This is a genomic window from Alteromonas sp. DY56-G5 (assembly GCF_041414725.1).
Lineage (GTDB): Bacteria > Pseudomonadota > Gammaproteobacteria > Enterobacterales > Alteromonadaceae > Alteromonas > Alteromonas macleodii.
On the sequence record NZ_JANHZQ010000007.1, the window covers coordinates 115,344 to 155,883 of the forward strand.

Here is a 40,540-nt window from a genome sequence, read left to right on the forward strand (position 1 = left end):
ACCACTTTTCGTTCGGCAATAAAAAACCCGCCATTTGGCGGGTTTTTTCAAAGCTGTGCTTTTTACTTGCGTAACTTCTGAATAAGACGAAGTTGAGCAATAGCTTCTGCAAGCTCGTGAGCTGCTTCAGCGTAGTTAAAGTCAGCGCCTGGGTTGGCGATGTGCTCTTCTGCACGTCGTTTGGCTTCTTCTGCTGCCTGCTCGTCAAGATCTTCAGCTCGAACCGCGGTATCAGCCAGTACGGTAACATTGCCAGGTTGTACTTCTAGTACACCACCTGCAACATAGATTACTTCTTCTTCACCGTGCTGTTTAACCAAACGCACCATACCAGGTTTAATAGCAGAGATAAGTGGCGCGTGCCCTGGGTGAATACCCAGCTCACCTTCGCTACCTGTCACCTGAATCGCTTCAACGCGACCTGAGAAAATCGCTTTCTCCGCGCTTACTACGTCCAAATGTACTGTCATTGCCATGTGAACCTCCTGATTAGGTACGTTAGCATGATGCTAGGCTAGCAACTGCTAGCCCTGTCATTATGCTTTCTTGGCTTTCTCTAGCGCTTCTTCGATAGAACCAACCATGTAGAAGGCTTGCTCTGGAAGGTGATCGTACTCACCGTCTAGAATGCCTTTAAAGCCACTGATTGTGTCTTTTAGCGATACATATTTACCAGGTGCACCAGTAAATACTTCTGCTACGAAGAACGGCTGAGATAGGAAACGCTGAATCTTACGAGCACGTGATACCACTTGCTTGTCTTCTTCAGATAGTTCGTCCATACCTAGGATCGCGATGATGTCTTTCAGCTCTTTATAGCGCTGAAGAACAGTCTGTACGCCACGTGCTACGTCATAGTGCTCTTGACCAATTACTAGCGGGTCTAGCTGACGAGACGTTGAATCTAGTGGGTCTACCGCAGGATAGATACCAAGAGACGCGATATCACGAGAAAGTACTACCGTTGCATCCAAGTGAGCAAAGGTTGTCGCTGGAGATGGGTCAGTCAAGTCATCCGCAGGTACATATACCGCTTGGATTGAAGTGATTGAACCTGTCTTCGTTGACGTAATACGTTCCTGAAGTACACCCATCTCTTCTGCAAGAGTAGGCTGGTAACCTACCGCAGATGGCATACGACCTAGAAGTGCTGATACTTCAGTACCTGCTAGGGTATAACGATAGATGTTATCTACGAAGAATAGAACGTCACGGCCTTCGTCACGGAACTTCTCAGCCATTGTTAGACCGGTAAGTGCAACACGTAGACGGTTACCCGGTGGCTCGTTCATCTGACCGTATACAAGCGATACTTTATCAAGTACGTTTGATTCGTTCATTTCGTGATAGAAGTCGTTACCCTCACGCGTACGCTCACCAACACCAGCGAATACTGAGAAACCGCTGTGCTCGATTGCGATGTTACGGATAAGTTCCATCATGTTTACGGTTTTACCTACACCCGCACCACCGAATAGACCAACTTTACCACCCTTAGCGAATGGGCAAACCAAGTCGATTACTTTGATACCAGTTTCTAGTAGTTCTACCGAGCTAGACTGATCTTCGTAGCTAGGCGCTTCACGGTGAATAGACATACGCTCTTCTTCACCAATTGGACCTGCTTCGTCGATTGGGTTACCCAATACGTCCATGATACGACCAAGTGTCTTCGTACCAACTGGAACCATGATTGGGTTACCGGTATTTTCCACTGCAAGACCACGTTTTAGTCCGTCAGTAGTACCTAGTGCGATGCCACGAACAACACCACCACCTAATTGCTGTTGCACTTCCAGGGTTAGACCTGACAAGTCACCTTCGGTAACTCGTAGTGCGTCATAAACTCTTGGTACCGCATCTTGTGGAAATTCAATATCCACAACGGCGCCAATGATTTGGACGACCTTACCTTGACTCATAATTTGTCCTCGTTATCTCTTTTAAACCTTTGCCTACACCGCTGCGGCACCGCTCACAATCTCACTGATTTCTTGTGTGATTGCAGCCTGACGCGCTTTGTTATATACCAGTTGTAACTCATCAATGAGGTTACCGGCGTTGTCGGTTGCTGCCTTCATGGCAACCATTCGCGCAGCTTGTTCTGACGCCGCGTTTTCTACAACACCCTGATACACCTGAGACTCAATGTAACGAACCATTAGTGCTTCCAAAATTTCTTTTGGATCTGGCTCGTAGATGTAGTCCCAACGATGTTGATATTCTTCGTCTTCTGACTTTGGCAAAGGCAATAACTGATTGATCACAGGTTTCTGTGTCATGGTGTTAACGAAGTCATTGAATACCAAGAATACTCGGTCAATTTGTCCTTCGTCGTACGCTTTAAGCATAACGCGTACAACACCCACTACATCGCTCACAGACGGCTTGTCACCTAAACCAGATTCAGCAGCAAGCAACTTGCCACCAAAGCGGTTGAAGAAACTGCACGCCTTAGAACCTAATGCAGCGAAATCCACTTCTACACCCTGTTCACGCCATTTTTTGACGTCTTGAGTGACGAGCTTAAATTCATTGGTGTTCAAGCCACCACATAAGCCTCGGTCAGTGGAAATCACAATGTAACCGACGCGCTTGACTTCACGCTCTTCCAAATAAGGATGGCGATATTCAAGGTTACCGTTTGCAATGTGACCAATCACTTTAAGCATATTTTGTGCATATGGACGGCCAGAAGCCATGCGTTCCTGCGCCTTTTTCATTTTAGACGCAGCAACCATTTCCATCGCACTGGTAATCTTCTGAGTATTTTTGATACTCCCAATCTTACCTTTTATTTCTTTACCGCTGGCCATGACTATCTCTCCGATTACTCAACGAATTGCGCTGGTGGTTAAACACCAGCACCATTGATTACCAAGTTTGTGTCGCTTTAAAGTTTGTTAAAGCGTCGTTCAACTTAGAGGCAATCTCGTCGTTGTAGTTACCTGATTCGTTGATAGTCTTCATAAGGTCAGCGTGTTCGCTGTTCATGTAAGAGTGAAGAGCGGCTTCAAAATCTAGGATTTTGTTAAGCTCGATACCCTTAAGGAAACCTTTTTCTACCGCGAACAGAGATACACCCATATCAGCAATTGAAAGTGGTGCGTACTGCTTCTGCTTCATTAGCTCAGTTACGCGCTCACCGTGCTCAAGTTGCTCACGAGTTGCATCATCAAGGTCAGAAGCAAACTGCGAGAACGCCGCAAGTTCACGATACTGAGCTAGGGCTAGACGGATACCGCCACCCAACTTCTTGATGATTTTAGTCTGTGCAGCACCACCAACACGAGATACCGAGATACCAGCGTTAACCGCTGGACGGATACCTGCGTTAAACAAGTCAGTTTCTAGGAAGATCTGACCGTCGGTAATTGAGATTACGTTAGTTGGTACGAATGCAGATACGTCACCAGCTTGCGTTTCGATAATTGGAAGCGCAGTCAATGAACCTGTCTTACCTTTCACTTCGCCGTTTGTGTAACGCTCAACGTATTGTTCGTTTACACGTGCAGCACGTTCTAGTAGACGTGAGTGAAGGTAGAATACGTCACCTGGGTAAGCTTCACGGCCTGGTGGACGCTTAAGTAGTAGTGAGATTTGACGGTAAGCAACAGCTTGCTTAGACAAATCATCATATACGATTAGCGCGTCTTCACCGCGGTCACGGAAGAATTCACCCATAGTACAACCAGAGTAAGGCGCTAGGTATTGAAGCGCAGCAGACTCAGATGCAGATGCTGCAACCACGATAGTGTGGTCAAGTGCACCGTGCTCTTCTAGTTTACGTACTACGTTAGCGATAGTAGATGCTTTCTGACCAACCGCTACGTACACACACTTAATGCCTGTACCTTTTTGGTTGATGATAGCGTCAACAGCCATTGCTGTTTTACCACACTGACGGTCACCGATGATAAGCTCACGCTGACCACGACCTACTGGGATCATGGCGTCAACTGACTTATAACCAGTTTGTACTGGCTGGTCTACCGATTGACGCTCGATTACGCCAGGTGCAATTTTTTCAACTGGTTCGAAACCAGCTGCATCGATTGCGCCTTTACCATCGATAGGCTCACCTAGTGTGTTTACAACACGACCTAGTAGTGCGTTACCTACTGGTACTTCAAGAATACGACCAGTAGATTGTACTTTATCGCCTTCTTTAAGGTCCGCATAAGGACCCATAACAACTGCACCTACAGAGTCTCGCTCAAGGTTTAGTGCAATTGCGTAACGGCTTCCAGGAAGCTCGATCATTTCTCCTTGCATTACATCTGCAAGGCCATGAATGCGGATAATACCGTCAGTTACTGCGACGATAGTACCTTCATTACGTGCTTCACTGCTTACATTGAACTGTTCAATTCTTTTCTTGATCAGTTCAGCAATTTCAGTGGAATTAAGTTGCATGCTCTTATCCCCGTTATGCTTGCAACGCGTCTGCTAGACGGTTCAATTTCGACTTTACGGAACCATCAATAACTGTATCGCCGGCATTAATTACCATTCCAGCGATCAGGGCAGGGTCCACGTTACAATTAAGCTTCACTTTACGTGCCAAACGTTTTTCCAAAGATGCAACCAACTCATTTTGTTGCGCATCAGTCAGCGTAGATGCTGAGGTTACGTCCACTTCTATTTCTTTGTCGTAATCTGCTTTAAATGCATCAAACAAAGTAGAAATTTCAGGCAACGCGGCTAAACGTTTATTCTCAGCCAAAACCTTAACCAGGTTTTGGCCGTGTTCGTCGAGTTGCTCACCACAAACATTGTTAAAAATGTCGGCAAGCGTGTCAGCGGCAACCGCACCAGACAAAAGCTGGTGCATGTCATCGTTCGCTGCTACAGCGCCTGCAAAGGCGAGCATTTCTTGCCATTTTGCAACGGCGTCTTTCTCGACAGCAAAATCGAAAGCAGCTTTAGCATAAGGACGAGCAACGGTTGTCAATTCAGACATGGCTCATCTCCCTATTAAAGCTCAGCGACAAGTTTTTCAACAATGTCGTTTTGTGCGTTTGCATCGATTTCACGTTGTAAGATTTGCTGTGCGCCAGCTACTGCAAGTGCAGAAACCTGCTTGCGCAAATCTTCTTTGGCACGATTGCGTTCAGCTTCAATCTCGGCATAACCAGAAGCGATAATCTTTTCGCGTTCCGCATGGCCTTTTTGCGTTTCTTCGTCAACCAATTGGTTGGCACGCTTTTTAGCCTGCTCGATAATTTCAGCTGCTTGCGCTTTCGCATCTTTCAATTGCTCAGTAGCTTTCGCTTGAGCAAGCTCTAGGTCTTTCTCTGCACGCTCAGAAGCTTCAAGCCCATCGGCAATTTTCTTCTGACGTTCTTCAATCGCTGCCATTAGTGGAGGCCATACATATTTCATGCAGAACACCACGAACACAGCGAAGGCGATTAATTGACCAATAAAAGTGGCGTTAAAATTCACAATCGCCCCTCCTCTTAAAGTTCGCTAAAAAAGTGTTTAGTAGAATTAGGCACCAACAGCGAACAATAGGTATAGAGCGATACCAACACCGATCATCGCGATGGCGTCGATAAGACCCGCTACGATGAACATCTTAACTTGTAGTTGAGGTGCTAGTTCAGGTTGACGAGCAGCAGATTCAAGGAATTTACCACCTAGTAGACCGAAACCAATAGCGGTACCTAGGGCACCAAGACCAATCAGTAGTGCAACAGCGATGTATAACATTTACGTCTCCGATTTAAGTTAAATTTAAAGTTAATGTTTAAAAGTCAAACTCTGTAAAAACGGTGTCGATTAAAAATCAAAACCGACACCCGTTAATGCTTAGTGGTCTTCACACGCCAGGCTTAAGTACACGATGGTAAGCATCATGAAAATAAACGCTTGAAGCGGAAGTACCAGAATATGGAACACAGCCCACATGAAGTGCAGTGGAAGCTGGAAATAACCAATTGTAGCAATCAAAATGAAGATTAGCTCACTGGCATACAAGTTACCGAACAAACGCAGTGCTAGTGAAAGCGGACGCGCAAGCAAAGTAACGGTTTCAAGAATAAAGTTCACCGGAATAAAGATAGGGTGACCGAAAGGCTGCATAGTCAGTTCTTTTGCAAAACCGCCAATGCCTTTCATCTTGATTGAATAGAAAAGAATAAGAATAAACACGCCTGAAGCCAGTGCGAACGTTAAGTTAAGGTCAGTGGTTGGAACTGCCTTGTTGTAAACGTCGTGTGGATCCATGCCAAAAGCCGCTTGGCCGATAAGACCAGATACCCATGGAATAAGATCAACTGGCACCAAGTCCATAAGGTTCATTAGCAATACCCATACAAAGATAGTCAGTGCTAATGGCGCAATAAGTGCGCTCTTACCATGGAAAGTGCTTTTAACGTTGTCGTCAACAAACTCAACAACAAGCTCAACAAACGCCTGCATTTTGCCAGGTACGCCGGTTGTCGCTTTTGAAGCAACGCTTCTAAAGATAATTAGGAAAAGAAGACCAAGACCGATAGACCATGCCAGTGTATCAACATGCCATGCCCAAAAACCGGCGCCAGAACACGCTTTGTTAAAAGCAATTCCGTTGTCAGTTGAGCACATGGTGGCATTGGTCAAGTGGTGCTTGATGTATTCTGAGGTAGTGTATTCAGATGCCATTGTTTAACCCAAGTTGTAAAGTGTAAAAATTTGGTGACTGGTTCTTTTGTCTCAATCGGTCGAATACGTTGTTTTCGTTATCGCAACGCCTCGCGCTGTCTTTATTCTTTCGTACCGTAATGAAACATGGCTAGCCCGTGGCTAGCGGTTGTAATCACAAATGCCATGAAAATCTCTAATGGCGCGGCGTTTAAGCCTTTAAAAGCAATTACAAATAAAATGATTGTCAGTGCCAGCTTCAATTTTGAGCCTTGGCTAAAACTCCGTGCAACAAGGTCGTTTTTACTGGCACCTGCGTAACGAAACGCGAAAGCCATAAAAACACTGTTCGGCAAAATGCTGATTAAAGCGCCTGCCGCTGCCGACATGGCGGAATGACTTCCTCCTGCGGCGCCTGCGAAAGCGGTAACGACTAGGGCCGTGACAGCCTGAAAAAGTAGCCCTTTCTTGGCGAGGTCTAACCCGCGTTTTGCTAACTTGTTCGTCACTTTTACTCGCAGCTTGTTCACGTCTTACAAAAAGCGTCAGAAGTATACTGTTTTACCGACAATTTTCAACAGTACAACGCTTTTTGAAAGTTATTCTGAAAATTTTCTATTGCTATAACCGGAAAGGAGAGTGTCCGGCGTTTGCACCGAACAGCGTATCAATTGCGGGTAGGCAAAGGGGATTTCTCTAGTAATTTTATTTTAAGCTATTGAATTTTAGAGATAATTCCATCTAATTGTTCAAGGTCGCTAAAGCTAATTGTCAGCTTGCCTTTGCCTTTCGCATTGTGGTCAATACTCACAGGAGTGCCTAAATTTTCTGAAAGTCGTGTCATAAGGTTTTGCACATCGGGATCAACTTTCTTCTCAGGCTTAGGTTTAGCTGGCTCCAAAAGCTTTTTAACAAGCTTTTCTGTATCGCGCACGGTAAGACCTTTGCCCGATACTACTTGCGCAGTTTCCGACTGGGTATCACCTTCTAGCGCTAACAGCGCTCTAGCATGACCCATTTCAATATCGCCATGCTCGACTAACAGTTTCACGTCGTCGTTCAAATTATTCAGACGAAGTAAATTTGTCACTGTGGTGCGTGATTTGCCCACCGCTTCAGCAACTTCTTGATGGGTAAGCGCGAACTCATTCATTAAACGGTCGAGGGCTTGCGCCTCTTCCATGGCATTTAAATCTTCACGCTGGATATTTTCGATAAGCGCAATGGCCACTGCCGCTTCATCAGGCACGTTCTTAACCAAACAAGGCACTTCGTCTAGCTGTGCCAGTTGTGAAGCTCGCCAGCGACGTTCACCGGCAATGATTTCATAGCGGTGCTCGTCGACTTTTCTCACTACGATAGGCTGAATAATACCTTGCGCACGAATGGACGATGCCAATTCTTCTAATGCTTCAGGTGACATGTCTTTACGAGGCTGATACTTGCCCGGCACTAAGTATTCAATAGGGAGCTTGCTTAACTCACCGTTGGTTGAATTTACCTCGGCGGCATCTTGTTCTTTTTGAGCAGATGATTGGCTGGTTGCGAGTAGCGCATCTAAACCGCGGCCAAGGCCTCTTTTACGTGCTGACATAGTGTCCTCTATGGCATGTGCTGATAGTGTTCAGCTTATTGTCGTTTAACTTGCTTTTGCCTGTGCAGGCGTTGTTTTGTCCCTACGACGCAGTATTTCACCCGCCAGTGCCAAGTAGGCTTTAGCGCCTGTCGATGACTTATCATAGTACATCGCTGGCGTACCGAAGCTTGGTGCTTCAGCTAGACGAACATTGCGCGGAATAACCGTACGATAAACCTGTTCACCAAAATGGCGCTTCAGCTGTTCTGAAACGTCGTTAGCAAGGCGATTGCGCGGGTCGTACATAGTACGCAATACGCCTTCAATCTTCAATTCTGGATTCACTACGGATGCCAATTTTTGAATGGTATCCATAAGGGCAGTGAGGCCTTCTAGTGCGTAATATTCACACTGCATAGGCACCATTACCGAATCGGCAGCCGCCAGGGCGTTCACAGTTAACTGGTTTAGCGAAGGCGGGCAGTCGATAAAGACAAAATCGTAGTAATCCATAACGGGCTTCAGCGCGTTGCGAAGCCTTACTTCACGGGCAAACATTTCCATCAGCTTAATTTCTGCCGCGGTTACGTCACCGTTCGCCGCGATGAGGTCATACTTGCCGCTTGTCGCTTTAACGATAACATCGTTAATTGGCTTTTCTTCAATCAACAATTCAAATGCCGTAGATTCAACGTCGTATTTATCAACGCCGCTTCCCATGGTCGCATTACCTTGTGGATCGAGATCAATGAGCAACACCTTACGCTTGGTTGCTGCCATTGACGCTGCCACGTTAACTGCAGTGGTTGTCTTTCCAACACCACCTTTTTGATTCGCGATCGCGATTACCTTAGCCACGTTAGATCCTGTTCTCGTCTATTTCTATTTTTCGGCTATTTCTTTTTTAGCCAAACCAGATGTCGTTCGCCTACCAAATTTGGCACAGTGAGGTTTTCCGTTTTGCTCACATGGAAGTGATCACTCACTTCGTCTATCTCATCTTGTGGAAACTGACCTTTAAGCGCCAAAAATTGACCTTCTGAATCTACCAGATGCTGACACCAGTGCAACATATCTTTTAGCGAAGCGAAAGCTCGGCTTAGCACAATATCGTAAGGCGTATCGCCATTGTGCTCTTCAACGCGGCTTTGCACAGGAGTTACGTTAGTTAATCCAAGCGTGTGCACACATTGGGTCATAAACCGTACACGCTTGCCCAATGAGTCAAGCAATGTGAATGATTTATCTGGAAACGCGATTGCCAACGGCATACCTGGAAGGCCAGGGCCCGTTCCAACATCAATGATATTGTTACCATCAAGAAAGGGCACAATGGCCAGCGAATCTAGAATGTGTTTCACCATCATTTGCTTAGGATCGCGCACAGAAGTCAGGTTGTACGCCTTATTCCATTTGTCCATAAGCAGCACATAGTCAACTAACTGCTGCTGTTGCTTATCACTTAAATCTAGTGAAAGGGCATCGAGTCCAGACACCAAAATGGTGTGCAATTCTTGCTGTATCGTCATCGAAAAATCTGTCTGTTCGCGTTAATGTTTTTTGCTCTACACAGTCCATACCATAAACACCCGTGGCGAATCGTTATTCGCCGCTCATTTACAGCCGTTTCTTAATGCAGCTCTTCATGCTCGATACAAGTGCGCTTGAAGAAGCCACATAAATTAATCAAAGCCGCACAACGAATGTAAATTGGTGCAATGGGACAGTGTGAAAAGCGCCGAGTTTTTCTAGTTTTCGCATAGTTTAGGCAATTATGATTATCATAATACGCGAATAAATAGGAAAAACTAAGCGCTGCGAGTAATGTGTTGAGTTAAGCGCGTGTTTTACGCACTGATTTTCTCTTGCTTGCGCAACATGCCGTGTTTTTTAAGGTAAACCAGCAGTAAAGAGATGGCCGCCGGGGTAATGCCCGAAATACGCGATGCTTTACCGATTGTTTCCGGTCTGGCTTCGGTTAACTTGGCTACAACCTCGTTCGACAAGCCGGAAATCTTGCTGAAGTCCATATCAACCGGCAACAGGGTGTTTTCGTGTCGCTGCGTTTTCGCGATTTCATCCATTTGACGGGCAATGTAGCCAGCGTACTTAATTTGAATTTCCACTTGCTCTGCAGCAACCGGATCTTCAAGACCTGGGCCAACACTTTCAATTTCCATTAACTGACCGTAAGTCATTTCAGGTCGACGGATCAGTTCTTCAAGAGAATGTTCACGACTCACCGGATTTTTCAGCATGGTATTGAGTTCCGGCGTTGCCGCGTGATCAGGGTGGATCCACTGACCGCGTAGACGCTGCAGCTCACTTTCTACCGCTTCCATCTTGTCGTTAAATTTCGCCCAGCGCGCATCATCAACAAGACCAATCTCTCGGCCCATCGCGGTTAAACGGCTATCGGCATTGTCTTCACGAAGCAGTAGTCTGTATTCTGCACGGCTAGTGAACATGCGGTACGGCTCTTTCGTACCCATGGTGGCTAAGTCGTCGATAAGTACGCCCATGTATGCTTGGTCGCGGCGTAAAATCATCGGGTCTTTTTCTTGAACTTGTAGCGCTGCGTTTGCGCCTGCTACTAACCCTTGCGCACCCGCTTCTTCATAGCCAGTAGTACCGTTAATTTGGCCAGCAAAGAACAAACCTCGAATAAACTTCGTTTCCAGTGTTTGTTTCAGATCGCGTGGATCAAAGAAATCGTATTCAATTGCATAACCCGGACGAACAATGTGCGCATTTTCAAAACCTTTGATCGAGCGGACAAGGTTCATCTGTACGTCAAATGGCAAACTGGTTGAAATACCATTTGGATAAACTTCAATGCTGTTTAAACCTTCTGGCTCAACAAAAATTTGATGCGATGTCTTATCTGCAAAACGGGTGATCTTATCTTCGATACTTGGGCAATAGCGCGGTCCGATACCTTCGATAACCCCTGTAAACATGGGTGAGCGATCTAATCCCCCGCGAATGATATCGTGGGTTTTTTCGTTAGTGTGGGTGATATAGCACGGGATCTGTGTAGGGTGCATAGTTCTATCACCCATGAACGAAAATACCGGCGTAGGATTGTCACCAGGTTGAGGCTGCATTACAGAAAAATCTAACGAGCGAGCATCAAGTCTTGCTGGTGTCCCAGTTTTTAAACGGTCAACACGAAACGGAAGGGCACGTAGTCTATCTGCAAGTGCGATAGACGGTGGATCGCCGGCACGACCGCCGCGATAGTTTTCAAGGCCAATGTGAATGGTTCCGCCAAGGAAAGTACCCACTGTCAGTACCACTGACTTGGCTTTAAACTTCAAGCCCATTTGCGTAACAACACCGCATACCTGATCGTTTTCAACAATCAGATCGTCAACGCTCTGTTGGAACAGGGTTAGGTTTTCTTGATTTTCAACAATGTCGCGAATGGCGTTTTTGTAAAGCGTACGGTCAGCTTGCGCACGCGTTGCACGAACAGCTGGGCCTTTAGAAGAATTCAATGTTCTAAACTGAATACCGCCTTTGTCGATAGCCAGTGCCATTGCACCGCCTAACGCATCGATCTCTTTTACAAGATGACCTTTACCGATCCCACCAATTGCAGGGTTACACGACATCTGGCCTATCGTCTCAATATTGTGAGTGAGCAACAGCGTATTTGCACCCATGCGAGCAGCTGCAAGTGCCGCTTCTGTACCTGCATGTCCACCACCTACAACGATGACATCAAATGCTTCAGCATAAAACATGGTTAAACCTCACTATTAACTTACGATAAGCCGATTAAAAACTAATTTTTCTCACGCAGAGACTGCTGAAAAAAGGGCGCGTATTTTATCTGACTTATTGGATAAAGAAAATGATTAAATTTTCCTCAAAACCTGTTTTTGAAAAGGTGTGATCGAATTATAAGATCTTAAGATCTCTTTTAGATCTGTTTATTTTTACTTTTATTAGGATCATCAAGATCTGTGGGTAACCGATCAAAGCACATAAAGATCATCAAGTTACGCGATCAATAACATTGGGAAACCCCGATCCATAACCCTATCTCAAACTTGTGTATAAATGGCCTTTTTATCCACACCCCGAATCGTTTGAAAAGTTATTCTTTTTTCGATCAAAGCTTATGCACAGTGGTTTGTAGGATCCTATCCACAGGGGTGATCAAGATGTGATCCAACTGGGGATAAAATGTTTGCTATTTATGTATCGCGATCAAAAGATCGTGTATTTACGTGCGTTATAGCGTGATCTCATTGTGGAGGAGATCTTTTCCAAAAGCTGTGATTAGATCGCCCGATCGCATTTATCAACACCTTCAAAAAAACTGCACGTTTTTATGAACGACAAGATTATTTTTTCAAAACAGCCCATTTTTCAGGAGAAAAACATAGGAGCTGACCAAAATTCAGTCACTTTTATAAGGTAGAAGTGGGTCTGAAAGAATGGTTATTTGTTTAACTGAAGGAGATCGTTGAGTGTATCTATGAATTAAAACCGTATTGTTTTGGTAAAAGCGTGATCAATAGGCTAAGTGATTCGCTATTACCTGGCACAACAGGAACATGCAATAAGGTTTAATGAAGGAAAAGACCTAGCAGAGTAAGGGCTAGGTTTCGAGAGAGGGGAAACCAGGTGCTATTAGCGCACCTGGTTGGGTTGATAGCGTGGCTGTGAAACAGAGCCTTGCATGTCTTCTTGTTCAATGGTTAAGCCTTCACGGCGGCTTGGACCTTGGAACCTAACTTTGTAAGTGTCGTACTCTTTAATCGACTCAAAACAATAGGGGCCAAGGGCATTTTCAAGTTCGGCTAAATTGTGATTGGTGATCAAAATACAGTTTTTCTTGTTTACCAAGCGTTGTCTTAGCAGATTACCAAACCAACTCTGCGCATTTTTCTTTAACACGCTTTCGTTTACACACACCTCATCAAGAATAAGCAGATCAACGTCTAGCAGTTCCTGATTGATCTCCCTGAAGCGCTGCCCCGCGTTGTCCGAAGCCCCAAAATCAAACGAGAAATTGCGCATTTCAAGCAGTGTAGACAGTTGACGATAAAGCACTGAAATTTCGTACTGCTCTATAAGTTGATGGGCAATGGCACCGGCAATATGTGATTTACCACGACCGTAATCGCCGTAAAACAGCATCATATGCGAGCCGCTTTGACGCCATGCAGGGTCGTCATGGGCAGCAATAAAAGACTGAGCTATCGATACGGCTTCAATCACATCGTCACTGTCTTCAACTAAGTTGGCGAAGGTCCATTTAGGATTCAGATCAGAACGGCCATGAATAGCCTCTACACGCGCTTTTTTACTACGCTGCTGTAGTTGTGATACTTCTTCGTTCGCTTTCGCCTCGTACTGCTTACGCAGCGTTTTATAGTCGATGTATTCACGATTGGGATCGACGTCTTTGTTGAGCGCTCTCGCTAAATTAGCAATTTTGTCGGTTATACGATCCATAACGAATTAACTCTTCTTAGTTGCGGCATACTTTTCCACCAGCTTTCTAGCATTATCATCTGCTTCTATGCCGGCTGCAACTTTCACTTGTTGCGTTCCCACCACCTTTGTTGGGGCGTAGCCTGAAGCGAGACGCTTGCGCTTGATATTGTTGGCAAACTTTTGTGTCCATTGGAATTCGCTAAACACTGAACTTGGTCTTCCTAACCAATAGGCAATGAATTCACCCACCTCGTTGTCATCAAATGTTTTATCGATAATACCCAGTAGCGAGGCCATTTCTTCAAACAACGCCTTGTTGGGCGTCCAGTTAGGGGTCATGGCGCTATGACGGGCATGTAGTTGGTCGAAGTCTGACTGCGGCTCGCTTAGAAGCGGAAGAAGTAGGGTTTTCCCGTTGATTGTATGCTCAAGATCAAGTTCAAGGGGCAGGGCAACCAAACCCACTTGTTCAAGCTGCTTCACCAAGCTATTGATTTGACGACCGCGTTGGTAAGGCTCGTCTTTGCTGTCGCCGTTTAGCAAATTCAATAATTGCTTATAATCAATAGGTGCCGACGATGTCGTTGCCGAATTTGCACCTGTTCGAAGCCCAAGTAAATACAGTACCCGGCAATCGTTAGAAAGGGGAGATTGCAACGCCGCTAGTTCAGCTTGGGTAAGGTTGCTGTTCATCGCATTGGTTCCACGTAAAAACGCTTGTTAAGCATTGGCCAGCTTTTCGTCAAACCATTCTACGGCGGCATCTTCAGGGATAGGGTGTTCTAGCACATCGATGTATAGCGCGTCGGTAATTAACGTGCCACCTGCGTTTTTAATATGCTTTTCCATTTCTTTTGCGCCGAAACAAAAGGTGTCGTAACTGGTGTCACCTAGCCCAATAACGTAGGCATTTACTGCGCTTAAATCCGCGCCCTCTAGCTGTTTTGCGAACGGCTGGATGTTGTCAGGTAATTCGCCAGCACCGTGGGTTGATGTACACACGATCCACGTTGATTCTGTTTTAATCTCATCTAAATTTGGTTCTGCGTGAATAGTGTGGGTGTGCCCGCTCGCATCAAGTTTTTCCGCAATGGCATCAGCCACATATTCTGCGGCACCTAACATGGTGCCGACGATGATTTCAAAATGCTTGCTCATTATTGGGTTGCTTCTCTATTTACGATTGTCGTCTTAACGTAAGTGCGGCTTATCCCGTAGGTTATTCACCTTCTTACTTTTATGGTCACGCTATTTGCCGATACAGAACGATGAAAAAATCTTACCAAGTAGGTCGTCTGACGTGAATTCACCGGTTATCTCACATAGTGCCTGGTGAGCCAAGCGCAATTCTTCAGCAAGCAACTCACCCGCCATAGCATCATGCAGTTGTTGTTCGCCAGTGCTTACATAACTGTAGGCTTGGTCGAGTGCATCTATGTGTCGTCTGCGCGCAATAAATTGACCTTCAGTTGTAGTATCGAAGCCCATGGTTTTGGCCAGATGTGCTTTTAGCGTGTCGACGCCGCTACCTTCTTTGGCTGATAGATTGATAACTGAGATATCACCTTGCTCGGTGGCAACTGTGCTTTGTCCAATATCTAAGGTACTAAGGTCGGCCTTGTTGCGAACTACGGTAACGGGGATGCCTTGTGGCAATCGGGCCATAAATTCTGGCCATATTTCATAAGGGTCGATAACAGCAGTTGCGGTAGAGTCTACAACGAATAATACGTGGTCAGCTTCATTGATAGCTTGCCACGCGCGCTCAATACCAATTTGTTCCACTTTATCTGGGCTTTCTCGAAGTCCTGCTGTGTCGATAATGTGCACCGGCATACCATCAATGTGAATATGCTCTTTAAGCACGTCTCGCGTGGTACCGGCTATATCGGTAACAATGGCGCTATCTCGTCCTGCCAGGGCGTTTAATAAGCTCGATTTACCGGCGTTAGGTCGCCCCGCAATCACCACCTGCATACCTTCGCGCAACAAGGTGCCTTGTTTAGCCTGTTCGCGCACTTTGGTTAAGCTTTGCATAATTGCGCTTAAGTCACCTGATACTTTCCCATCAGATAAGAAATCAATTTCTTCTTCAGGAAAATCGATGGCCGCCTCTACGTACATACGAAGATGCACGATTTGGTCAGATAGCGTTTGAATTTGTGTAGAAAACTCACCCTGTAGCGAGCGCAGCGCACTTTTTGCTGCCTGTTTAGAACTTGCATCAATCAAGTCGGCAATCGCCTCTGCTTGCGCAAGGTCTAATTTATCATTTAAAAAGGCTTGTTCACTGAATTCACCTGGATTGGCAAGCCGGGCATCGCCCGTTGCAAGCACGGCATCAATCAGCATGTCCATGACAACTTGACCGCCATGGCCCTGCAGTTCAAGTACATCTTCACCGGTAAATGAGTTAGGCCCTTTAAAAAACAGTGCTATGCCCTGGTCTATTACGCTGTTGTTAGCATCAACAAACGGCGTATAGGTCGCAAGACGTGGTGTTAGTGCGCTTGGTACTAACGCCTCAGCGATGGCTTTAGCCTTAGGACCTGAAACACGTACTATACCTACGCCGCCACGACCGGGCGCTGTCGCTTGTGCGGTAATAGTGTCGGTAGAAAGGGTGAGTGATTCCATAATTAGTCGCGGAAGTTTTTAAATTGGAAAGGTTGGCCTAAGTTCGACTCTTTAACCAGTGAAATCACTTGCTGCAAATCATCACGCTTTTTACCTGTTACGCGAAGTTCTTCGCCTTGAATAGCCGTTTGCACTTTGATTTTGGCGTCTTTCACCAGCTTCACAATCTTCTTCGCCATCGGCTGCTCAATACCTTCTTTAAAGGTAATGGTCTGACGGTAAGTTCTACCGTGTGCATCGTAGGGTTTAACATCCATAGATGAAGTGTCTACGTTACGTTTAGACATCGCCGTTCTAAACATGCTTTCCATTTGCTGAAGTTGGAATTCAGCTTCAGCTTTCATGACCACGGTTTTATCTTTGTACTCAAAGCTCGCGTCAATACCGCGAAAGTCGAAACGCGTTGATAGCTCACGGCTTGCGTTTTCAGTGGCGTTGCGTACTTCTTCCATGTTGATTTCAGAAACAATATCAAATGATGGCACAGGTTATTCCTCTTAAGACAAAACAGCCCGCATAGGCGGGCTGTATAATTCATTGATCAGCGTGTTATTTACTGCTGATGCCCCGCTTCTCCATTGAAGCATAAATCATTTTGGCTTGAACCAAGGTAATCACGTTACTGACTAGCCAGTATAGTACCAGACCTGCAGGGAACCACAGGAAGAATACACTCATTGCTACCGGCATCCATTGCATGATTTTCTGCTGCATTGGATCAGTAATGGTGGTTGGCTGAAGTTTTTGCAATAGGTACATACTTGCGCCAGTTAGAATTGGCAGCACAAAGTATGGGTCTTTTGTAGAAAGGTCAGTGATCCAAAGCACAAAGTCTGCATGGCGTAGTTCAACACTTTCCATCAGTACCCAGTAAAGCGCAAGGAAGATAGGCATTTGCAGAAGAAGAGGTAAGCAACCGCCCATTGGGTTTACTTTCTCTTTGCGGTAAAGCTCCATCATAGCTTGAGACATTTTTTGTCTGTCGTCGCCAAAACGGTCTTTTAGCTGCTGCATCTTAGGTGCTAAGTTGCGCATACGTGCCATTGACTCGTATTGCTTCTTAGTTAGCCAGTACATCGCGCCTTTCACTACAATAGTGATAAGGATAATTGCCACACCCCAGTTATTAACTAGGCTATGAAGGAATGTAAGAAGGGCGAACAGCGGCTGTGAAATCCAGAAAAGAATACCGTAATCAACGGTTAGGTCTAATCCGCGCGCAATTTTCGCTAGGCTTTCTTGATCTTTAGGACCCATGTAAAGGGTAGACGCAAGGGTTTTGGTTTCACCAGGCGCTACGCTCTCAGACGGAGACAATACACCAATTACCGCATACTGATTTTTCAGGTTACGAGAATAAAGCGTGTTAGTTTGCTCTTGTGAAGGTACCCATGCTGATACAAAGTAATGTTCAAGCATGCCAACCCAACCCGCTTTCGTGGTTTCGCGTAGGTTGTCATCTTCAATCTCGTCGAACGAGTACTTCTGGTAGCGGTCATCTTCCGTTGAAAATGCAGCACCACGGTACGTTGGCATAAACATGTTACCGTCGTCTTCAAACTCCATCACTTGTTTAAGCTGTGCATACGGCTGAACCGTTGCTGCGCTGCCAGTACCATTTTCAACGCTATAGCTCACGTTTACGTCGTACTGACCTTTAGTGAAAGTGAAGGTTTTGGTAACTGACAAGCCTTGGTTGTTTTTCCATGTAAGAGGAATAACAAGGGTGTCGCCAGTCATTTCATAATAGTCACTTTGTGCATTATACACAGGGCGGCCACTGCTGCTTGCATCAGGCCCTTGAGCACCTATTAGGCCACTTTGCGCTACATAAAGACCGTTGCCAGAGCGAAGTAGGCTGTAAGGAATATCCGAACCTTGCTCTACCGGAAACTTAAGTAAGTCTGCTGATACTACATCGCCGCCTAGCAAATCGATGCGTAAATCAAGCGTATCGGTTTTTACTTCAATAATGCGGTTTGAGCTTTGCGCCGCTGCGATAGGTTGTGCAGCAGGAACGCTATCACTACTAGGTACATCTTCGCTGCCATTTTCATTAAATGACGGTACGCCTTGTGATGTCTCTTGCGTTTGTTGTTGCTCAACAGGCACAACTGGCTGTGGCCCATAATCTTTTTGCCATGATTGCCAAAGCAAAAAGCTAACTAGCGCAAGGCCAATTATCAGAAAACTACGTTGCGATTCCATAGAGGTCTCTTTATTTTGAGTGTTTATCTTGTTGTTTTTCCGGCACTGGATCATATCCGCCGGCATGCAAAGGGTGGCATTTTAATATGCGTTTAATAGATAACCAACCGCCTTTTACTAATCCGTGCGTTTTTAATGCGTCTATAGCATACCAAGAACAAGAAGGATGGAAACGACATCGTTGCCCTAACATAGGGGAAATGAACCATTGATAAAATTTTATCAATGCCAAAGGCACTGCAATTAAGAGTTGCCGCAACGCTTGTTTAATTTTTTCCATAGCTTGTCCAATGTAGCGAAAACTTCTTGGTTGCTAAGGTTGTCAGCGCCAGACTTGCCAATAACGATAATATCGACATTGGGTAAGTTGTGCTGTTTATGCCTAAAACTTTCTCTGACTAATCGCTTCAAACGATTTCTATCGTGAGCTTTACGGATACGTTTTTTCGCGAGCGTAATGCCTAAACGAGGAGTTGAAAGTGTATTTTTTCTGGCTAGAACAGTAAAAGAGGGAGATACAGCTGGGGTTGCGTTATCAAACACATAGGTAAAGTGGGTGGGAGTTAACAGACGTAACTCCCTAGAAAAATTATTCTCGCCCACTTTGGCGTCTTTCAATTAAGCTGAAAGACGAGCGCGGCCTTTTGCACGGCGAGCTGCTAGTACTTTACGACCATTTTTAGTCGCCATACGAGCACGAAAACCGTGAGAACGCTTGCGCTTTAGATTGCTCGGTTGAAATGTTCTTTTCATGACCAAAGTCTCACTTATATTTAGTTAAACATAGGCGTTTTTGGTAACACATTATGCTGTTGCCAGAACAATGTGGTGTTTTCACCAGAAAAGCCCATCGAAAAAGGACGCTGAATTCTAGAGATCTCGGGGCGTGCTGTCAATGCATATTCTCGCTTTTCGGATGAATAAGTGAACAATTTTTGCATTTTCTAATCGATAGCTTAATCGATAACGCAGTTTTCGTACAAATCGTCTGTGAATAACGCGTAAAATTTGGTTAGGTTATCCACAGTGCGTTGTGAAAAACACAGAGATAGATATAAAAAGCAAGGTGATCTAACGGTTTTTTAGCACAAATTTAGAATGAATTTTTCTCGTTATAGTTTGATTTGATCTAAAAGAAAAAAGCTTGCTAATCAGTTGCTTGTTGTTTTGATCGAAAAGATCGATCGGGATCGCCATTTACATTGTGTTGATAAAGTAAGATAATCCACAGCGATTAAAACGATAACTTAATTTCTCGCTGCTACCCAACACTTCCAACGCTATTTTCTTCTAATGGCGCTTTTTAGTGCCTGCTTTCTTTATGCTTGGCTTTTCAGGAGTTGGTTTTTCTAGCGAGTTACGGGAGCTAACTACGTACCATGTCCTTGTGGAACCAATGCCTTGAAAGATTGCGTCAAGAATTACCAACGCAGCAGTTTAGTATGTGGATACGACCGCTTGTTTGTGAAGAACAACAAGGCGTGGTTGCACTCTATGCTCCCAATCGTTTTGTACTTGATTGGGTAAGAGACAAGTACCTGAATAATATTACCGCACTACTAAAAGAGTTTGCCGGAAGTGACGCACCACAATTGCGTTTAGAAGTGATGAATCGTCACAGCGTAAGCCGAAGTCAGCCTGTAAGTACCAGCGGATCTTCACCTGCTCCAAATACGCCTAATAATCAACCAAGTAAGCCTAGTGCACCTGCGGGCGGTCAAGGGTATCAGAACTATAATACTAGTAATCAGCCTGTTCACAGCGGCAGTAATGGGCAGCACACATCGTCTTATTCACCAATGTCGAATAGCGGTATGCCATCATCGGCAAGCCAAGCGGGTGATCAAGGACAAAACAATGCGTTTTCAAAATCACCTTCATACACACAGGGTATGGATCTAAATGATCGCGGTGCGCAAAACCACGACCGTAATGGATATAATGCATACGCAGATCAAGCGCCAAGATCGTCTACACCGCCGAAAGTGATCCCGATCCCTGAGGCGATGAAGCATAAAAGTAATATTAATCCGACCTATCAATTCGACAACTTTGTCGAAGGTAAATCTAACCAGCTAGCACGTGCGGCTGCAACTCAAGTTGCAAATAACCCAGGCGGTTCTTACAACCCACTGTTTATTTACGGTGGTACGGGCTTAGGTAAAACTCACTTATTACATGCAGTGGGTAATGGCATCGTAGCTAATAACGGTGACGCTAAAATTGTGTATATGCATTCAGAGCGTTTCGTGCAGGATATGGTTAAGGCACTACAAAATAACGCGATAGAGGACTTTAAGCGCTTCTATCGCAGCGTTGATGCGTTACTTATCGATGATATTCAATTCTTTGCTAATAAAGAGCGTTCACAAGAAGAGTTCTTCCACACGTTCAATGCGCTTCTTGAAGGTAACCAACAAATCATCCTTACTTCTGATAGATATCCTAAAGAGATTGATGGGGTAGAGGATCGATTGAAATCGCGCTTCGGTTGGGGTTTAACTATTGCTATAGAGCCACCAGAGCTCGAAACCCGAGTGGCTATTTTGATGCGCAAAGCGGCAGAGAACCGGATTCACTTACCTAATGAAGTGGCGTTCTTTATAGCTAAGCGATTGCGTTCAAACGTACGTGAGCTCGAGGGTGCACTTAACCGTGTTATTGCTAACGCAAACTTTACCGGTCGCCCTATCACTATTGATTTCGTTCGCGAAGCGCTTCGAGACCTTTTGGCGCTTCAAGAAAAATTGGTAACCGTTGATAATATTCAGAAAACCGTCGCAGATTATTATAAGATAAAAGTAGCTGATATTTTGTCTAAACGACGTAGTCGTAGTGTGGCGCGTCCTCGCCAAGTCGCGATGGCGCTGGCCAAAGAACTTACCAACCACAGTTTACCTGAACTAGGAAACGCGTTTGGTGGACGAGACCACACTACGGTTTTACACGCTTGTAGAAAAATAGAGCAGCTAAGAGAAGAAAGTCATGATATAAAAGAGGACTATAAGAACCTCATTAGGACTTTGTCTTCCTAACACCACGACCTTAGAGGCGAGATAGCACTGCGATGAAATTTACTATAAGCCGCGAACAATTTTTACAACCCCTACAGTTGGTATCTGGTGCTGTAGAGCGTAGACACACACTGCCAATTCTTTCCAATGTTCTCATCAAAGTAAGTGAGGACGCACTTTGGCTTACTGGTACAGATTTAGAGGTAGAACTAATTTCTAGTGTGAAATTAGAAGGTGAATTCACGGAAGGTGAAATTACTGTTCCTGCTAAAAAGCTGTTTGATATTATTCGCGGTATTTCTGAAGGAACAGATATTCATTTCTCGTTAGACGGCAGCAAAGCACTTATTCGTGCCGGTCGAGGTCGTTATACGCTTTCTACTTTATCTGCCAACGACTACCCAAATCTAGAAGACTGGGAAGGCGAAGTTGAGTTTGAATTATCGTGCAGTGATCTAAAACGTCTTATCGATGCAACGAGCTTCTCAATGGCTCAACAAGACGTACGTTATTACTTAAATGGTATGTCCCTTGAAACGGAAGAGAATATCATTCGTACCGTTGCAACAGACGGTCACCGCCTTGCACTTTGTCGCCTAAACTATGAGACCGCTTTGCCATCTCGTCAGGTAATTATTCCACGTAAAGGCGTGTTAGAAATTTCTCGTCTTATTAGCGAAGATGACAAATCTCTTAAGGTGCAAATAGGCGCAAACCATCTTCGAATTTTCTCAAACGATTTCATTTTCACTTCGAAATTAGTTGATGGCAGATTTCCTGATTATCGCCGTGTTTTACCTCAAAATGGCGACAAGGAAATTATTGCGAGTAAAGCTGTATTAAAAGAAGCTTTTTCACGTGCGGCCATTCTATCTAACGAAAAGTTTAGAGGCGTACGATTAAACTTGTCTTCTGGTGAGCTTAAGATAACGGCTAATAACCCAGAGCAAGAAGAAGCGGAAGAAATCGTTGATGTTCAATATCAAGGTGACGATTTAGAAATTGGCTTTAACGTTGCCTATCTAATTGACGTATTGAATGCGCTTGGATCTGATGGCGTTAAAGTGAGCCTATCAGACTCAAACGCAAGTGCGCTAATCGAAGATGATGCTGATGACGCCGCGTTATACGTTATTATGCCAATGCGACTGTAGTCACTACTACATTAAGTGTTTGCAGCGTTTCGCATATTCCACGTTATTTTGTCATTTAAATTATCAATTCAAGAAGCGATGAGTGTTGATACTCCTCGCTTCTTTTCTTTCATCAGTGTGACCTCATGAAACTGGACCGCGTCCAGATTACACAGTTTCGTAATCTTAGTTCCGTATCACTTTCTCCTTCACCAGCGTTGACTATCATTAAAGGCGTGAATGGGAGTGGGAAATCCTCGTTAATCGAAGCACTTTATTACCTAGGCTTTGGACGTTCTTTTAGAACAAATAAACACAGTTCGGTTATTCAAAATGAGAAGGACAGCTTCAGTGTTTTCGCGTCATGCAAAACTGAAGAAGGGGATGAATTAAAGCTAGGTTTTCAACGAAGTAGAAATGAGACATTCACTTGTAGTATTAACGGTGAACATTCAAATAAATTATCAGATTTAGTTAGCTTGGTACCACTTCAACTTTTTACTCCGCAGAGTACTGACCTTATAATTGGTTCGCCTTCCGAGCGTCGACGTTTTTGTGATTGGGGATTGTTTCACGTGGAACATCAGTTTCAATCACTTGCTAATCAGTATGGTAAATTTTTAAAACATAGAAATGCCTTACTGAAACAGCAGGCAAATTTAAGCGCACCACAAAATCAATATTGGGAGTCTCAGTTCTCAGAACTAGGTGAATCTCTATCGGCTACGCGTCAGGAATATGTGGATACCCTTACGCCTATTTTTAAGCAATATGCGCAAGAATTTCTTCCTAACTTCGATGTGGAATTAAGTTACTATAAAGGGTGGGAAAAAGATGTCGGTTTATCAGAAAGCCTAGTTAAAAAACGTGAGTATGATGGTAAAATAGGACATACCTCTTCTGGGCCCCATAAAGCCGATTTAAGGCTTAAAGTGAATGGAGTAAACGCCCAGGAGCTTTTATCGAGAGGACAGCTTAGAATGGCTGTGGCAGCGCTTCAAATGTCACAGACTAAGCTATTTAATAAGGCAACGCAGCGTAAAAGTATCTTTTTACTTGATGATGTAGGTGCCGAACTAGATGCCGATAAAAGAGAACAATTTATTGATGGGTTGCTCAAAATGGATACGCAGGTTTTCGTTACTGCAATAGAATCCACGCAACTCGCTTTTATACAAAAATACAACGAAAAGAAAATGTTTCACGTGGAACATGGAAGCGTGAAAGAGGAGTAAAAGCTAGTATGTCAGCAGAGAACAACTACGACTCGTCCAGTATTAAAGTACTTAAAGGATTAGATGCCGTAAGAAAGCGTCCTGGTATGTATATCGGTGATACTGATGATGGTACCGGATTACACCACATGGTTTTCGAGGTGGTCGATAACTCTATCGATGAAGCACTTGCTGGACATTGTTCTGAGATTACTGTGCTCATTCACAGCGATGGCTCAGTATCTGTGTCTGACGATGGACGTGGTATACCAACTGAATTGCACCCAGAAGAGGGTGTGTCTGCAGCTGAAGTTATTATGACGGTTCTTCACGCCGGCGGTAAGTTCGACGATAACTCTTATAAAGTGTCGGGCGGTTTGCACGGTGTAGGTGTATCAGTAGTAAACGCACTTTCAAGCCGACTGAAGCTTCGTATTCGTCGCGGCGGTAAAGCGCATGAACAAGAATATCATCATGGTGTTCCACAGGCGCCACTAGCCGTAACAGGCGATACTGACAAAACGGGAACTATGATCCGTTTCTGGCCAAGTTCAGACACCTTCACAGATACGCTTTACCACTACGATATTCTTGCTAAACGTCTTCGTGAACTATCATTTTTGAACTCTGGTGTGTCTATTCGCTTGAAAGACGAACGCGATGGAAAAGAAGACCACTTCATGTACGAAGGTGGTATCAAAGCTTTCGTTGAGTACCTAAATGAAAAGAAAACACCTGTTCACCAGAAAGTGTTTCATTTCAGCAGTGAACAAGAAGACGGTATTGCAGTAGAAGTCGCGATGCAATGGAACGATAGTTTCCAAGAGAACGTGTTCTGTTTCACCAACAACATTCCTCAGCGCGACGGCGGTACTCACTTGGCGGGCTTCCGTGGAGCCTTAACGCGTACATTGAATAACTACATGGAAAAGGAAGGCCTGAACAAAAAGGCAAAAACGAATGCCAGTGGTGACGATGCGCGTGAAGGTCTTACCGCAGTTATTTCCGTTAAAGTACCAGATCCGAAATTCAGCTCACAGACAAAAGATAAGCTTGTATCTTCTGAAGTTCGTCCAGCAGTTGAGTCGGCAATGAACGAAAAGCTAGCAGAGTTTTTATTAGAAAACCCTGCAGAAAGTAAAATCATTGCGGGTAAAATTATTGATGCTGCTCGTGCTCGTGAAGCTGCACGAAAGGCCCGTGAAATGACACGCCGTAAAGGTGCGCTAGATTTGGCTGGCCTACCAGGTAAGCTAGCTGACTGTCAGGAAAAAGATCCTGCACTTAGTGAACTATACATAGTGGAGGGTGACTCTGCGGGCGGTTCAGCTAAGCAGGGTCGTAACCGTAAAAACCAAGCTATTCTGCCGCTTAAAGGTAAAATCCTAAACGTTGAGAAAGCGCGTTTTGATAAGATGCTTTCTTCTCAGGAAGTTGCGACGCTTATCACGGCACTAGGTTGTGGTATCGGTCGTGACGAGTATGACCCTGAAAAATTACGCTATCACAGCATCATTATCATGACCGATGCTGACGTAGATGGTTCTCACATTCGTACGCTTCTACTCACATTTTTCTATCGTCAAATGCCTGAAATCATTGAGCGTGGATATGTATATATTGCACAGCCACCGCTATACAAAGTGAAGAAGGGTAAACAAGAGCAGTATCTTAAAGATGACGATGCGCTAACTAACTACCTAACATCAATCGCAATTGACGGTGCGTCTTTGCACACCAGCGATGAAGACCCAGGTATTAGTGGTGTAGGCCTTGAAAACCTTGTTAAGCAGTACCAATCGGTAGAGAAGATGATTGCACGTATGAAACGTCTTATGCCTGCATCTATCCTCTACAGAATGCTTTACACGCCTACGCTAAACCTTGAAGACCTTAAAGATCAATCTGCACTAGAGCATGTGGCGAAACACTTCGTAGAGCAGCTTACAGAGCGCGAAAACGATGGTGCTACATACCGTTATGAAATTCGCACTGATGCTGAGCTTAGCGAGTACTACATTACAATCATTATGCGTATGCACGGTATCGATTATGAGTACGTTATCGATCATGAGTTTATCGAGTCGTCTGAATACCAGCGTCTTAAAGAGCTTAACCTTGCCATTAACGACATGATGGGCAAAGACGCCTATATTCAGCGTGGCGAGCGTAGACAGCCAGTTGAGTCTTTCAAAGAAGCACTAGAGTGGCTAATGAACGAAGCGAAACGCGGCCAATACATTCAGCGCTATAAAGGGCTAGGTGAGATGAACCCTGAGCAACTATGGGAAACCACCATGGACCCAGAAAGCCGCCGTATGCTTCAAGTTACCATTGAGGATGCTATTGGCTGTGATCAGCTGTTCACCACACTGATGGGTGATCAAGTTGAGCCTCGTCGAGAGTTTATCGAAGCTAATGCACTTAAAGTGGAAAACTTAGACGTGTAGCGTTTTTAGCTATTTGAAAAAAGCGACCAATGGGTCGTTTTTTTTTTGCTTACGCTAAGGCGAATTATTCGTATAGACAGAGAGGGGATTACTGAGAACAAACGTGGTTGAAGAGTTTATTCAACGATAAAAGCTAAGTGATGCCGTAAATTTACGGCATCAGATTTAAACTTTTGAAACAACCAAGGCGACTTCCCCCGCACTTGCTGCTGTTGCAGTAAAGCGATAGGTGCCTGTTGAGGAGGGTGTGAATTGCAAGTTCTCTGAGCCCTGCTCACAGACTAAATAAACAGTTGACCCTAACATTACAGGCTGACCTTTATATTTACCGCCACAGCTCTGTGAGGGCGTCCATTTTGCGTCAGATAACCTAAAGTCATAGGGTTGTCCGTCAGCAATGAGTTCAACATCAACTGTCCAGCCTGAATTTGAACGTTTGAACTTGTAACTTGGGTCAGCCTCCCACCAGTTAAATACACCTCTAAGAAACATGTTTTCGAATTGAATGCGAGGCACGTCCGGTGTTATTTCTGGAATTTTAAAGCTTCCACTGCTTGAGCATGCTGAAAGTGCTATGCACATAGAAGCAATAGTTAGTAACTTTTTCACAGCGTCTCCATTTATAAAAAAGCCCAACGTTAAGGCTGGGCTCTTTGTTTTTCGCGGCATAAAACCGCGTTAACTCTTACTAGCCTACGACTTCGCGAGAATAGATATATCTGCGGTAGTAAGGAAAAGTTGCCTTAAAAGCGACAGTAAAGCAAGTCGGTTATTCTTAACCGCTTCATCATCAGCCATAACCATTACGTTATCGAAGAAGTTATCGATTACATTACGTAAGGTTGCTAGCGCAGTAAGGATACGCGTGTAGTCCTGTGAAGGAACAGCAATATCAACTTCTTTCTGTGCGGCTTTCAGCTCAACGTAAAGCGCTTTTTCAGCTTCTTCGGCTAACAGTGACTCATCAATATTCACTGTGTCTGTTACTTCAACGTTCTGCTTAGCAAGGATGTTTGCAACACGCTTGTTAGCGGCAGCTAGCGCTTCGGCTTCTTCCAATGCTCTGAACTTATCTACCGCATGAACTCGGGCTAAGTAGTCAGCTGGCTTAGTAGGGCGACGAGCAGCAACGGCCTGAATAACGTCAATGGCAATAGCTTGATCTTGTAGGAGCGCAGTAAATCGACCCAATACAAAATCAACAACCTGAGATTGTGTTTCAGCATTCGTTAACTTATCGCCATACACATCGATAGCTTTGCTTACTAGCGTTTCAAGATCTAGCGGCAGTGACAGCTCAGTGACAATACGTAGTACACCGATAGCTGCACGACGAAGCGCAAATGGGTCTTTATCACCCTTAGGTAACTGGCCAATACCAAAAATACCCACAAGAGTATCTAGTTTGTCAGCAAGCGCGACCGATGCGCTAACGCCTGAACTAGGAAGTGCGTCACCAGCAAAACGCGGCATGTATTGTTCATACAATGCTTCTGCAACAGGCGCATCTTCACCGTCGTTTAGCGCATAGTATTTACCCATAACACCTTGAACGTCTGGGAACTCCATAACCATGTTCGACATCAAGTCGGTTTTAGCTAGAAGACCCGCTCGTGCAGCTTGTGTTTCATTCGCATCTATTTGCGACGCGATAAACGCCGATAGGGAAGATATACGCTCAGACTTTTCTTTTAGCGTACCAAGCTGTTTTTGGAACAACACGGTTTCTAAGCTTTCTAGACGGCTTTCTAATGTCGTCTTTTTATCGCTGTTAAAGAAGAACTCAGCGTCAGCAAGACGAGGGCGGATAACCTTTTCATTGCCAGAAATAACTTGAGACGCATCGCGACTTTCGATATTCGTTACGAATAAGAAAGTGTTTGAAAGTGCACTATCGCTATCTAGCAGCGGCACATATTTTTGGTCGTCTTTCATGGTATAGATAAGCGCTTCTTTCGGTACTGCCAAGAAAGCCTCATCAAACCCAGCTTGAAGTACAACCGGCCACTCTACAAGTGACGCGATTTCTTCTAGCAAGTCTTCATTATAGTCTGGCTTAAGCGACAAGCTTTGCGCTGCGTCTTCAAGCTGCTGACGCACTTTAGCTTTACGCGCCTCAAAATCTGCCAGCACATATTGTTGCTCTAGGGCAGAGGCGTAATTGTCAGCATGATCCAGTTCAAAGCGAACTTCGCCGTGGAATCGGTGACCCTGAACAACGCGGCCGCTTGTTAAGCCCAATACAGAAACGTTAACCACTTCGCTTCCGTAAAGCACGCAAAGGGTGTGAACAGGGCGTATAAACTGAGTGTTGTAATTACCCCAACGCATTGGCTTTGGAATAGGTAGCTTGCTTACCGCTTGGTTTATCAGCCCTTCTAGTAGCTCTGCAACTGATTGCCCTGGAACGTGGGCTTTATGAAGTAACCACTCTCCTTTGTCAGTTACAAGGCGCTCCGCGTCAGCAACGTCAATGCCGTTACCGCGAGCCCAACCTTGTGCTGCTTTAGTGGGGTTACCGTCGGCGTCAAACGCGGCTGATACTGCTGGGCCGCGTTTCTCTACTACTTTGTCAGCCTGACCTTCAGCAAGACCTGAAACATAAACGGCTAAGCGGCGGGGGGCTGCAAACCAGCTGACTGAATCAAAGCTTAAGTCAGCTTGCGTAAGCGCAGTTTCAAACTGCGTGGCGAAGGCTTCACCTAAAGACTTAAGCGCTTTTGGTGGGAGTTCTTCAGTACCTAATTCAACTAAACAATTTTCTGTACGCACGCTTATGCCTCCTTGTTACATAGTGGGAAGCCAAGTGCTTCACGTGCTTGGTAGTAGCTTTCTGCACACGCTTTGGCTAGCGTTCGAACGCGAAGAATATAGCGCTGGCGTTCAGTCACTGAGATAGCATGACGAGCATCAAGCAAGTTAAACGCGTGTGACGCCTTCATAACCTGCTCATAGGCAGGAAGTGGAAGGTTGTTTTCGATAAGCTTTTTGCTTTCTGCTTCACATTCGTCGAAGGTTCTAAATAAAGCTTCGACGTTGGCGTGTTCGAAGTTATACGTCGATTGTTCTACTTCGTTTTGATGGAATACATCGCCATAGGTCACTTTGCCCATAGGGCCGTCAGTCCAAACCAGGTCGTAGATACTATCTACACCTTGAACGTACATGGCGAGTCGCTCTAAGCCGTAGGTAATTTCGCCGGTAACAGGCTTACATTCAAGGCCGCCTACCTGCTGGAAGTACGTAAACTGAGTTACTTCCATGCCGTTTAGCCACACTTCCCAACCTAGACCCCATGCACCAAGCGTGGGTGATTCCCAGTTGTCTTCTACGAAGCGAATGTCATGAACCAGCGGATCGAAACCTAACTCTTTCAAAGAGCCCAAGTACAACTCCTGAATATTATCAGGTGAAGGCTTAAGCATTACTTGGAACTGATAGTAATGTTGTAAGCGGTTTGGGTTCTCACCGTAACGACCATCGGTCGGTCTACGGCACGGTTGAACATAGGCGCTACTCATTGGCTCTGGACCTAAAGAACGTAGGAACGTCATAGGGTGAAAAGTACCGGCACCCACTTCCATATCCAGAGGCTGAATAATAACGCAGCCCTGACGCGCCCAATAATCTTGAAGCGCAAGGATCAACCCTTGAAAGGTCTTAATATCGTATTTCTGCATACATCCGCTGCTTATTAGTTATCTGACTTAAAATAAAGGTGGGATAGTATACAATTTGTGAGGCATAGTATGTAGGTGTAAAGGGTGAAAAAACGTCACGAATAAAGCCAATATGCCACTTCACAACAAGGATTTAATCTTAAGTCATGCCCAATCAAACAAAAATAGAAAAAAATACGCCTTTGCATCGCTGTGGTTGGGTAAGCAGCGACCCTATTTATTTAGCGTATCATGATAACGAATGGGGGGTACCCGAGCTAGATAGTCGCGCGTTGTTTGCTAAATTATGCCTCGATGGACAGCAAGCCGGTTTATCTTGGCTGACTATTTTGAAAAAACAGCAGAATTTTGAACAGGCATTCTATCAGTTCGACCCTGAGAAAATTTCGAAGATGGGCCCCGCTGATGTCGACAGGCTGATGCAGGACAGCGGCATAATCAGAAACAAGCTCAAAATAGAGTCGATTATTAAAAATGCCAAGGGTTTCTTAGCTATCGAAGCGTCGCAGCCATTCAGTGATTTTATTTGGCAATTTACAGATGGACGTACGGTCATTAATGCGTGGGAAGACTTCAGGCAAGCACCCACATCAACTGATGCGTCTAAAGCAATGTCAAAAGCACTTAAAAAGCACGGATTTAATTTTGTAGGTGAAACGATTTGCTATGCTTTTATGCAAGCTGTGGGTATGGTCAATGACCACGAAGTAGGGTGTCATTGCTACGAACGTACCTGCGAGCTCGCGATAAAGTGACATAGGCAAAGGTAACCGGGTTAAAAAAATGGCCGACTACATACTGTACTCGGCCATTTTCGATATTGATTGCATTAGTTTTTATCTTTTAAATCAGAGTCGCGCTTACTCGTTATTTAGTGGCTACGAGTGTCTCACAATAAGCCTTCAGCGGTGGTAATTCGTCCAGCACCTTAGATTCGTATTCCGATTCAATCTGCTCGCGAGCGATATCTTGCTTTCTTCGCTCATTCTTAGGTAGCTGTTGCCTTGCTTCTAAAATCGCAAATCCGCTTACCTCTATGAATAATGCATGAATGTTGGGATATTGCGCTTTAAAATCAGGCGGAGTACTTATTGGAAGCGCGTTAAGCAGGTTCACGATGCGAATTACGCCTTCTGACAAATCACATTGCTGCTGCTCCATCGCCTTAGCTATTACTATAATACTGTCGGTTATAGTGGCTACGCGCGACTGCCTTGCGGCTTCTTGTCGCTCTTTTTGCTGTTTTAACATAAACAGCAGTTTGCCTGCGTAAAAGCCTAGCGCAAGAATAATTAGTAGCGCGATGCCTGAAAGTACTGCCCAAAGCATGACTCTTTCCCGTTTTTTATTAGTGCTTAAAGTCGTCGATATTAATAGCGTCTAAATCATTAAACGGATCCATATCGTCGTCTTCATCATCCTCTTCTACTATTCCTAATAGGTCACAAAGAATGCGGTGGCGTGCCATCTTCTCGTCGACATAAGCTTGTTGTTCACGGGTGAGCGGTTTATCGTCGTCAAGTTTGTCGAGTAAATCTGACAAGCGTTGATCTGCTTCAAGCGCGGCCAGTTCTTGGGCTGGTGTGGCGTACTTTTTCTTTTGAGCAGGGGTGGGCGTCACTGCTTTTACAAGCTGAATAGGCTTTTTACTGCCGTGGCGCGGATCTTTATTCTCAGCACTCTTTTTTCCCGTCACTTTTTTCTGTTCAACATTGTGGCGATTACCAGCGGGCTTACCTTTATGCTTTTTAGGGCGAGGCGAGTCTGATTTGCGGTTTTCGCTTGGTTTAAAGTCAGGATCTTTACGAACGCCGATTAGGCCGACTTTACGTGATTTCTTTGAACGTGCCATAATTTCCAAATAACAAAGAGAGTGAAAAAACAGCGCTATTATAGCGCGAATTAGTGTCTACGTATTGATCTTTGGGTATGCAGTGCAAAATCAATACGGGGAACATAAAGTATTACGGGAATTTGTTTCAGCGCTTTCTCAATAGAACGACATCGCTGGCAGGAAAAGTGACATCATAGCCATCTCGCTGTGCCAAATATTGAAAGGTTGCTTCGCTGAAAAAGCTAACGTGGGTGACGTCGTTTTTATAGTGCCAATTTGCAAACCTAGCTTTATCAAGTACGCGCTTGGTCATGATGGCAAGAACGCCGCCAGAAGCTACAAGTTTATTAAATAGCGCCCATTCAACATGAGGGGCGTGAAAGTGTTCTATAGCCTCTGTACATGTCACTACGTCATAGCTTTGCTCAAGTACCGATAAGTTGTGTGCATAGAAGGGATCGTACATATTCATCCTAACGCCTTCTTCTTCCAGCATACTTGCTAAAACAGGCGCAGGGCCACAGCCAAAGTCTAGTCCTCGGAGTTCACCAAATTTCATGTCTTTTATAAAAGGTGTAAGTGGCGTTAAAACCTTTCCTAAAAACTTTCGATACCCTTCGTCTTCGAAGCTATTCTCGTGAAGGTCATATTCCTGCTTTTCTACTTCTTTAGATGGTAAGAATTCAGGAGAAACATAAACGAGTTTGCATTGACTACATTGAAGGTAATCGCGCTTTTTATCTGAGTGATAGTGAGATGGCGCGTTAGCGCTTTTGCATAAAGGACAGTACATAGGAAAGTGAACAATAATAAGGGGCTTAAAAAAGAAAAAGGTGATGGTTCTCACCATCACCTTACATTGTATGAGTGTCAGATGACACCTCTCCCGTTATACACTTCTATGTGTATTTTGCTTCCCTAGCCGTGCTCCCCTTATTTTTATTGTTAGCAGAGCTGTATTGTTGTTTTTGGCCCTCGTGGCTCTTTATCCCGTCTTCCATGCTGCATTTTTATTATTATTCTTGTTATTTAGCTTGTAGCTTTTCAAAGGCACCTACAAACTACGCCGTTAGATTACACGAATAATTTCAAAATACAACTTTTTCGGTAACAAATTTTTAACAACAATGTGCAAAAACGGTAATGCTTAGTGTAAGCCCGCGATATAGTTAGATAAAATCTCAATATCTTCGTCGGTTAATTTCATCGCAATATCACGCATCATGCCATTCATGTCATTGTGACGTTGGCCTGCACGGAATGCTTTCAATTGAGCTGCAGTATAAGTTGCATGTTGACCGCTGATATCAGGGAAACCTGCTAAGCCCATGCCGTTGCCCTTAGGACCGTGACACGCGATACATGCAGTTACGCCTCGAGACTCGTCGCCACCTTGGTACAACGCACGGCCAGCTTCAACGTATTGCTCTGGTGTCTCACCCGCCTTCGGCTCTTGGCTTGAGAAATAAGCGGCTAAATCTTTCATGTCTTGCTCTGAAAGTGGGGCAGCCATGCCGTTCATCACAGCATTGTTACGACCTTCCTCGCCACCTGTTTGAGAGGCAAGTTTAAATTCGGTTAATTGCTTAACAATGTACTTCTCATGCTGGCCAGCAAGTTTTGGGTTCATGTCAATCATGCTGTTGCCATCAGGGCCATGACAGGCTGCACATACTGCAGATTTCGCTTTACCTGCCTCGGCGTCGCCTTCTGCCATAGCAGTTGCGCTTAAACCTAAAGACATACATACCAACAAACACAGTTTTTTCATAATAAATCTCTTAAATGGATCCAACGGCTCGCGTGATATACGTGATATCATGCGTATTTTACACATTTAACGCGTCAGAAAAACCTATTCCATGATAAAACTATGGTTTTTAGTTGGTTTATTCATTAAAAAACTGTAAACCGAAGGTTGAGACGCATGTGGAGGTAAGTCTAGATGTCGTATTACACCAAAGCAAAATTCTTTACGAGCGCACCTGATATTCGTCATTTAAAGAATGATACCGGAATTGAAGTAGCGTTCGCGGGCCGCTCTAATGCGGGTAAATCGAGTGCACTTAACACGTTAACTCGTCAGAAGAACTTGGCAAGAACCAGTAAAACACCGGGTCGCACCCAATTGATCAACGTCTTTGAATTAGAAGAAGACTTACGCTTGGTTGATTTGCCAGGATATGGCTTTGCAAAAGTGCCAGTAGCCATGAAAAAGAAGTGGCAGGCGTCACTTGGTGAATATCTTCAAAAGCGCAAGTCCCTTAAAGGATTAGTCGTTTTAATGGATATTCGTCACCCCTTCAAAGATTTAGACCAAGATCTTATCCATTGGGCAGTAGCGTCAAATATTCCTGTACTGGCATTACTTACTAAGGCCGACAAACTTAAAAGCGGTAAGCGAAAGGCACAGCTGTTAATGGCGCGTGAAGCTGCGATGGCATTTATGGGCGATGTTACCGTGCAAACCTTCTCGTCATTAAACAAGCACGGGTTACCCGAATTAGAGCGTATTTTGGATACGTGGTTTGGCATAGATAAACAAGACGAAATAGAAGAGTCTGATAGCGAAGTACAGTAGCGCAATTTACCCTTACCGTTTGTGCTGATCTGACGTGCCCGATGGATAGGTATGATGGGGTGTTAGAAAAAAGAACGCCCCGCATAGAGCGAGGCGTAAACTGAGAGAAAACACATAAAAACCGTAGATATAGAGTCGTGATAAATAGAGAAGTTCAGAAAAATTAAAATAAAATTCGCTTTATTTTTTAAGTTATTGATATTTTTGGATTATTTATTTTCTGCAGATATAAAAAAACCCCGACAAAACTGTCGGGGTTAAAGCAAAGGTTTGAAAACAGCTTTCTCACCTCTGTACCCTACATGTGTAATATTACAACAAAGCACAGAAAAGGCAAGGGTGTTATGTAATTAAATTACCAAATTTAATGAATATAACGCGCCTTTTAATGTAAAAACTGTAATCTAATTACCAAACTAGTGCGCTTCATCCCAGTTTTCGCCCACACCTGCCTCGACAACCAGCGGAACATTTAGCGTAGCTGCGCTTTCCATAAGAGCAGTGATAGTAGAGACATAGGTTTCCACTTTGTCTTCTTTTATCTCAAAAACCAATTCATCGTGCACCTGCATCATCATGGTCACATCATCAGATGCATTTTTCCTAATCCAGTCATCAACTTTGATCATCGCCATCTTAATAATGTCTGCCGCTGTGCCTTGCATAGGCGCGTTTATCGCTGCGCGCTCTGCGCCTTTTCTACGTGCACCATTACTGGCTTTAATATCAGGCAAATAAAGTCTGCGACCAAATACGGTTTCTACATAACCTTTTTCTTTCGCGCTCTCACGTGTTGAATCCATGTACTCAAGCACGCCTGGGTAGCGCTCGAAGTAAAGATCCATATATTTCTGTGCTTCATTACGTGGAATATTAAGTTGCTTCGACAACCCAAAGGCACTCATACCGTAAATTAAGCCAAAGTTAATCGCTTTTGCACTGCGACGCTGTTCAGTGGTTACTTCATCAAGTGGTACACCAAAAACTTCCGCAGCGGTTGCTTTATGAATATCTTTACCATGCGCAAAGGCATCTAACAGACCCTTATCACCCGAAAGGTGAGCCATTATTCGCAATTCAATTTGTGAGTAGTCGGCTGCGACGAACTTATTTCCTTCTCTTGGTACAAATGCCTGACGTACGCGGCGACCTTCCTCATTTCGGATAGGGATGTTCTGTAAGTTAGGATCGGTGGAAGAGAGTCGTCCCGTGGCGGTTACTGCTTGGTGATACGAAGTATGCACTCGACCCGTACGATGATTGATCATCTTAGGAAGTTTATCCGTGTAGGTATTCTTTAGCTTGGTTAGGCCACGGTATTCCATGATCTTCTTCGGCAACGGGTACTCAAGCGCAAGTTCTTGCAGTACGTCCTCAGAAGTAGACGGCGCCCCTTTAGGCGTTTTCTTTATGATCGGTAGCGACATTTTTTCGAACAAGACATGTTGAAGCTGCTTAGTAGAACCTAAGTTGAATGGCTCGCCAGCTTCCTCATGTACTTCACTTTCAAGCTCGGCAATCCGTGTGGCAAGATCCTGGCTTTGCTGACGCAGTCTTTGGCTATCTATCAATACACCTTCCTGTTCCATACGAGAAAGTACACAGGCTAGGGGAACCTCAACATCTATCAATAGATTTTTAAGCTCAGGAATTTCTTTCAACTTCGTCCAAATAGCGTTGTGTAAGCGAAGTGTGATATCAGCATCTTCTGCGGCATAAGGCCCTGCTTCTTCAAGGCTAATTTGATTAAACGTTAGCTGCTTTGCGCCTTTACCCGCAATCTCTTCAAAGTGAATAGTTTTATGACCAAGGTAGGCTAGGGCAAGCGAGTCCATATCATGGCGCTGCGCAGTACTGTTTAGTACATAGCTTTCAAGCATGGTGTCAAAGCCGATGCCGTTTAAGGTAATGTCATAGTTCGCTAACACATTTTTGTCGTATTTTATGTGTTGACCTACTTTGATCACGGTGTCCGATTCTAAAATAGGCTTTAATGCGTCTAATACAAATTCTCGTGATAGCTGGGCGGGTGCATCTGGATAATCGTGAGCAACAGGCACATAAGCAGCTTCACCTTCCTCTATACAAAATGAAACGCCAACTAACTCCGCATCCATGTAGTTAAGGCTGGTTGTCTCGGTATCAAAAGCGATGAGTTCGGCTTTTTCTAGCTTCGCTACCCAAGCGTTAAAACGCGCCTCATCAAGCACGGTCTCATACTTCGACTTATCTATTTCTACCGCTAAACTTTGTTCGGTATCTTCTACGCTGTCACTTTTGCTTTCGTCGGCGCTTGAATTGGCAGCTGAGGTATCTCCGCCGGCTACAAGCGCGCTTACTTCCGCGTGCCAGCGTTTGAACTCGTATTCGGCAAACAGATCGCGAAGTTGTTCGTTATCTGCCTGACACGGCATTAACGTCTCAACGTCGTAGTCAAGGTCAAGATCGATGCTGATAGTAGCTAGGGTATAAGATAGCCGAGCTTGCTCTTCGTATTCCTGCATTTTAGCCGCCATCGACTTACTGCCTCTAAACGATAGATCTGCAATTTTATCCAGGTTCTTATATATGTCGTCGATACCGCCAATACCGTTTAACAAGGCTTGAGCACTTTTATCACCTACACCAGGTACACCTGGAATGTTATCGACTTTATCGCCCTTAAGCGCAAGGAAGTCGATCACAAGCTCCGGTGGAATACCAAACTTCGTATTTACACCTTCGACATCCATCAGTTGGTTTGTCATGGTGTTGATTAAGGTGACATGTTCATTAACTAGTTGCGCCATGTCTTTATCGCCGGTGCTGATAAGGGTATCAATACCTTTTTCTGTGGCGTGTTTGGCTAACGTGCCAATCACGTCATCAGCTTCTACACCCGACTCAACAATAACAGGTAAACCCATTGCCTTAATGATGGCGTGCAACGGTTCGATTTGGCTTCTTAGCTCATCCGGCATCGGAGGACGGTTCGCTTTGTACTCTTTATAGATGTCATCGCGAAAGGTCTTGCCTTTAGCATCAAAAATCACCGCCATATGCGTCGGGTTGTATTGTTTGATCAAGCTTTTAAGCATGTTCACAACACCATAAATAGCACCGGTGTCTTGACCTTTTGAGTTGGTTAATGGTGGTAAACCGTGAAAGGCACGAAAAAGATATGACGATCCATCGACAAGAATAAATGGAGGCTTTTTAGAATCAGGCATAGATGGCGATTTTCCAATAGAGAATATGAGCGCAAGGATGCCACAGGCTAGGGCAGATCGCCATATCATGAAGGAACATTAAGGTCGATAGCGGATCGCATTTCGCCTGTGGATAACTTTGTGATCTAAAATTTTGGGCACAGTGATCCGGATGATCTTTGTCAAGTTAAAGATCACCTTTCAAATCAAGAAAAATAAGGGAATGAGACTTAGGTGTGAAAACAGCGTACCTGCTACTTACCATTCCATTTTATGTGGATAACTTGGTGTACGTTTATTTTTGGTTTAACCAAGTTGGTCAAGTAATGTAGCATAACCATTAACAATGTATACACGTATTATTAAGAACTTTTTTTGAACAGTTGTGTGTTTAATAGCCAAATTTTGAATAAGTAGATGGCATAGCGTCTAGGAGGACAATATGAAACAAGTAGCCGTTATTTTAAGTGGTAGTGGTGTGTTTGACGGGGCTGAGTTACACGAAGCGGTATTGACACTTTTAGCCATTGAGCAAGAAGGTGCGTCTTACCAGTGTTTTGCTCCAGATGTAAACCAACTGCATGTAGTCAATCACTTAACCGGTGAGGTATCAGAAGGTGAAACCCGAAATGTGTTAGTAGAATCGGCCCGTATTGCCCGAGGTGATATAAAACCCGTGACTGAGTGCGACGTAACTGCTTTTGACACACTTATTTTACCTGGTGGTTTTGGCGCTGCGAAGAACCTGTGCACGTTTGCTGTAGACGGTGAAAATTGTACCTTTAACGAAGAGGTGCTGACAGTGTGCAAAGCCTTTGCTCAAGCTAAAAAGCCCGCAGCGTACGCGTGTATTGCACCTGCGCTAGCAGCAAAAGTGTATGGCAACAAAACTAAACTGACCATTGGCAATGACGAAGCCACGGCTGGTGGGCTGAATGCCTTAGGAGCAACGCATGTAGAGTGCCCAGTTGATGAGGTGGTTGTTGATAATGACGCGAAGCTTGTTACTACACCTGCGTATATGCTGGCGCAAAGCATTAGTGAAGCCAATGCGAGTATTGCTAAGATGGTCAAAACCGTGCTTGCTATGAAATAGAAAACTAAAAAAATAAAAGTGGTTGGTTTTTTCCTAGTGAAAAGATCAGGTGCCTTTATGTGTAATTAGCCTAATGTAGTGGGGAGACAAAGGTTTCCCCTTGTTCATTATAGTCCTATAATCAAAACCCTATGCGTAACGTATAGGATTTCATCTACCTTGTTTCACGTAGATAGATTCGCTTTTTGAAACCATATCAAAAAGCACATTGTAACTAGGGCTCAGTAGTCCTTATGCGCACTATAAAAATAAAGGCATAACAAACAATGCACTACCGTGCCATCATACGAATACTTGGGTTATTAATTGCGCTTTTTAGCGTAACCATGATCCCACCCGCTATCGTGTCGTTGATTTATCAAGATGGCAGTGGCCTGCCTTTTATCCTCGCATTTATATTTTGTGTCATCGGCGGTATGGCATTGTGGTATCCCAACCGTCAGCAGAAAAATGACTTAAGAGCACGAGAAGGGTTTCTGATTGTTGCGCTGTTTTGGTCAGTACTAGCAAGCGTGGGGGCAATTCCACTTATCTTGCTAGAGCAACCAAGCATGACGGTAACCGATGCTTTCTTTGAGTCATTTTCTGGCCTGACTACCACTGGAGCTACGGTTATTGAGGGGATAGATTTTCTTCCTCACTCAGTACAGTTTTACCGTCAACAACTTCAGTGGTTAGGTGGCATGGGTATCATCGTACTCGCAGTTGCCATTTTACCTATCCTTGGAGTAGGGGGAATGCAGCTTTATCGGGCAGAAACTCCTGGCCCAGTTAAAGATAATAAAATGACTCCGCGTATTGCCGATACGGCAAAGCATTTGTGGTACATCTACCTATCCATAACCATTGCATGTGCCGGTGCATACTGGCTTGCGGGAATGAATGTTTTTGATGCGATTTGCCATTCTTTCTCAACGGTTGCTATTGGTGGCTTTTCGAACCACGACGCCAGCTTAGGCTATTTTAATAGTCCTATGGTAAACGTGGTGTGTACCGTGTTTTTGCTTATTGCTGCGTTAAACTTCTCATTACACTATGCGGCGGTGAGCTCTCGTTCGGTTAAAGGCTATTTTAACGATCCAGAGTTTAAGGCGTTTTTTATCATTCAAGCCTCACTCATCGGGATTTGTTTCCTAGTACTTACGCTATCAGGCTACTATAGCTCGGCAGAGCAGGCTTTAGACCAAGCTATGATCCAAGCGGTATCTATTAGTACCACTGCCGGGTTTGCAACCACTGATTTTTCAGTCTGGCCGGCATTCCTCCCTATTATGCTTATTTTTTCAAGCTTTATCGGCGGGTGCGCAAGTTCCACGGGTGGGGGCTTAAAAGTAGTACGCGTCTGCTTACTGTTTCTACAAGGCAAGCGTGAGGTTGATAGGCTAATTCACCCGAAAGCGGTATACAGCGTTAAGTTTGGCGACCGTGCCATGCCTGACAGAGTAGTAGAGGCCGTATGGGGGTTCTTTTCAGCTTATGCAGTGGTGTTTGTTATCATTATGATAGGCTTGATTGCCACGGGTTTAGATAACCTAAGCGCCTTTACCGCTACTGCGGCCATGCTGAATAACTTAGGTCCGGGATTGGGGAGCGTAGCGGCCAACTATGCTGATGTTACTGACGCAGGCAAATGGATACTGGTGATTGCCATGGTATTTGGGCGACTAGAGGTCTTCTCATTGCTGGTCTTGTTCTCACCAACGTTCTGGCGCAGTTAACAAATAAACCGGTAGTTTTGATACGAGCTAAAAAAAAGGGCGATAAATATCGCCCTCAGATTGATGATAAACCCCTCTTTTTTCGGAGGGGTTTATTTTTTCTAGCAGCCGAAGGCTGCGATCGCGATAT

The 40,540-nt window shown here is 44.6% G+C and carries 38 protein-coding genes; 8 read left to right on the forward strand and 30 right to left on the reverse strand.

What is annotated here, in order from left to right; all coding sequences use genetic code 11:
* Positions 1–62: 62 nt before the first annotated feature.
* From NO989_RS05535 to rpmH, 22 genes are all read right to left on the reverse strand, one after another.
* Positions 63–476 carry a F0F1 ATP synthase subunit epsilon gene (locus tag NO989_RS05535; protein WP_014951448.1) on the reverse strand — a complete coding sequence of 138 codons (414 nt, stop codon included), beginning with the start codon at positions 474–476 and terminating at the stop codon, positions 63–65.
* A 60-nt stretch (positions 477–536) separates the two neighbouring features.
* The gene (atpD, locus tag NO989_RS05540; protein ID WP_014951449.1) at positions 537–1,922 is read right to left on the reverse strand and encodes a F0F1 ATP synthase subunit beta; all 1,386 of its coding nucleotides are present in this window, start codon (positions 1,920–1,922) and stop codon (positions 537–539) included.
* 33 nt (positions 1,923–1,955) lie between these two features.
* Entirely contained in the window at positions 1,956–2,816 is an 861-nt protein-coding gene (atpG, locus tag NO989_RS05545; protein WP_012520217.1) for a F0F1 ATP synthase subunit gamma, read from the reverse strand.
* A 58-nt stretch (positions 2,817–2,874) separates the two neighbouring features.
* On the reverse strand, positions 2,875–4,416 hold the full coding sequence (gene atpA, locus NO989_RS05550; RefSeq protein WP_014951450.1) for a F0F1 ATP synthase subunit alpha: 1,542 nt from the start codon (positions 4,414–4,416) through the stop codon (positions 2,875–2,877).
* 13 nt (positions 4,417–4,429) lie between these two features.
* Positions 4,430–4,963: a F0F1 ATP synthase subunit delta gene (atpH, locus tag NO989_RS05555; protein ID WP_014951451.1), complete on the reverse strand. Its 534-nt coding sequence runs from the start codon at positions 4,961–4,963 to the stop codon at positions 4,430–4,432.
* A 14-nt stretch (positions 4,964–4,977) separates the two neighbouring features.
* The gene (atpF, locus tag NO989_RS05560; RefSeq protein WP_014951452.1) at positions 4,978–5,448 is read right to left on the reverse strand and encodes a F0F1 ATP synthase subunit B; all 471 of its coding nucleotides are present in this window, start codon (positions 5,446–5,448) and stop codon (positions 4,978–4,980) included.
* Positions 5,449–5,493: 45 nt separating this feature from the next.
* A complete protein-coding gene (gene atpE, locus NO989_RS05565) occupies positions 5,494–5,715 on the reverse strand; it encodes a F0F1 ATP synthase subunit C (protein ID WP_012520222.1) in 222 nt (73 codons plus the stop codon).
* A gap of 99 nt (positions 5,716–5,814) precedes the next feature.
* Complete coding sequence (gene atpB, locus NO989_RS05570) at positions 5,815–6,648, reverse strand: F0F1 ATP synthase subunit A (RefSeq protein ID WP_239247346.1); 834 nt, start codon at positions 6,646–6,648, stop codon at positions 5,815–5,817.
* A gap of 101 nt (positions 6,649–6,749) precedes the next feature.
* Positions 6,750–7,136 carry an ATP synthase subunit I gene (locus NO989_RS05575; protein ID WP_014977839.1) on the reverse strand — a complete coding sequence of 129 codons (387 nt, stop codon included), beginning with the start codon at positions 7,134–7,136 and terminating at the stop codon, positions 6,750–6,752.
* A 206-nt stretch (positions 7,137–7,342) separates the two neighbouring features.
* On the reverse strand, positions 7,343–8,221 hold the full coding sequence (locus tag NO989_RS05580) for a ParB/RepB/Spo0J family partition protein (protein ID WP_014951454.1): 879 nt from the start codon (positions 8,219–8,221) through the stop codon (positions 7,343–7,345).
* A gap of 45 nt (positions 8,222–8,266) precedes the next feature.
* Complete coding sequence (locus NO989_RS05585; RefSeq protein WP_014951455.1) at positions 8,267–9,061, reverse strand: ParA family protein; 795 nt, start codon at positions 9,059–9,061, stop codon at positions 8,267–8,269.
* A gap of 35 nt (positions 9,062–9,096) precedes the next feature.
* Entirely contained in the window at positions 9,097–9,732 is a 636-nt protein-coding gene (rsmG, locus tag NO989_RS05590; protein WP_014951456.1) for a 16S rRNA (guanine(527)-N(7))-methyltransferase RsmG, read from the reverse strand.
* A 318-nt stretch (positions 9,733–10,050) separates the two neighbouring features.
* Positions 10,051–11,952 carry a tRNA uridine-5-carboxymethylaminomethyl(34) synthesis enzyme MnmG gene (gene mnmG / locus NO989_RS05595; RefSeq protein ID WP_014951457.1) on the reverse strand — a complete coding sequence of 634 codons (1,902 nt, stop codon included), beginning with the start codon at positions 11,950–11,952 and terminating at the stop codon, positions 10,051–10,053.
* Positions 11,953–12,847: 895 nt separating this feature from the next.
* Positions 12,848–13,675 (reverse strand): ATP-binding protein, encoded by an 828-nt coding sequence (locus NO989_RS05600; RefSeq protein ID WP_014951458.1) that lies wholly within the window; start codon positions 13,673–13,675, stop codon positions 12,848–12,850.
* Positions 13,676–13,681: 6 nt separating this feature from the next.
* Positions 13,682–14,350 carry a DnaT-like ssDNA-binding domain-containing protein gene (locus NO989_RS05605; protein WP_015000151.1) on the reverse strand — a complete coding sequence of 223 codons (669 nt, stop codon included), beginning with the start codon at positions 14,348–14,350 and terminating at the stop codon, positions 13,682–13,684.
* A 27-nt stretch (positions 14,351–14,377) separates the two neighbouring features.
* Positions 14,378–14,815: an FMN-binding protein MioC gene (gene mioC, locus NO989_RS05610; protein WP_014977843.1), complete on the reverse strand. Its 438-nt coding sequence runs from the start codon at positions 14,813–14,815 to the stop codon at positions 14,378–14,380.
* Between the two features lie 90 nt (positions 14,816–14,905).
* On the reverse strand, positions 14,906–16,294 hold the full coding sequence (gene mnmE / locus NO989_RS05615; protein ID WP_014951461.1) for a tRNA uridine-5-carboxymethylaminomethyl(34) synthesis GTPase MnmE: 1,389 nt from the start codon (positions 16,292–16,294) through the stop codon (positions 14,906–14,908).
* A 2-nt stretch (positions 16,295–16,296) separates the two neighbouring features.
* A complete protein-coding gene (locus NO989_RS05620) occupies positions 16,297–16,779 on the reverse strand; it encodes a YajQ family cyclic di-GMP-binding protein (RefSeq protein WP_014977844.1) in 483 nt (160 codons plus the stop codon).
* Positions 16,780–16,843: 64 nt separating this feature from the next.
* A complete protein-coding gene (yidC, locus tag NO989_RS05625; protein WP_069945256.1) occupies positions 16,844–18,502 on the reverse strand; it encodes a membrane protein insertase YidC in 1,659 nt (552 codons plus the stop codon).
* A gap of 10 nt (positions 18,503–18,512) precedes the next feature.
* Positions 18,513–18,761 (reverse strand): membrane protein insertion efficiency factor YidD, encoded by a 249-nt coding sequence (gene yidD / locus NO989_RS05630; RefSeq protein WP_014951464.1) that lies wholly within the window; start codon positions 18,759–18,761, stop codon positions 18,513–18,515.
* Positions 18,746–19,105 (reverse strand): ribonuclease P protein component, encoded by a 360-nt coding sequence (rnpA, locus tag NO989_RS05635; protein WP_015000154.1) that lies wholly within the window; start codon positions 19,103–19,105, stop codon positions 18,746–18,748. The genes yidD and rnpA overlap by 16 nt, the downstream gene beginning before the upstream one ends.
* A gap of 15 nt (positions 19,106–19,120) precedes the next feature.
* Positions 19,121–19,255 carry a 50S ribosomal protein L34 gene (gene rpmH / locus NO989_RS05640; protein WP_014290886.1) on the reverse strand — a complete coding sequence of 45 codons (135 nt, stop codon included), beginning with the start codon at positions 19,253–19,255 and terminating at the stop codon, positions 19,121–19,123.
* A gap of 626 nt (positions 19,256–19,881) precedes the next feature.
* Here rpmH and dnaA point away from each other — a divergent pair.
* The 4 genes from dnaA (at position 19,882) to gyrB (ending at position 26,313) form a co-directional block, all read left to right on the forward strand.
* Positions 19,882–21,537 (forward strand): chromosomal replication initiator protein DnaA, encoded by a 1,656-nt coding sequence (gene dnaA, locus NO989_RS05645; protein WP_039228897.1) that lies wholly within the window; start codon positions 19,882–19,884, stop codon positions 21,535–21,537.
* A 32-nt stretch (positions 21,538–21,569) separates the two neighbouring features.
* Entirely contained in the window at positions 21,570–22,670 is a 1,101-nt protein-coding gene (gene dnaN, locus NO989_RS05650) for a DNA polymerase III subunit beta (protein ID WP_012516526.1), read from the forward strand.
* Positions 22,671–22,795: 125 nt separating this feature from the next.
* Positions 22,796–23,884, forward strand: a complete 1,089-nt coding sequence (recF, locus tag NO989_RS05655; RefSeq protein WP_014975241.1) for a DNA replication/repair protein RecF — start codon at positions 22,796–22,798, stop codon at positions 23,882–23,884.
* An 8-nt stretch (positions 23,885–23,892) separates the two neighbouring features.
* Positions 23,893–26,313, forward strand: a complete 2,421-nt coding sequence (gene gyrB, locus NO989_RS05660; protein WP_039234384.1) for a DNA topoisomerase (ATP-hydrolyzing) subunit B — start codon at positions 23,893–23,895, stop codon at positions 26,311–26,313.
* A 165-nt stretch (positions 26,314–26,478) separates the two neighbouring features.
* On the opposite strand, the gene NO989_RS05665 is transcribed toward gyrB, so the two are convergent.
* From NO989_RS05665 to glyQ, 3 genes are all read right to left on the reverse strand, one after another.
* Positions 26,479–26,922 carry a hypothetical protein gene (locus tag NO989_RS05665; protein WP_371342200.1) on the reverse strand — a complete coding sequence of 148 codons (444 nt, stop codon included), beginning with the start codon at positions 26,920–26,922 and terminating at the stop codon, positions 26,479–26,481.
* Between the two features lie 84 nt (positions 26,923–27,006).
* A complete protein-coding gene (gene glyS / locus NO989_RS05670; protein ID WP_371342202.1) occupies positions 27,007–29,085 on the reverse strand; it encodes a glycine--tRNA ligase subunit beta in 2,079 nt (692 codons plus the stop codon).
* 2 nt (positions 29,086–29,087) lie between these two features.
* A complete protein-coding gene (gene glyQ, locus NO989_RS05675; protein WP_014947716.1) occupies positions 29,088–29,993 on the reverse strand; it encodes a glycine--tRNA ligase subunit alpha in 906 nt (301 codons plus the stop codon).
* A gap of 146 nt (positions 29,994–30,139) precedes the next feature.
* Here glyQ and NO989_RS05680 point away from each other — a divergent pair, with 146 nt between their 5' ends.
* Positions 30,140–30,748, forward strand: coding sequence for a DNA-3-methyladenine glycosylase I (locus tag NO989_RS05680; protein WP_371342205.1), 609 nt, complete (start codon positions 30,140–30,142; stop codon positions 30,746–30,748).
* Positions 30,749–30,860: 112 nt separating this feature from the next.
* On the opposite strand, the gene NO989_RS05685 is transcribed toward NO989_RS05680, so the two are convergent.
* From NO989_RS05685 to NO989_RS05700, 4 genes are all read right to left on the reverse strand, one after another.
* A complete protein-coding gene (locus NO989_RS05685) occupies positions 30,861–31,322 on the reverse strand; it encodes a DUF2489 domain-containing protein (RefSeq protein WP_333970790.1) in 462 nt (153 codons plus the stop codon).
* Positions 31,323–31,341: 19 nt separating this feature from the next.
* On the reverse strand, positions 31,342–31,845 hold the full coding sequence (gene yihI, locus NO989_RS05690) for a Der GTPase-activating protein YihI (protein ID WP_014947719.1): 504 nt from the start codon (positions 31,843–31,845) through the stop codon (positions 31,342–31,344).
* 127 nt (positions 31,846–31,972) lie between these two features.
* On the reverse strand, positions 31,973–32,674 hold the full coding sequence (locus tag NO989_RS05695; RefSeq protein WP_371342214.1) for a class I SAM-dependent methyltransferase: 702 nt from the start codon (positions 32,672–32,674) through the stop codon (positions 31,973–31,975).
* A gap of 300 nt (positions 32,675–32,974) precedes the next feature.
* Entirely contained in the window at positions 32,975–33,598 is a 624-nt protein-coding gene (locus tag NO989_RS05700) for a cytochrome c (protein WP_371342207.1), read from the reverse strand.
* A 174-nt stretch (positions 33,599–33,772) separates the two neighbouring features.
* On the opposite strand from NO989_RS05700, the gene yihA reads away from it, so the two are divergent.
* On the forward strand, positions 33,773–34,408 hold the full coding sequence (yihA, locus tag NO989_RS05705) for a ribosome biogenesis GTP-binding protein YihA/YsxC (RefSeq protein WP_171337508.1): 636 nt from the start codon (positions 33,773–33,775) through the stop codon (positions 34,406–34,408).
* A 416-nt stretch (positions 34,409–34,824) separates the two neighbouring features.
* Here yihA and polA read toward each other — a convergent pair whose 3' ends face one another.
* The gene (gene polA, locus NO989_RS05710; protein WP_371342208.1) at positions 34,825–37,617 is read right to left on the reverse strand and encodes a DNA polymerase I; all 2,793 of its coding nucleotides are present in this window, start codon (positions 37,615–37,617) and stop codon (positions 34,825–34,827) included.
* Positions 37,618–38,038: 421 nt separating this feature from the next.
* Between polA and elbB the strand changes: the two genes are divergently transcribed.
* Positions 38,039–38,692 (forward strand): isoprenoid biosynthesis glyoxalase ElbB, encoded by a 654-nt coding sequence (gene elbB / locus NO989_RS05715; RefSeq protein WP_239238861.1) that lies wholly within the window; start codon positions 38,039–38,041, stop codon positions 38,690–38,692.
* Between the two features lie 266 nt (positions 38,693–38,958).
* Positions 38,959–40,410, forward strand: a complete 1,452-nt coding sequence (locus NO989_RS05720; RefSeq protein WP_014947725.1) for a TrkH family potassium uptake protein — start codon at positions 38,959–38,961, stop codon at positions 40,408–40,410.
* Positions 40,411–40,540 lie beyond the last annotated feature (130 nt).

Bases quoted from the DNA above. Each gene is read 5' to 3' on its own strand.
- mioC (WP_014977843.1), bottom strand. From the start codon at position 14,815: ATGAGCAAGCATTTTGAAATCATCGTCGGCACCATGTTAGGTGCCGCA.
- mnmG (WP_014951457.1), bottom strand. From the start codon at position 11,952: ATGTTTTATGCTGAAGCATTTGATGTCATCGTTGTAGGTGGTGGACAT.
- rpmH (WP_014290886.1), bottom strand. From the start codon at position 19,255: ATGAAAAGAACATTTCAACCGAGCAATCTAAAGCGCAAGCGTTCTCAC.
- elbB (WP_239238861.1), top strand. From the start codon at position 38,039: ATGAAACAAGTAGCCGTTATTTTAAGTGGTAGTGGTGTGTTTGACGGG.
- yidC (WP_069945256.1), bottom strand. From the start codon at position 18,502: ATGGAATCGCAACGTAGTTTTCTGATAATTGGCCTTGCGCTAGTTAGC.
- NO989_RS05700 (WP_371342207.1), bottom strand. From the start codon at position 33,598: ATGAAAAAACTGTGTTTGTTGGTATGTATGTCTTTAGGTTTAAGCGCA.
- atpA (WP_014951450.1), bottom strand. From the start codon at position 4,416: ATGCAACTTAATTCCACTGAAATTGCTGAACTGATCAAGAAAAGAATT.
- yihI (WP_014947719.1), bottom strand. From the start codon at position 31,845: ATGGCACGTTCAAAGAAATCACGTAAAGTCGGCCTAATCGGCGTTCGT.
- gyrB (WP_039234384.1), top strand. From the start codon at position 23,893: ATGTCAGCAGAGAACAACTACGACTCGTCCAGTATTAAAGTACTTAAA.
- recF (WP_014975241.1), top strand. From the start codon at position 22,796: ATGAAACTGGACCGCGTCCAGATTACACAGTTTCGTAATCTTAGTTCC.
- dnaA (WP_039228897.1), top strand. From the start codon at position 19,882: ATGTCCTTGTGGAACCAATGCCTTGAAAGATTGCGTCAAGAATTACCA.
- NO989_RS05535 (WP_014951448.1), bottom strand. From the start codon at position 476: ATGGCAATGACAGTACATTTGGACGTAGTAAGCGCGGAGAAAGCGATT.
- glyQ (WP_014947716.1), bottom strand. From the start codon at position 29,993: ATGCAGAAATACGATATTAAGACCTTTCAAGGGTTGATCCTTGCGCTT.
- NO989_RS05720 (WP_014947725.1), top strand. From the start codon at position 38,959: ATGCACTACCGTGCCATCATACGAATACTTGGGTTATTAATTGCGCTT.
- NO989_RS05605 (WP_015000151.1), bottom strand. From the start codon at position 14,350: ATGAACAGCAACCTTACCCAAGCTGAACTAGCGGCGTTGCAATCTCCC.
- atpG (WP_012520217.1), bottom strand. From the start codon at position 2,816: ATGGCCAGCGGTAAAGAAATAAAAGGTAAGATTGGGAGTATCAAAAAT.
- atpE (WP_012520222.1), bottom strand. From the start codon at position 5,715: ATGTTATACATCGCTGTTGCACTACTGATTGGTCTTGGTGCCCTAGGT.
- atpH (WP_014951451.1), bottom strand. From the start codon at position 4,963: ATGTCTGAATTGACAACCGTTGCTCGTCCTTATGCTAAAGCTGCTTTC.
- atpB (WP_239247346.1), bottom strand. From the start codon at position 6,648: ATGGCATCTGAATACACTACCTCAGAATACATCAAGCACCACTTGACC.
- polA (WP_371342208.1), bottom strand. From the start codon at position 37,617: ATGCCTGATTCTAAAAAGCCTCCATTTATTCTTGTCGATGGATCGTCA.
- dnaN (WP_012516526.1), top strand. From the start codon at position 21,570: ATGAAATTTACTATAAGCCGCGAACAATTTTTACAACCCCTACAGTTG.
- atpD (WP_014951449.1), bottom strand. From the start codon at position 1,922: ATGAGTCAAGGTAAGGTCGTCCAAATCATTGGCGCCGTTGTGGATATT.
- NO989_RS05680 (WP_371342205.1), top strand. From the start codon at position 30,140: ATGCCCAATCAAACAAAAATAGAAAAAAATACGCCTTTGCATCGCTGT.
- rsmG (WP_014951456.1), bottom strand. From the start codon at position 9,732: ATGACGATACAGCAAGAATTGCACACCATTTTGGTGTCTGGACTCGAT.
- NO989_RS05580 (WP_014951454.1), bottom strand. From the start codon at position 8,221: ATGTCAGCACGTAAAAGAGGCCTTGGCCGCGGTTTAGATGCGCTACTC.
- NO989_RS05600 (WP_014951458.1), bottom strand. From the start codon at position 13,675: ATGGATCGTATAACCGACAAAATTGCTAATTTAGCGAGAGCGCTCAAC.
- mnmE (WP_014951461.1), bottom strand. From the start codon at position 16,294: ATGGAATCACTCACCCTTTCTACCGACACTATTACCGCACAAGCGACA.
- NO989_RS05685 (WP_333970790.1), bottom strand. From the start codon at position 31,322: ATGCTTTGGGCAGTACTTTCAGGCATCGCGCTACTAATTATTCTTGCG.
- yihA (WP_171337508.1), top strand. From the start codon at position 33,773: ATGTCGTATTACACCAAAGCAAAATTCTTTACGAGCGCACCTGATATT.